The sequence below is a fragment of the Algoriphagus sp. AK58 genome, from assembly GCF_014324365.1.
Taxonomy (GTDB): Bacteria; Bacteroidota; Bacteroidia; order Cytophagales; family Cyclobacteriaceae; genus Algoriphagus.
In genome coordinates, this window is sequence record NZ_QEIG01000008.1 from 115,344 (window position 1) to 173,014 (window position 57,671).

Genomic DNA, 57,671 nt, shown 5'->3' on the forward strand with positions numbered 1-57,671 from the left:
ACAGGATTTGAACAACTCAACCTAGGTGGTCCTCAAACATCTCAAAGTTCAGACTTGATAGGCCCTGAAATCCAGGTAAGTATTGCTAGAACAAGGCAGACTCCATTCGTTAGTTCTTCCCGACAAGTTGAGCTCACTGCCGATTTTTATGATTTGAGTGGAATTTATGTATCAAATCAAAACAGTGACCAAATTCTAAGAGTACAAATTAACCAAAGCCCCCCCATTCCGATTAGTGAACTTTTCAAATCCCTTGAAGGCGGTTTCCAAAAAGGACAAGTAATCTTGGTAATCAAAGATTTACAAGAAGGGCTCAATCAAATTCAGATAGCTGCATGGGATAATGCCGGAAACAAAGGCGAACTATCGTTTTCCATAGAAGTCAGGGGCAGCGAAACTTTGAGAATAATCGAACATCAGGTTTACCCTAATCCTTCGTCCGAAAAAAGCACTTTTTTGTTCCGTCATAATCGACCCGGCGAAAACCTATTGGGTATCTTGGAAGTTTATTCCTCGACTGGACAAATACTATTTTCTGAATCCAGACGTTTTGTCAAAGCTGAAGAAATTATTGATAATTGGCATTGGATTTTTTTCCAAAGCAAAACAAAATATCCAGGGAAAGGAACTTATATTTACAAACTAACACTACGCTCAGAATCTGATTTGACTTCGGACACGGCAAGTGGAAAACTGTTGATTCAATGAATAAAAAGGCCATCTTAAGCAGGAAAAGCTTATTCGTTTTAGTTTTTGCCTTGGCTGGATTTTCTTCTTTTGCACAAAACAGTGTAATCATCTCAGGACAGGATCCCAACCGAAGGGTAATTACTACAGCTGTGCCTTTTTTGAATTTCGCTCCAGACTCCAGACATTCTGCGATGGGAGATGTCGGAGTGGCCACCTCTCCAGATGCCAATTCGGCACACTGGAATGCGGGTAAACTTGCCTTTATTAAAGAGGATATGGGATTTTCACTCTCTTATTCTCCTTGGCTTGGCAAATTGGTCAATGATATGTCTGTCTCTTATCTTACCGGATTTAAGAAAATAGATGAGAACTCTGCTTGGGGATTTGACATGAGGTACTTCAATATGGGAGATATTGAATTAACTGACGGAAGAGGAAATCCAATAGGTGAATTCAACCCAAGAGACATTGCCTTAGGAGGTACGTATTCCCGTAAACTTTCTTCCAATTTTGGCCTTGGGATCTCTGCTAGGTTTATTTACTCAAACCTTTCTGGAAACATTTCCTCCACTGGAGGGAGTGAAGCTAAGCCAGGAATAGGCGTAGGTGCTGACATTGGCCTATATTATCAAAAGCCCATATTCGTAGGATCTAAAGAAGGAACCTGGTCTTGGGGTGCAACCATAACCAACATAGGACCAAAAATCACCTACAACAGTGCTGAGGACCTAGATTACATCCCTACCAATTTTAGAATAGGTACAGCCTACAAAGTCAATTTTGACGAAAACAACTCCCTGACATTTATTTTAGACGCCAATAAACTGTTGGTTCCCACTCCACCCATCTATGCCACGAATCCTGATGGCACGTTAGCTACAGATGAAAACGGAGAATTGATCATTGCTGCCGGAGAGGATCCTAATAGGTCATTGATTTCGGGAATGTTCGGATCATTCTCTGATGCTCCCGGGGGCTTTGAAGAGGAAATGAGAGAATTTACACTATCATTTGGAGTAGAATACCTTTATGCCCAAAAGTTTGGACTGAGGACAGGATACTTCTATGAAGACAAAACCAAAGGGGGAAGAAAGTACTTCACCATGGGTTTGGGATTCAACTTGCAGCGCCTAGGATTGGATTTTTCATATTTAGTGCCTCAGGTTCAAAATCACCCTTTAGCAGAAACTCTCAGGTTTACCCTTCGCTACACAATTGCCTCCAATTAATGGGCCTAGACAGATCGAAAGCACCTGAATTCAACATTCCGGAGGATTTTGTATTATCCAATCCATCCGGCCATCTTTTAAAATCAGGGGTAACCTTATACTTTACACCCACTCCCTTCATAGACGCGGTAAAACTTGAGGTAATCGGCAAAAGTGCAAGAAATGATTTGTCACTAGCCCACTCTCTTGTCCCGTCCTTTACTCTCCAAATGCTATTGGAGGGAACCAAAGATTTTTCTGAACATCAACTTTCCGAATTTTTTGATTTTCACGCCTCTGAAGTTCATCCACATCTCTCTTTTTCTCATGAGGGGATTAGTCTTCTGAGTACCAAGAAACACATACGCGAAGTATTGCCGGTTTTTATTTCTTTATTTACAGAAGCCGTTTTTCCCGAGGAAAGCCTTGAAAAAAGAAAATCGCAGCGCAAACTCAGTCTTAAGCTTGAAAAAGAAAAATCCTCTTCTAGAGCAAGTCAACTTTTCAGGAGCGCCTTGTTTGGTTTCGAACATCCATTTGGTCAGGAGATTGTCGAGGCTCACGTAGATGTGATCCAAAGAGATTTAGTCAATTCGTATTATGAAAACCACCTATGGCAGGATTGCGAAATTTTCCTTTGTGGCAATTTGGACGATTCTGAACTAAAAGAATTCAAATCCATTCTTAGCTCAATCCCAAAAAGAAGGAAGTCAGAAACAAAGTCAATCATCACGCCCAAAACTACTTTTTCCTTAAAAGAAGAAAGACCAGATGCGCTTCAAAGCAGTATCAGACTGGGGGATTGGTCGATTCCAAAATCTCATCCTGATTTTCATGCGCTTTCTGTTTTCAACACCATTTTAGGAGGCTATTTTGGATCTAGGCTGGTAAAAAATATACGGGAGGACAAAGGGCATACCTATGGAATTTCATCTTCCTTGGTAGAAATAGGAGATTACAACTACTGGGTAATAGGAGCAGATGTACAAAAAGCATTTAAAGAGGAAGTAGTAGCGGAGATCTACCAGGAAATAAAAAAGCTAACCCAAGAACCCGTAAGTAAAGAAGAGCTGGAAATCGTCCGGAATTACCTAATCGGCCAAATGCTCTCAAAGTTCAGTTCTTCTTTTGACTTAATGGATCGTTTTAGAGCCGTACATCATTCTGGTTTAGACTTTTCTTTTTACCAAAAGAAACTTGAATTCCTTAAGAAATTCACTGCCGATGATTTATTAAAAATTGGGCAACTGTATTTTTCAAAGTCCTCCTTTGTGGAGGTTGCTGTTGGTTAATTAGGTCAATTTGACATAAAGCCAAGAAATATCCCATTTCTTCTTTGCCCAAAGTCTATACAGCCAAAATTTAGGGCTTTTAAGACCAAGATTTTCACCCATTTGTACCAACTCTTTGGCCGGTTCAAAATTCCCTGACCATAAGGCATGCTTCAATTCAAACAAGATTCTCTCTCCCAGAGCTTTATTTTCCTCCGGGTAAATATTCATCAGTTGAATTTTGGAACACACTTTTACAGTACTAGGCAACATTTGTGATTGATAGCGATCATATTGAGCAGCGGACATGGATCGGGCATGTTTTCTCTTCAAGACCCCAATGTGGTCTGAAAATATGACGGGATAGTTTCTGGCCAGCCTGATTTGAATGTCAAAATCTTCATAGTAAAGATTTTCATCATATCCGCCTTCCTTTCGAAGAATGGCCGTATTGAAAACCATCGTCGGGGAGCAAATAAAATTTCTCCTGATCAAAGTCTCATAAATATTGGCCAATTCAATCTCCTCTTTAAGTTCACCAGCCGAATTTCTTTGGTAAAAAGTCCTTACCTCGGATTTTTCATCGATTATGTAAGCATCTGAAAACACAAAGGCCGCAAATGGAGCATTTCTCAGGCCTCGTACCGAAATCGAAAGGTGCTCAGGGTATAACACATCATCTCCAGATAAATCAACTAAATATTGACCTCCGACCTTGTTCAGAAATTCATTAAAAAGACGACAATACGGCTGCATTTCTTTATAGAAAAAAGTCTGAACAGGTAAATATCCTGCACTTTTATTCGCCCAATTTCTGATAATCTCTGCTGTATTGTCAGTACTTCCATTGTCTATCACTATCAATTCCTTTGCATAATAATCCTGCTGCTTGACGCTCTCCAATGTTTCCTCAATCCATCTTTCATGATTGTAGGCAATACAAATGACCGTTACCTTTTCAGAATCATTCATGTCTGAATCTCAATTTCCAAGTGACTTTGTTACTAATATCGTTTGAAAATCGTGATTTAAAGAACATCAATCCATGATTGATTCCAGATTCAGTTTCAGAAGAACCCAAGTCGATAAATTCAGATTTTTGCTCAGCTGCAAGTTGAAACAGGCTGTGGAGTACTCTATCCCCACAATTGGGAATTTTAGCTTTTGGATCAATGGCAGAAAGAAAATAATAAAGGGATTCAGGCATCAATTTAACCGCCACAGCGTGTGCTACAGGTTTACTTTTACATAGGACACTTATCTGAAAATACCGGTCAGGAAATAGGGATACTTGCTGAATGAGTCTATTCTCATCAAATGCCATTTGGTACCCACGGTCACTGTTCCACTTTTTGATATCCTGAAGAAAATTAAAATTAGAAATCTTACCCTTGATTACAGAGGTGTCAGATTTCTCTTCCTCCTTTTTCAATTTCTCTTCAAAGGTCTTGGCTTGTTTTTTAATTCTCTTTTTTCCCAGAAAAAACTGATGGCTTTGTACGCTCTCCTGAACAAATCCCATTTTGAAAAGAATATTCTCGATTAGTTGTGAGAGTGGCTCGTATGGTTTTGGAGGCTGAATTACTGAAAAAGAAGTACAGGATCTTCTTCTTAAATCCTCTACAGTTTCAAAAATAAACTGTTCCAATTCATCCGTTTTAATACTCCCTTCGGTCAAAATGCCTCCAAACGGCAAACCCGGCAAGGACACCGCATCGCCTGAATCCGAAATTGCAACATGGACCTTGGCTTTTACCTTTTCCTTTTTCACCCATTGAAACTCCAACTGTTGGAAATTCCCAAACAAAGGAAAATCCAACAAAAAATAGGTGGAGGAACTCCTCGAAGGAGACTGTACCCTAAACTCAGCGGAAGTTGGCTTGAAGTCGCTCAAAGTCTGATTTATTTCGGATATAGTCTTCTTCAGAAAACTCCCTGTCTGAAAGTCCTAAAAGCACTGAGTTTTTCATGAAGGTAACTTGAGTCCAGTTAAGGGGAGGAATAAATACTCCTTCAGATGGATCATTCAAATCAAAACAATGAATCTTTCCATCCAGACTAAGTATTTCCAAATGAACCAGGCCCGACAAAGGCACCAAAACCTGGGATTCTTTTAAATGTGCATGATTGCCTCTGATGTTTCCTTCTCCGACTCCAGTAATCCAAAAACACCTTAAAATCCCTTTGGGGAACAATTCTTGGTTATCCCAGAAATGTACAGCTCCTGAAGAGGATATTACTCCGGGGATTTCTATCCGGTAAGGGTAGGCTAGAGCTAAAGAAATTGGAATCTCAGATTGCTGCATTCCCTAAAATTAAGAGAATTCGAACCAACTACAGGTTAGCCAAAAGTTAATTTTCTAATTTCAAGTCTTCCTATTCATAATAACATGAGTTTTACCCCAGACCCTGATTCTTACTTTACCCTTTCGGGCAAAAGTGAAGGGATACATAAAGACCGAGGAAGCAAATTCCTCTACTTCGCCTTTCCTGTTGAAAATGAAGAAGGTATCAAATCTGAACTCACTGCATTAAGAAAACAATATTTCGACGCCACTCATCATTGTTATGCCTGGGTTTTGGACCAAAATGGAGCTCGGTATAGAGCTAATGATGATGGAGAGCCCAATCATTCCGCAGGAGATCCGATATTGGGACAGATCCGATCTCATCGGCTGACTCAAGTTTTGATTGTAGTTATCCGGTATTTTGGGGGTACCAAGCTCGGAGTGAGTGGATTGATTCAAGCCTATAAAACCGCTGCAGCGATGGCAATTGAGTCAAATGAAATCATCAAAAAATGGGTCATGGACACCATTCACATCCGCTTTCCCTATCCCTTCATGAATGAAGTAATGAAACTGGTAAAATCCGAAAACCTAGAAATCACCCACCAAGAATTGGGGTTGGATTGCAAATTGAGTTTAGAAATGCGAAAGGGACAAGTAAGCCGTGTATATGAAATTCTTCAGGAAATCGAAGGTCTGAGGTTTAATACCGATTAAACAACTCATCAAGGTACCCTTCCTCTCGAAGCACTTCGAAAATCTGTAAGCAAGCCCAAGCATCAGTCGCCGCGTAGCGAAGTTGCTTCTCGGTCAGTTTTTCAGCCTCCCAATTGGATACCTGTTCCGTTTTAGAGATTCTCATTTTGAGTACCATGCCACAAAGGTTTCTTACTCCTACATTATGAAAACCTACTTTTTTCAACTCATCGTTCAGATCAAAAAAGGATTGCGGATAAAACGAATCCGTAAGTTTTCTTAGGGCTTTCAAGTCATCATGAACCGCTGCCCCAATTTTTACCAGATTCTCTTTTTCCAGCAGATTTCTCAGTGGGGGAGGAAATCCGATCCGATGAAGACGGAATAGAAAAGCCTGCTCTGAGGTGGAAAGCTGAAGTAAGGAAACATGATTGAATTGCCCCTTACGAAATGAAGGTTTAGTCTCTGTGTCAAAGCCAATCACACGCTGATCTTCCAAAAAATCAACTGCGTCTTCAACTTGGTCAGGTTTGTCAATGACATAAATTTTCCCTTCAAACTGCCCTAATGGCAACTCATTGATTTCTTCTTTACTAATGCTAAAGGGTATCATACCAACTCTTCTTCCGGCTCGTAATAGTTAATTCCGATCTTCAAATACCCATACAAAATGGTCATTAAAGGACTTATAATATTGAAAAAGCAGTAAGGAGCGTAAGTTAATGTCGCCACACCCAAGACGGAAGCTTGAGTGGCTCCGCAGGTATTCCAAGGCACTAATACTGAAGTCACAGTGGCAGAATCTTCCAAGGTTCGGCTGAGGTTTTCAGGCTTCAGACCTCTTTTCTTATAGATTTCAGCATACATTCTTCCAGGAACCAAAATCGCCAAATATTGGTCGGAAGTCGTAATATTGAAAAAAACACAGGTGGCCGCAGTGGAGGCGATCAGGGATCCCACCCGATGTACTTTTCGGATGATAGCTTCTGCCATTACTTTCAGCATCCCACTTTCTTCCATAATGCCTCCGAAAACCATGGCACAGATAATCAACCAAATCGTGTTCAGCATACCTCCCATCCCCCGAGTCACCAAAAGCTCATTCACGATCGCATTATCCGTCACCACTCCGATTTCACCAAAAAGAGCCATCATGACAGCCTTGAAGCCGATATAGGAAAAGTCACCTTGCTCATTGGCCACCTCAGCAATAATCTCTGGTTGGAAAATCAAAGCAAAAACGCCCCCTAATAAAGCCCCTGTAAGTAAGGCCGGCAAGGCAGGTACACGCTTGACAATCATGACAAGCACGACGACGGGTACCACAAAAAGCCAGGGAGTAATATTGAATTTTTGAGAAATCACGCTGGAAATGGTCTTTACATCCTCCACACTTCCTGAAGTCTCATAGTTAAGCCCTATTACAATAAATAGAATAAGAGTGATCAACATCGTTGGCACGGTGGTCTTGGCCATATGCCGGATGTGGGTAAACAAGTCAGTTCCAGCCATGGCAGGAGCCAGATTGGTGGTGTCAGACAAGGGGGACATTTTATCTCCAAAGTACGCACCGGAAATAATCGCTCCTGCAATGATTCCCTCCTCAAACCCAAGAGCTTTTCCAATTCCCAAGAGTGCCACACCCACTGTAGCGACTGTAGTCCAGCTACTGCCTGTTGCTACAGACACTACGGCACTGATAAAACAGGCTGCAAACAAAAAGATGACCGGACTCAACACCATCAACCCATAGTAAATCATCGCCGGTACAATACCGCTCAGCAGCCAAGTCCCAGCCAAAGCACCGATCAAAAAGAGGATCAGAATACTGCTCATGGCAGAACTGATGCTTCTGACGATCCCCTCTTGAAGGGTATCCCAGGAATAGCCCAACTTGAATACAGCCACGGAAGCCGCCACTGTGGCTGAAAGTACCAGCACAATCTGATTGGAGCCGGAGAGCCCGTCTGTCCCAAAAATCCGAATATTGACGATTAAGAGAACAATCAAAAAAACAAGGGGAATCAGTGCATCATACACTTTGGGAGCTTGCGGCAATCCTTTCATTCAGTCTCGTTAGGAAGTTTAATCGCCTTGAATCTAAAGAAAAAAAATCAATTACATCTCTGAAAGAAGCCCCGCCAATTCCTTACCCACCTGCCAGCCGATGGCTACACCCATGCCACCGAGTCTGACTGCAGCGGCAGACTTTCTCCCAATAGGCTCAATTATAGGAGATTTCTTGGGACCAAAGGCCATAATACCGGTCCATTCCATTTCCCACTCAAATTCTCTAAAAGGAAAAATCACCTCTTTTGCCAAGCGGTCCAAATGCTCCCTGATGGAGGGGTTTACAGAAAATTCAGTTGTTCTTTCTTTTTCAAAATCCTTGTTTCTTGCACCACCCAATAGAAGTCTTCCATCGATTTCACGGAAATAGACATATCCTTTATCCATGTGAAAAGCTCCTTTCCAAGCCAAATCAAATCCCAAAGGCTTACTCAATAAAATCAAGCCTCTGCCCGGCTCTAAGGGAGATTCGGGCCATATTTTTTTGGTAAAAGCATTGGTACAAACAGCGATCTTACCCGCCTTAAATTCAAAATCGGCGTTTTTATCTCTGTTTTCAGCCAACACTCTTCCTTCCTCATGGTCAATTTCCACGACAGAAACACCAGTCAGAATTCGAATTCCCAATTTAGAAGCTTTTTGCCATAGGGCTTCCAAATAAGCTGCAGGATCCAACTCTCCTTCAAACCGGTTCTTCACCACCCCTTTGACCTGATCTGAAAATCCGAACTTCCCGGGTCTTTTGACTACCGAAAAAACATCGTCTTTGAAAATCTTTTTGAGCATGCGGTTGATTTCCTTCAGTTGATCCAGGGCCTTAAGATTTTCCTCATCCAGGATTTCATAGCCATTCCGATGCTGGTACCTCAGAGACTTGTCTCCAAATTGTTTCCTGATTTGCTGAAGTCCACTGTACCGTTTTTCAACCAGTTGCACTACTTCCTCGTGGCTCATGGACCAAAAGTCATCCAAAATCTCAGTCAAGCTGCCAAAGCAGGCAAATCCGGCATTTTTGGTACTGGCTCCTGTGGGAAAAACTCCACGCTCTAGTATCAAAACACTGGATTTTGGATTACTCTTTTTGAAGTGAATGGCTGTGGAAAGTCCTGTAAATCCGGATCCCACCACGACAAGGTCATAATTCAAAAAGTTTTTTTGCTCCCAATAGCTCAACATGTTCGGAGAGAATTTAATTTTTGAAGTGTGTTTTGGTTAATTTGTACCGAAACTACCGCAATTAAACCCAAAAAACCATGAGAAAAATAGATCTTCTGCTTGATGAGTATGGTGAAAGTCATCGTAATGAGACCAATAAGTTGATTCATTGGATCTGCGTGCCGGCGATTTTCTTCAGTGTAGTGGGCCTGATATTCAGCATTCCTTCAGACTTCCTGATGAACTTACTCCCGTTCTTGGGGAGTTTTGCCAACTGGGCAACCCTTGCCCTGTTGTTAGTGCTGATTTATTATGTCTCGTTATCCGTCCCCCTTTCTTTGGGGATGTTGCTTTATTCTTCCTTTTGCCTCGCTTTAGCCAACTTTTTGCAAATCGCATTTCCCGGAAAATTAGCCTTGATCTCGATCGGAATTTTCGCAATTGCATGGATATTCCAGTTCTATGGCCATAAAATAGAGGGTAAAAAGCCTTCTTTCTTGAAAGATCTTCAATTTCTCCTTGTCGGGCCGGCTTGGTTAATGCATTTTATTTATAAGCGGATCGGAATTGCCTATTGATGAGAAAGAGGCCGGGAAACCGGCCTTTATCATTTTGGGCTTCCAAAGAGTATTTCAACCCTTTTGAGCGCCAGTTGATTTGCCGGGGTATGGATGTTATCAAGAATAGATTTTTTCTCTCTTGCAGTAAGTCTCCAATTAAGTGATGCTCTTTGCATATTTACTTGAGTTCCGGTCAGTTCCTGCACTTGAACTTTTTCGGGAGCGTATTCAAATTCTATCCTCTCCACAGAAAAAGGCATGGACTCAGCCAAATAGTTAAATAATACCTCATTTTGAATAGTTTGAACATTATCCCAATTGATATAAATGTTTTTAAGTGGGGTAAAAACCTTTTCAAAAATCCTGGGGAGTTCAGTAACAGGAATTTCGGCAGATTTTTCCGAATCACGAATCGTGATCAAAACCACACCACCGGTATGCTCTCTTATCCAATCCTGAAACACATACGTAAACCTCAGTGCATCCTGAATACCAAAATTATCTGACAATCCGGTATCCATGGTTTTCATCATGGGAGTTGAAGGTAGTTCCACATTTGGAGTGATGAAAGGAAAAGTGGCACACATTCGAAGTGCACTCAAAAAGCGAAGATTCCCGGAATCATGATTTGCAAAAAATCTCTTAAAATCGATGGATTGCTTTTTTTCATAATGACCCGTTTTTCCTTGAACCGAACTTCCCAAAAACGACATGGAATGGGGTGAAATGACCAATTTTCTGCCATCATTTGTCACCAAGGAAGTAACCGGAAGAAGAGGAATCTGAGCTAACCTCTCCGGTTCTAAATAAGCATCCAATGGCTTATCCATTACCCCAAAAGTGTTTTTGTTCAACTGCTCCTCAAAAGCAAATCCCCTATCCTTCAGATAACTTCTCCCCCGGTAGTCAAATTTTTGATTTCGGATCAACAGGTCGTTAACCAATAAAGTGAAAATGATGGGATTAAGATTGTCCGAAGAAATTTGATCCAAGAATTTTGGATCTATGGGATCAAAAGAGGGGTCAGATTGTGATCTGAGATAAATTTCCCGGAAAAAAGCTTCTCCTAACACGCCTCCAGAGGCACCGGTGTATAGCGCTGTTTTCGAAGTAATTTCCCCATGGGAAATTTGATGTAAAGCCTGAAGGACTCTCAACGTCCACAAGGCAGAGCGCTGCCCTCCTCCACTAGCGGCCACAATTACCAATTTGGGCAAAGAATCGGACGGAAATTTAGCCTTCCAATTTTCCAATATCTGAATCATATTCTCTCTGTCCTTTTTCAAGGTATCCGGATGAGTCAATGAATCCAGCCTGGCTAGAGTGTAAGGTTCAGGACTTTCCGAATAATCCAACCCAAAAGCTTCATGAGGACGGTTGAGAAATGAAAAATTGGAGAAATAGTTTGCCAAAACGATCATTGAAAACACAACAAAAGTCGCCCAATTCCTCAACCAAAAACTCAAGGCCCCTACCACCATGATCAAAATTGCCAAGAGCAAGGTTACACTCATAGCTGCCGGAAACTGAAGAATTTCCTTTTCTTTAAATACTCCCAAAAAAAGAACTACCCCAATCAAAAAAACCTGAATGAGGAATAAATTGAGATGATTTTGATTGAAGACCCTAAGCAGATGGGCGGCTTCAAATCGGGAAATATCAGGCCTGACTTCTTCTACCTGAAGACGCAAATTGAGGAAAACCAGTACCTGACCCTTTTCAGGTCTTCCAGGCCTTAGCCTGCCCAAGGCCCCTTTTCTGGTAATTCTTACTTTTCTGAGTCGCTTGTCTAGATTTCCAGAGAATAAGACAAAAAAGTCTTTGTTGGTAAGCCCGAAATATCCAAATATCAAGGAATACGCCAAAATGCTCCCAAACACAAAGCCAAAATAAAACCGAATAGCCTCCCAGTCAGATGGTAAGTCATTATTGAGCTGAAAAACAACGAATTTGATGGTGTAAACAATGTAAAAAATCAGAGGTAAGATGGAATTATTGATGCAAAAATGAATAAAAGGTTTTTTGACCACGGCCAAAAACTTGTATTGACGGCCGTCCATGATATAGGTGGTCATGTGAAAGGCCATGGTGAGGATAGCCAATCCCACACCCATTAGGAAAAAGCTCAACCAGGAAACTTGATGCAGGTACTCAGGATCAAGAAAAAGAAAAGGAATTCCCAAAACCACTCCAAATTGCTCAAGAATGATTCCGAGCAGAAGTACCCAAATCAGTACCAAAGCCAGATTTTTTCTGAGATGAAGCAAAAAAAGTTGAATGGGAAAGCTGTAAATAAATCTTTCTTTCATAATGTCTCGAAGTCAAATGAAGATACATCTTTTTAGTTTTTCCAAATACCTTCCCCAACTACAAAGAGCAACATTCCCTTTCCAATTCAATGAAAATCAACAAACTACCACCTCCCTTTGGTTTTTTTGAAAAATTTTAATTCTGATTTCTTAGAGCCTTTAGCTCATATCAGGTAGATTCGGGGATTAAAACAAGCAGGAATGAGAATCTGGTTTTTGTGTAAAGTAAAGTATGCAAAGGAGACAGAAGAAGGTCTCCTAAAAAGTATTTCCGAGCAGTATTTGGTAGATGCGGTGTCTTTTACCGAAGCAGAGGCCATCCTATACGATCGGCTTGGATCTCAAATCCGTGGGGATTTTCAGGTCACCGGGATTAGCAAGAGCAACATTGTAGATGTCTTTTACTATGAGGATGCAGATATCTGGCACAAGTGCAAGATCACCTACCTGATCGCTGACGGAGAAAGTGGAAAAGAGAAAAAAGTAACCCAATACATGATCGTGACAGCTGAAGACGTTAAGCAGGCTTATGACAGGATTCAGGAAAGTCTCAGCAATATGCTGGTCAGCTTCAGAGTACCGGACATCACTGAAAGCTCAATTGTCGAAGTATTTCCTTTCGAAAGAGATGAGGTGAAGGATCAGCTTCCTCCCGGAAATTTCCGGCCGGTAAATCAGGAAGAGGAAATGTGAAATGACAGACCGCAGGATTAAACTGCGGTCTTTTTTTTAGCTCAAATCAGCATTCGCTTGATTTGAGATCACAAATAGAATCAACTCATCAACCGAAATTCCTGCTCTTTCCGAAGCATCTTGAATATCTTCCCTGCTTACCTGGGCAGCAAAAGTTTTATCCTTCAACCGCTTTTTCACTCCCTTTACTTCCATTCCGGCATACCCTTCCGGCCTCATCAGAGAATAGGCATGAACGAACCCGCTAAGCTCATCAAAAGCATAGAGCATTTTATCCATTAAAGTAACCGGTTCTACTCCAAAATACCTGGGACCATGGGAGGCAATGGCTCGAATAATCTCAGGATCTATATTTTTTGATTCGAGTTCTTCAATGATTTTTCGACAATGCTGATCTGGCCACTGGTCCCAATCCGCATCATGGAGCAGTCCAGCCAAATACCATTTCTGAACGGCCTGCTCCTCATAACCCTGAAGGATTGCATAAGCCTTCATCAAATGAGCCACTTGCTTCATGTGGATTTTTAAGCGCTCATTTTTAACCCAATCATCCAATATCGCTTTAGCCTCAGCAACACCAAGCAGATTTCCTTTGTTTTCAGGACTCCCAAATTCTTGTCGATTTAAAAACAATGAAGATTCTTGCATTTTAAATATATTTTAATGTATTTTGAATTAAGTTAAATGTCTTTCAATAAAAGCCAAAACATCTTTTTCCAGACCAAGAAAATGCAGGATACAGAATCCATACAATCCCTAGGTAATCTGGCTTTATCCTCGGATTATTTCCTGCAAATTACTTTGGCAAAATCAGGAAAAGTTCTCTCTTCTCATTCTGGCTTGGGTCCCATTCCTTCCTTATTTGATTCAAAAGAAAAAGAAATTTCATTTTCGGACTGCTTTCTTTCTTCTGACTGGCCAAAATTTGAAAGTCAACGGCTCAAAGCTTGGAAAACAAATCATCATTCATTTACTGTCGATCTTCAGAAAATAAACTATCCAGAAGGAACCTCTACTCCCACCAAATGGGAATTCTTCTTTATCTCTCAGGAGTCAGGCACTTGTATAGGTCTAGGGCATCCAGTCGAACCACTTCGGCCCTATCAATTGGGAATAGGAGAATTTATAGATGGCACCTCCCAATCCAATGAAATTATCGATAGCCTATTAGAAAGTAAATTATTGGGATTTTGGGATTTGGATCCTCAAAACAGACAGGAGTACATAAGCGACGGACTTGCCCATGTTTTGGGATACTCATCCAAGGAAATCGAAAAAGCAAACAAAATCTCTTGGCAAAAGCATATTCACCCTGAAGATTACCCGGATTTGGTAAAGGGTTTAACCCAACAACTCAAATCAGGTGGAGACTTCCCTTTCAAAAGGGAGTTTAGGCTAATCACCAAGGGCAATCAACTATTGTGGGTGATTAGTTTTGGAAGAACTACCGAATGGGACAAAGAAGGAAACCCCGTAAAAATCCAAGGGATTTTGATCGATATTACTGAAAAGAAAAAGCAGGAGATCTGGCTAAAAGAACATCATTACTTTTTGAAAGACTTGGCCTTTCAGCAATCACATTCCCTGAGAGCAAGGGTCGCCAATATCTTGGGCATAATGGAGATACTTGAATTGGAAGATCATTCTTTGGAAACGCGTAAGCTCTTGGGAATTATTAAAAAAGAAACTCAACTGCTGGACAGTTCTTTAAAAAAGAGTATCAAAGAATCTGTCCAGCAAAATGAAAGTTGGGAAAAAGGGATTAAAGCCCAAAACTCATAAATCTTTGATTTTCCATTTCGCCTTGAGATAGCCCCAAATCACTTTGGGGCTCATTGCTTTTTTCCCCGGGATGCCTCCATCATATCCCACATTTCCTGAGGTATCATGTCCAAGTTATTAAATTCACCTGCGCCTTTGAGCCACTCCCCTCCGTCAATGGTGATCACTTCACCGTTGACATAAGCTGAAAAATCAGAAACCAGATAGGCCGCCAAATTTGCCAATTCCTGATGCTCCCCTACTCTTCCCACCGGAACCTTCTTGGCGGGATCAAATTTTTTAACCAAATCTCCCGGAAGCAAACGACTCCAGGCACCTTCAGTAGGAAAAGGTCCCGGCGCTATGGCATTGGATCTGATTCCGTATTTCGCCCATTCCACTGCCAACGAACGAGTCAAGGCTAAAACTCCGGCTTTGGCGGCCGCAGAAGGCACTACATAGCCAGAACCTGTCCAAGCATAAGTAGTCACGATATTTAAAAATACGCCAGGCTGCTTTTGAGCAATCCAATATTTCCCAGCAGTAAGAGTCACCTGAGAAGTTCCTTTTAATACGATATCCAATACAGTATTGAAAGCATTGACGGAAAGCCTTTCTGTAGGACTGATAAAATTACCCGCAGCATTATTGAGCACCACATGAATTTGCCCAAACTTTGCAATGGCTTCAGACCACATGGCCTCCACCTGAGCAATGTCCCTTACATCACATGCCAATGCCAGGACTTCTCCCCCTTTTTCGGACGTCATTTCTCTTGCTGTCTCCTGAAGCACATCAAGCTTTCTGGAGGTAATGACCAAGTTTGCCCCTAATTCCAAAAAATATTCGCCCATCGATCTCCCAAGCCCAGTTCCACCGCCTGTTATCAGGATATTTTTTCCTTTGAGAGCTCCTTCTCTCAACATTCCTTCTGTAAAATTCATGTCTTTGAATATTTTCGTTGTTTCCAAGATAAGAATCAGGCGCGGTAATTGAAAGGAAATCCTCAATCGCAAGTCCTATGAGAATTAATCAAATTTTCCTTCTCGTACTGTTAATGCTTTTCTCCTGCACGGAAGATGTGAGTCGGGAGATTTCCACCGATTTAACCCAAGAAGCGAATCAGTTATTTCAATTTTCACAAGCTTTATCGGAAAGCAATTACTTAGGAAATATTTCTTATCAAGACTATTTCAGAATCAGCTCTTCCGAACTTCCTGGTTGTCCGACGATAGTAAGAAGCTTGGCTTCCAGGATCATTGTCCTTGACTACTCCAACCCCACAGAGTTCACTCAGGAAAACTCAAAAAAAAGAACAGGAAAAATTATCCTTGATTTCACCCTCTCTAATACGGCCAATCCAACTTGGGTACTGCAATACGAAGATTACTCATTGGAGGGCACCAAAGTCAAAGGAATGCGCCAGTTTAGAGCAATCACCTCCAATGAGACAGAGGCTGAATTTGAAAACCTGGAGGTAGAATTAGCAAAAAATCTTTCCTTTTTAAGTAGTGGAAAACTCAATCATTCTGTTTCTAGGTCGAGTTTAAGGCCTTTTGCTTTGAGCACCAGAGGAAAAGTAGAAGGAAAAAATCCAGCTGGAAGGGAGTTCAGCATCACAATTACCGAAGCCAAAGAGCAATTATTTGCCTGCTATCGCGATGGATGGGACTTGACCCAATCAGGAAAAGAAGCATGGGAGGTATCACGAGGAAGTACTTCCGAAGTCATATACATTGCCGCATTTCAAACCAATACAGGATGTAATCCGGTAGTAACCGCCACACTTCCAGATGGTAAAATCTTTCAGTTGAATCCATAAAAAAACCCGGAGAATCACTCCGGGTTTTAATCCATAGGGAATACTTTTTAGTATCTGTAGTACTCGGGCTTGAATGGACCTTTGACCTCCACTCCGATGTATTTGGCTTGGTCTTCGGAAAGCGTATCCAATTCTACACCCAATTTGGCCAGGTGAAGAGCAGCCACTTTTTCGTCCAAATGCTTAGGTAGCACATACACACCAGGCTGATAGCTCTCGTAGTTAGCCCAAAGCTCCAACTGAGCTAAGGTCTGATTGGTAAAAGAGTTGGACATCACGAATGATGGATGTCCTGTAGCGCAACCCAGGTTAACCAACCGACCTTCAGCCAACACGATGATTTCCTTTCCGTCAATTTCGTAAAGGTCCACCTGAGGTTTGATCACGTTTTTGGTATGGCCATAATTCTTGTTTAACCAAGCCATATCGATTTCATTGTCAAAGTGGCCGATGTTACACACGATCGCTTTATCCTTCATCGACTTGAAATGCTCTGCGGTAATGATGTCTTTGTTTCCTGTTGCAGTGACTACGATGTCTGCTTCTTTCACTGCATCAGCCATTTTCTTCACCGCAAATCCATCCATAGCTGCCTGAAGCGCACAGATTGGGTCAATTTCGGTCACAATCACTCGGGCGCCTGCACCTCTCAAAGAGGCAGCAGAACCTTTTCCTACGTCACCATAACCTGCCACCACAGCTACTTTTCCAGCCATCATGACGTCGGTAGCACGACGGATTGCATCTACCAAAGATTCCTTACAGCCGTATTTGTTATCAAATTTTGATTTGGTCACAGAGTCATTCACATTGATCGCAGGCATAGGAAGCGTTCCATTCTTCATGCGCTCATACAGTCTGTGAACTCCTGTGGTAGTCTCTTCAGAAAGTCCTCTGATGCCGGCGACCAACTCAGGATATTGATCCAAAACCATGTTAGTCAAGTCACCTCCATCGTCCAAAATCATATTCAACGGCTGTCTTTCTTCCCCAAAGAACAGGGTCTGCTCAATACACCAGTCAAATTCTTCAGCGGTCATACCTTTCCAGGCATACACTTGAATACCTGCGGCAGCAATAGCAGCTGCAGCATGATCCTGGGTGGAAAAAATATTACAAGAAGACCAAGTCACCTCTGCTCCCAAAGCAACCAAAGTCTCAATCAAAACTGCCGTTTGGATAGTCATGTGAAGACATCCCGCGATTCTTGCGCCTTTAAGCGGCTGTGAAGGGCCAAATTCAGCTCTCAGAGCCATCAAGCCGGGCATTTCTGCTTCCGCCAATCTGATCTCTTTTCTTCCCCACTCAGCCAGGGAGATGTCTTTTACTTTGTATTGGATAAATTTTTCAGATTTGATTTCTGACATGTGATTGATAGTTAAAGAATTAAAATCTTGAATCGGGCGCAAAGTTATCAGATAAAATCGGGAATCTAAAACCGGCTCATATTTTAGGAAAACTGATTTCTTTCAGTCCAAAGGATTTTATAGTCCCTAGGTCGGTTTCCAATAAAAGGTTGCCTGCCTCACTTACTCCAACTATTCGACCATGAATTTGGGTATCATTTGACATAAAAACTGCTTGCTCATCCAGTAAGTATAAATGACGAAGGTATTCGGATCTTATCTCGGATTTCTTTCCTTTTTTCAAAGCGATATATCCCTGCTCCAGGTGTGTCACGAGCATTTTGAAAATCTCTTCCAACTCAAACTCACTTCCCGTCAGAAGTGCGAGTGATGTGGCGGTCGACACATTGAATTTTTTCTGGTTGATATTCAGTCCGATTCCGACTACTGCAAATTCCCAACCCTCAGAACCTACCGTATTTTCAATCAAAATTCCTCCGGTTTTGCCAAAGCCTGGCGCGACCAAATCATTCGGCCATTTGACCTTCACGTAAGGCACATATTCCTGAAGAAGCTTCCGGATGGCATTGGAAACCATCATATTCAAATAAAATTGCTCACTCAAATCCAAAAAATCAGGTTTCAAGACCATCGAAAACGTGAGGTTCATTCCTTTTTGAACTTCCCATGAATTGCCACGTTGTCCTTTACCCTGAGTCTGATGGTCACAAATGACAATGCTTCCCTCCCTGGCTTTACCTTGACGGATTAAACTTAAAGCCATGTCATTGGTGGAGTGACACTCTGGCAGGAAAAGAACATCTTTCCCCAAAAAAATGGTGTTGGCAAGAATTTTATACATTAATTTTCGGTTCGGGTATTAATAAGAAGTTTATCCGACGCGTAAAATTAAATCAATACTATGACAGCAGAAGCGCTGAGCAAGGTAATCGTCAAAGGAATGGAAGAAAAAAAAGCTTCTGACATTCTGGTGATGGACCTAAGAAACATCAAAAATACCGTAACTGACTTTTTTGTGATTTGCTCCGGAAACTCTGATACCCAGATTGACGCCATCTCCAAATCCATTGAAGAAGAAGTTCACAAAGCCGGAGAATCACCCGCCTGGAAGGTTGAAGGCAAGGCAAATGGACAATGGATCCTCATGGACTATGTCAATGTGGTAGCCCATATTTTTCTTAAGGATAAAAGGGAATTTTACGGATTGGAAGAACTCTGGGGTGATGCAAAAACAACCCGAATCCACTGACCATTCGGATAAACTTTCAAAAGGTTAATCCGTTTTAGCATAAGTTTAAAGAATTACCAACAAAGCGATGAGCGAAAAAAATAAAAATAAAAGTTTCACCCCAAAAGCTCCCCAAAAGCCCAATTTTCAGCTTTGGTTGATCATTGCAGCGGTCATGGTGCTCCTGGGTCTTACCTGGATTCAGCAGAGAGGCGCTGTCATTGATGTCACTCAAAAGCGATTTGAAGATATGTACATGGCAGGAGATGTGGCAAAAGTGGTTATCGTCCGTAACATGAACCGAGTTGATGTTACCTTGAAGCCAGCTGCACTCCAAAACAGCAAATACAAAACCGAACTGGAAGCCAACTCTGCTTTTTTCAATCCGGCAGGACCACACTATTCACTTCAAGTAACTACTTCAGATAAATTTCAGGCCGATTTCCAGGCATTGGAAGAAAAAATGCCAGAAGAACAACGTATTGGTTTTTCTGTGACTAATGAAGAGAACTGGAGCAGCTACTTTGGAAGCTTTGGATTCCTAATATTGCTCTTTGTTTTCTTCTGGTTTATGATGCGTCGAATGGCCGGTCCATCAGGTCCGGGAGGACAAATCTTCAACGTAGGAAAATCAAAAGCTCAGCTTTTTGATGCGGAAAACAAGGTCAAAATCACTTTTGACAATGTGGCTGGTTTGGATGAAGCAAAAGTAGAAATTCAAGAAATCGTTGAATTCCTGAAAAACCCATCCAAATTCACCAAACTAGGAGGCAAAATCCCGAAAGGTGCCCTCCTTGTAGGCCCTCCAGGTACAGGTAAAACCTTGCTTGCAAAAGCAGTAGCTGGTGAAGCAGGCGTTCCTTTCTTTACACTTTCAGGTTCTGACTTTGTCGAAATGTTTGTCGGGGTAGGTGCAGCAAGAGTACGTGACCTATTTAAGCAGGCCAAAGAAAAAGCCCCATGTATCATCTTCATCGATGAGATAGATGCGATCGGTCGATCTAGAGGCAAGGGCCAAATGCCCGGTTCCAATGACGAACGTGAAAACACCCTAAACTCCCTCTTGGTGGAAATGGACGGATTCGGAACTGATTCTGGAGTGATCGTATTGGCAGCTACCAACCGTCCAGACGTATTGGACAGCGCCTTGCTGAGACCTGGACGATTTGACCGTCAGATCTCAATCGACAAGCCAGATATCGCAGGTCGTGAGGCGATATTCAAAGTACACCTCAAGCCGATCAAAACTGCTGAGGATGTAGATGCCAAAAAACTGGCCGCACAGACTCCGGGATTTGCGGGTGCTGAAATTGCCAACGTTTGTAATGAAGCAGCCCTCATTGCGGCAAGGAAGAATAAAGGCGCTGTGGATATGCAGGACTTCCAAGACGCGGTAGACCGGGTGATTGGCGGCTTGGAGAAAAAGACAAAAATTATTTCTCCTGAAGAAAAGAAAATCGTGGCTTATCACGAAGCTGGACATGCGGTGGCAGGTTGGTTCCTTGAGCATGCCGATCCGTTGGTAAAAGTTTCCATCGTGCCTCGTGGCGTAGCCGCATTGGGCTATGCCCAGTATTTGCCCAAAGAGCAATTCCTCTATCAGACAGAGCAGCTGATCGATGAGATGTGTATGACTTTGGGAGGTAGAGCCGCTGAAGAAATCATCTTCGGAAAAATCTCAACAGGCGCCCTGAGTGACCTGGAGCGGATTACCAAAATGGCTTACTCCATTGTTTCCGTCTATGGTATGAACGAGAAGCTTGGCAACATTTCATTCTACGACAGCAAAAGTGACGGTTACCGAATGACCAAGCCTTACTCAGAGGCAACAGCCGAAATGATCGATCAGGAAGTAAGCAAGCTGATTCAGTTTGCCTATAATCGTACTCTTGATCTACTCCGCAAGCATCACAACGAATTGGAAACACTTGCTCAAGAGCTTCTTGAAAAAGAAATCCTATTCCAAACTGATCTGGAAAGATTGATAGGTAAACGACCTTTTGAGAAAGAAACTACCTACCAAGCCTTTACCAACAAGAAAGATGCGGCAGCAGTGGTGGAAGAACCTAAAGCGGAAGCAGAAGAATTAGCTAAAGCAGAAGAAACATCTTCTTCGGAAACTCCGCAGGTTCCCGATGAAAAAACAGAAAAATAACAGAAAGAGCCCCAAACCACTTGGGGCTTTTTTATTTTTGCGACCCGACCCTATCTTTAGTCTATGCAATCCCCCATTTTGGACTTTCCTCTTCAAGGTAAAAAACTCTTTTTTGCATCCGATTTTCACTTGGGTGCTCCCAGCCATCAGGAGAGTAAAATCCGCGAACAGAAAATCATCAGGTGGCTGGACTACATCGCTGACGAGGCAGCAGCTCTTTTTCTGGTAGGAGACATTTTTGATTTTTGGTTTGAATATGGAGAAGTGATCCCAAAAGGATTTATCCCTTTCATTTCCAAGATTTCCCAGCTTCGAGACCGAGGCATTCCCGTACTTTTTTTCACCGGCAATCATGACTTATGGATGAAAGATTATTTCACCGTAGAATTAGGAATTCCGGTATATCAGCACCCGATTGAAATTTCGGTTGAAGGCAAAAAAATCCTGGTCGGTCATGGGGATGGACTGGGTCCGGGCGACCAAACTTACAAAGTCCTGAAAAAGGTATTTACCAATCCCTTTGCCCAATGGCTATTCCGTTGGCTTCATCCCGACTTGGGTATCCGTCTAGCTAAAGCTTGGTCGGGTCACAGCCGGATTACCAACATTGCCAAAAATGAAAACCATTTTCTGGGAGATGATGAATGGCTTTGGCAGTATTGTAAGGATTTGGAAAAACGGGTTCACCATGACTTCTATATCTTTGGCCACCGCCATTTGCCTCTACAATTGGACGCCGGAAAAAATGCGACCTATTTTAATCTGGGAGAATGGGTCAGTCAAAACACCTACTTGGAGTTTGATGGGACCAAAGCCAACCTGCTTACTTTCGAAAAATGAGACTGCTCGGGTGGATATTTCTATTTGTTTTGCCTGGATTGACAAAGGCCCAACAGGCCTTGGAATGGGGCAATCCTATCGCAACTATATCAATTGATCAGTCCGATCTGATATCTCTGGATACCCGGGATCAGATTTTTGCAAGCACCCAAAACGGGGACATTTATCTTTTTGACCAGGAAGGAAAGCAAATCAATCTATTTTCACCTCCCAGACAAGGCAAATTGCATCAGCTAGAAGCTTCCTGGACGGTGAATATCTTCAGTTTTTCGGCTGATCTTCAGGAACACCGAATTCTCGACCGATTTCTGAATCCTTTGGCCGAAAACACCTTTCTTCCAAATGACATCACCCTGCCCAAAGCCGCCACCTTGGGCAACAACAATATCATCTGGATCTGGGATGAATCCGATCTTTCCTTAAAAAGCCTCAATTACCTTCAGAAACAAATCATCCAATCCCAGCCACTCAACTTGATTTTGGATTTGCAAAATCTGACTGTGAAAGAAATCAGGGAATTCAAAAATCGCCTGTTTATGAATATCCCCGAATCAGGGATTTTCATTTTTGACAATCAGGGAAATTCCCTCCAGAAACTTCCTATCCAAATTGATCAGAGGCTTTGTTTTTACAAAGAGCGGATATTTTGGATTGAAAAAGATTCACTCAAAAGCTTCTCTATTAGGACCCAAGAAGAGGCAGAATTTGGAAAAGTCCCCGTAAACCACATCCAATCCATTCAAATCGGTCAGGAAATCCTTGTTCTTCAGTCTAATACCGAGCTTCATGTTTTCAAATTGCCCCAAGAGCTGAAAAATCTGAAGTGAATGGAATCTTTTTTAAAACCATAATGGAAAAATAAAAGCCATGGATGGTGTGTCCGATTTTTGAAGGAGTAGAATAGGATTTCACCTGTGCACACCTTCGAAATCTCCTAGAAAGCCAAGAAAAAAACCGACCAAGTTTCCTCAGCCGGTTTCTAACTTCTTATTTCCTGTATCAATTGATCGCTACCAGTTCAATATCGAAAATCAGGTCTTTTCCCGCCAGTTCATGATTGGCATCAAGGGTAATTTTTTCTTCATCCACAAATACTACTGTCACCGGCATCGGCTGCCCTCCTCCACCTTGAAGAACCAATTGAAGACCAATCTCAGGCGTAATATCCGGTGGTACCTGTGTCAAAGGCACATCAATCATCATCTCCTGACGACGCTCTCCATAAGCCTCAGCAGCAGGAATAGTCACGGTCTTTTTATCTCCTATAACCATACCGTACACCGCTGCATCAAAACCTTTGATCATATTACCGTCTCCTAATGTAAAACTTAAAGGAGATCTGGACACCGAGGAATCAAAAATGCTCCCATCTTCCAATCTTCCGGTATAATGGACTGCTACGGCATCCCCTTTCTTTGCTTGCATGTGTTTATCTTTTAGTGAGTTGTAAAGGTAAGGATTAAAAATCGGACACCCAACCGGACAACCTGTCCGAAAACAGTATAAAATCGTACATTTTCGGACACTTTTTACAATAAATCTTTCCATATTGCCATAAAATCCACTTGGCACCATTTTCCCACTAGTGTCATCAAACAACCAAGCATGGAAGCGCAAAACCTCGGAAAAATCCTGATCATCGACGATAACGAAGACCTACTCTTCGCCGCCAAGATGCTTTTGAAAAAGCATGCCAAGGAAGTAGTCATTGAAAAAGATCCACGACGAATTCCTTTTTTGATCAACAACAACAGCTTTGACGTCATTCTTTTGGACATGAATTTCCGGGAGGATACCACTTCCGGCAAAGAAGGCTTTTATTGGCTAAGCCAAATCAAAGAAATCGATCCCAAAGCAGTGGTCATCCTGATCACTGCTTTCGGAGATGTCGAAATGGCTGTTCAGGCTTTGAAAGAAGGGGCGACTGACTTTATCCTTAAGCCTTGGCAAAATGAAAAATTGCTGGCCACGCTTCATTCTGCCATCAAGCTTAAGGAAAGCTATAACCAGGTGGATCAGCTTCAGAAAAAGCAAAAAGCCCTTCAGACTGACCTTAAAAAACCTTACGCTGACATCATTGGAAGCTCAGCTTCGATGAAAAACATTTTTTCTATCATCGACAAAGTAGCTCAAACCGATGCAAATGTTCTCATTTTGGGTGAAAATGGTACAGGTAAGGAACTTATTGCCAGAGCGATCCATGAGCGTTCTCATCGAAAGGACGAAATCTTTGTTGGCGTAGATATGGGAGCCATTACCGAAACCCTTTTTGAATCCGAACTCTTCGGACATAAACGAGGGGCCTTTACCGATGCAAAAGATGACCGTGCCGGACGTTTTGAAGTGGCAGATAAGGGCACACTTTTTCTCGATGAAATCGGAAACTTATCTATGCCTTTGCAGTCCAAACTGCTCACTGTCCTACAAAAAAGAGAGGTAACCCGCATTGGTACCAACAAGCCGATTCCAGTGGATATCCGATTGATCTGTGCCACCAATATGCCCGTGCACGACATGGTGCAGGACCATACCTTTCGTCAGGATTTGCTTTACAGGATCAATACCGTGGAAATCTTTCTTCCTCCACTCCGTGAGCGGCAGGATGACATCCCGCAATTGGCCAATCATTTCCTGAAGCAGTATTCCCAGAAATACCGAAAGAACTTCACCGGCTTCAAGCCAGCTGCGATGGAACTCTTACAGCGTTATTCCTGGCCAGGAAATATCCGGGAACTCCAGCATGCCATCGAGCGAGCCATCATCATGGCCGAAGGCAATGAACTCGATACCCGAGACTTCTTTTTCCTTTCAGCCAAACCAGCCTCAGAAAAAGTGCAATCAGCCGTGACTTTAAATCTCGATGATATGGAGCGAAGTACCATTCAGCGAGCCATTGACAAAAACGGCGGCAACATCTCCAAAGCTGCCAAGGAACTCGGACTCACCCGTGCTTCTCTCTACCGAAGACTGGAAAAATATGGATTATAAAGTCGGTTTGCTGGGCAGGATTGCCCTGGTGGCAGCATCGCTGTTTTTTCTGGTCTACGGAATTTTTGGTGAATGGGGAGTCTTTATGATTTCCCTTTTGCTCATTTTGGTCGTATTCCAGATTATTTTCCTGCTCAGGTATTCCGAAAGTTCATTTAAAAAAGTCCGACTTTTCCTCGATAACATCAAGCAGGACAAGTACACCCAACTTTACCCTGTAAAGTTTGATGGCACAGAGACAGATGATCTACACATTGAGTTCAACGCCATCTTGGCAAAACTGAAAGAAGATCAGGCAGAAAAAGAAGCCAACTATCAATATTTTCGCTCGGTCTTCAAGCACCTGAGTATTGGCCTGATCACCTTTGGGGAAAACGGGGAAATCCAGATACTCAATGTAGCGGCCAAGCGCATCCTCAATGTGGACGAGCTCAAAAACATCTCCGAGATAGAAGGAATCAATAAAGAACTCCACCTTGCGATCCAGAATCTCCGTACCGGTGGCAGCGAACTCATCAAAATCGCCCATCCCGACGGCATCATGCAACTTTCGGTCTATGTGATTGAATTGCTGATGAGAGGAGAACGATTCAAGCTCGTTTCCCTGCAGAATATCCAGTCCGAACTAGAGGAAAAGGAAATGGAGGCTTGGCAAAACCTCGTGAAAATCCTGACCCACGAGATTATGAACTCCATAGCTCCAATCTCCTCCCTCGCAGGCACCCTCAAAGGGGAACTCGAAGATCGAATCGAAAATAATCAATCCCTGAGCCCGGCAGACATGGAAGACTGCATGATGGGAATCAGCACTATCGAAAAGCGAAGTCAAGGTTTGATCAGTTTTGTGTCAGATTTCAGAAGTTTGGCGCACATTCCCACACCTAAGTTTGGAAGTATCGGTATTTCCAGACTCTTTGACCAACTTGAAATTTTACTTCAAAATCAACTCGAGGCACAAGGAATCACGCTCCGAAAAGAGCTCAATCCTGACGAATTGATCCTCTTTGGGGATCAGCATCAGATCGAGCAGGTATTGATCAATTTACTTCAAAATGCCATTCAGGCCCTGGAAGATTCTGAAGAAAAAATCATCACCTTGAGTGCTTTCATCGATGAAGCAGGTAAAATTATAATTGAGGTTTCTGACACTGGAAAAGGAATCGAAGAAGAAGCTTTGAGCAAGATTTTCATTCCCTTTTTCACCACCAAAAAGAAAGGGTCTGGCATAGGGCTTTCCCTCTCCAAACAGATCATGCGTCGCCACAAAGGGAATATTCAAGTACGATCCAGTCTTGGTGAAGGCACTACGTTTAAGCTCATTTTTAATGGATAAGCTCAAGTAGGCAGTCTTTGGATGGTTAGCGAGGGGTAAAAACGTTCGTAGGAAACTTTAAATTGAAAACCAGATGACCTACTTAATGTAAGAAATGGAAAGATGAATAGTGCCCGACTCCTGATTTTGCTCTTCATTCTCCTCAAAGTTGCCCTCCAATACTTTGCGGTACATCCGGGATTTGAGCTACACAGGGATGAATTTTTACATTTGGATCAGGCAGATCATTTGGCATGGGGCTATTTGTCAGTTCCTCCCCTGACTTCTTGGATTTCAGTTTTGATCCGGGAATTGGGCAATACTGAGTTTTGGGTTCGGTTTTTTCCAGCTCTTTTTGGAGTATTGACATTGGTTGTCATTTGGGATTTGGTCGGTCGCTTGGGAGGAGGACTCTTTGCGAAAAGTCTTGCAGCAATTGGACTGCTTTGCTCTGCCTTGATTCGGCTCAACATCCTCTATCAGCCCAATTCATTCGATATTTTTGCCTGGACCTTGGTGTTTTACAGCTTGATCTGTTTTGTACAAAGCCAGGAGAGGAAATGGCTGTATTTTTTAGCTGTCAGTTTTGCCTTGGGATTCTTAAACAAGTACAGTATCGGATTTTTGGCCATGGGGCTGATGCCTGCACTTTTGATTTTCAAAAGGGAAATTTTCAGGCAAAAGGATCTTTATGGTTCATTCCTATTGGCTTTTATTCTCATTCTTCCCAATCTGGTCTGGCAAATCCAAAATGATTTTCCTTTCCTCACCCACATGCGATTGCTCAGCAAGTATCAACTGGTGAACAACAGCCGAGCAGGGTTTCTCAGTGAGCAGGTACTCTTTTTCTATCCTTCACTTTTTGTATGGTTGGTGGGTCTTTTTATGTTGTTTTTTTCATTTAAGAATCGGCCTTTCCGTTGGATTGCTTGGGCTGTCATCTTTACGCTGTCTTTATTTACTTTTTTCCAAGCCAAAGGATACTATGCCATTGGGCTCTATCCCGTTTTGATTGGATTTGGAGCCATCCAATGGGAATCATGGTTAAAGGAAGGTTGGCCAAACCGTCTCCGCCCCGTGATTCTAATTATTCCTCCTGTCCTATTCTTTCCCGCTTTCACACTTATTCATCCAATTTACAGCCCTGAAAGACTGGAGACTCAGCCGCCAGCTTACTCCAAACTTGGCCTCAATCGTTGGGAAGACGGGAAGGAATATCTGATTCCTCAGGATTTTGCAGATATGCTGGGATGGAAGGAGTTGGCCAGTCTGGTGGACTCCGCCTATCAACAAATGCCCAAGGATGAGCGAATTCTCATCATCTGCGACAATTACGGGCAGGCTGGTGCGATAAATTTTTACTCCAAAACACCGGGATTGCAGGCCTTGACCATGAATGCGGATTACCTGTTTTGGTTTGATTTAGAGCAAAAAGTGGATAACCTTATTCTGGTTTGGGAAAAAGAAGAACAGATCACAGATCGTGAAAAAAGTGCGTTTTTAGAGTATATAGAATTCGGAAAAATCACCCATCCTCTTGCTCGTGAAAAAGGCACTACAGTCCATTTTCTCAGGGGGGCAAAAGTGGATATCAATGAGATACTTCGAAAAGAAATAAGGGAAGAGAAGAAAACGTGGGAAGGTGGCTTCCTAACTGATAAAGAATAAATCAATCCAATCTCGCGTCGAGGAAAATTTTCAAGCACATTTATCTTTTTGATAGAATAGATCGTTTTTGGAATTAAAAACTTAGAAAATCAGGAAAAGCCCATGAAATCCTTTAAGCCGAAAAAGGGTGTTTTGATCCATAGCATCATTCTACTTTTGGTAAGCTTACCCTTTTTTATTTATCTGATAGATAGCGAAACGATTGAAACCCATCCTATCATACTCTTACCCCTGATTTCACCGCTTATTTTCATCCTTTGGTTTTACCTGGGTACAAGCTATAAGCTGGAAAGCGATCAGTTATACTACAAAAGTGGATTTATCAAGGGCAGAATCCCAATTTTTGAAATCCGAGAAATCCACAAAGACACAACCCTCTGGGCCGGACTCAAACCTGCACTTTCCAGCGGAGGCATTATTATCAAACACGGAAAATTTGATGATATCTATATTGCTCCAGAAAATAATGAGGAATTGATAAGGGATCTGGTAAAAATCAATCCCTCAATCAAGATTTTGGAAAGGGGCAACTAGTTTTAGCACATTCAGCTTTTAGATCGACATCCAAGAAGTCAATTTGCCAAATTCTGAAAAACGAGTAATCATCAATTTCCAGGTTGCAAATTCTTTCGCTAGAAAAAAATTGACCAAGGAGCTTAATCCTTTAATTTCGAAATTGAAAATTAAAGCTCGTCCTCACCCAACACCGAGCGTTTCTTCCGACCCATTCCCCCATTTCCCATGCGATTGCTCTTTCTTTCTATCTCGATTTTATTACTTGCTGGTTCTGGGTTTTCCCAAACCACCTCATCCGCAAAGGGAGGCAACTATACCCAAGAAGCCAAAAAACTGAAAGATCATCCGGCCATCCAATCCGCTTTTGAAGAAATCGAACGACTCAATTCTCAAACCATCGAGGAGTTAGTCCTCCTCAATGAAATCCCCGCTCCGCCTTTCGGAGAATCCAAGCGGGGAGAAAAATACCGAGAACTTCTCCTAAATGCCGGCGGCGTCACCGTTTGGAAAGACTCCATCGGGAATATTCTCGCACTGAGAAAGGGAACAGAAGGCAAACGAACCATCGCACTCGATGGGCATCTCGACACTGTTTTCCCGGAGGAAACCGATGTGCGTGTCAAGCGAAGAGGGGATACGCTTTTTGCACCCGGAATTGGGGACAATACTCGTGGGCTCATGGTGGTACTCACCGTCCTGAGAGCTATGGAAAAGGCCAATATCCAAACAAAAGACAATATTTTGTTTGTGGCCTCGGTCGGTGAAGAAGGCAACGGCGACCTGCGCGGTGTCAAGTACTTGGTGGACCGCGGGGAAGTGGATCTCAATGGATGGATTTCTATCGACGTTTCCGGAGTTGGATTAGTCGCCAATCGTGGCACGGGTTCGCTCCGCTACAAAGTAACTGTCTCCGGTCCGGGAGGGCATTCTTGGGGAGACTTTGGCTTGGCCAATCCTCACCATGCCTTGGGTCAGATGATACATGCCTTTTCCGATGCAGCCAGCCGATTTACTTCTTCCGCAACATCGAAAACCACCTTTAATGTGGGCAAAATCGGAGGAGGCACTTCGGTAAATTCCATTCCTTTCGAATCTTGGATGGAAGTGGATATGCGTTCGGAAGAAGATCAAAACCTAAGCAGTATGGATTCGATTTTCAAAAACTCGATTAAGCAAGCCTTGAAGGAGTACAATGACAACCGAAAAACAGGTCCTGCTTTGACACTTCATCTGGACCAAATAGGCTTTAGGCCTTCAGGAATGACACCCGAAGAAAGTTCCCTCGTGCAGCGATCAAAGGCCACTTTGGAAGCCTTTGGTGTAAGTCCTCGATTAGGTATCATGTCGGGAAATGCCAACTGGCTCATGTATCGGGGAATCCCCGCAGTGACAATCGGTTGGGGAGGCCAAAGTGACAAAGCCCACTCCCTCGATGAGTGGTGGATGGATGATAAGGGCACCCTAGCCATCAAGATAGCCTTGCTGACATTGGTAGCGGAGTCTGAGTTGGCGAATTAGAAAAACAAAAAAACAACTACCTATTACTGTGATTAAATGAAAGACCTAGGACATTTCCAAAAATTCCCTAGGCTACTCCGACTAAAACGCATATCTTAATTTCAAATACGACTTAATCTTTATTTGAATGCGTTTCCTTTTTATCTGCTTTTTCCTCATTGCTCAGACTTCTTTCTCCCAAACCAAAGAACTCCGAGCCTATGCTTCTGCGAGTACTGAACTCAGCGGTAAGCTTTTCAACACACAAACAGGCAAATTTCTATCCGAAGAAGAAATCCAAAAGCTAAAGGCTGAGACCCCCAACTTCCGATACGAACCCGTCTATGACGTAGCCGGCAAGGTGGAAAAATACCTATTCAATCCCGCCGACCCTCAAAAAGTCGTTCGCAGAAATCCAGCCCTACAACCCAAAGTAGGCGAACTTTTTCCTGAATTTGTATTTCAGACCGTGAAGGGAAAGGAAGTTACCCCTGCTTCACTTAAAGGAAAATGGACCCTGCTTTATTTCAAAAATTCCCTTTCAACCCTGCATCAGGCCCAATTTGATCAATTGGTTTCAGACCTAAGTGAAGCTTCAAAGGAGGCAGAAATCGAAGCGATTGCCATTTTCAGCTACGATGAGCCAATCGAAACCCTACTCGAAAATCGCCCCATCGACGGAGTCAAAAACGGAAACGGATTTTTCCATCGTTTTCACCTGACCTCCATGCCCACTGTCTTTTTGATCAATCCTACTGGCCAAATCGAAGCCAAGTTTGAGGGAACTGCACCGATTGAGTTTAAGCGATATTTGGAAAAATAAATAGACACATTTAAGGGATTGAAGGCTCTACAAGGTGGTTTTTCAAAAAATCCCACTTCACTTATTTCACTTGCTACTTCGCTTAGAAACTCTAAAAACCAAAACCTTCCGCCCTCTTTATCCGCTTAAATAGCTGGTAAAAAATCACACAAATAAACTTTACAAGCTATGAATGGAAGTTACAAAGGAGTCATGCTCGGAACCATTGTTTCTTGGATCCTTTTTGGTCTGATCGGTTTTGGACTATGGGGTTGCCCGACGTACAATGTCTGGCAGCAGGAAATGTCAGGTAGGGCTGAATTTGCCAAGGCCGAGCAAAACCGACGCATTTTGATTGAGGAAGCCGCTGCCAACCTAGAGGCCGAAAAACTCAATGCCCAAGCAGAAGTGGAACGTGCCAAAGGAGCTGCTGAAGCGATTGCCATCGAAAACGGTGCAATCTCAGAAAAGTACATCCAATACCTATGGGTGAGACAGCAGAAAAACCTTTCTGACAAAACGGTCATCTACATCCCTACTGAAGCCAATCTGCCGATTTTAGAGTCCACTCGTGGCCTACAAATCCCCCAGGGCCCTAGGCCAGAGTAAAGTTCCCCCTTTGTAAATCACTGAGATTTAGTTCATTCTCAACATCAAAAGAAAGAATTAAGCGGAGTAAATAGCTCCGCTTTTTTTTGTGTGCATTCTCACAAATAGTGAAAAAAGACTGAACAAGCGCAAGCGACGAATACACGTCATGTAATGTCAATGAATCCAAATCCATTCCTGCCTATCCAATTTTGGTTTTTTGAGCTTAGCCAGTTTGAAACTTGCCATAAATCCTGAAATCGATCATCGAAGACCATCTCCCTTTGATTTCATTGATTTCTTGTAATCTCTCAAATTGGTTAGAATGCTCATAATCAGCGCAGCAAAAAAAAGAGAGGCTGTAAGCACATCTACCCATCGCTCAGAGACAGAAACTGAGAATAGGGTGGTGATTAGAAAGTGGATATAAGAATTGAAGGGAGTGGGATAGCCCAATTGATCCCTGATTTGCCAGTGCCAGTCGGTCAGAAAACAATAGCCAAATCCGTAAAAAAAGCCCAAGCCAAACCAAGAAAAAGCGGTCAATCCCAGTGTGATCAAATTCCACTTCCGCAGAGGCTTGACCATCCACCCAAAAAGGTTGAACAAGATCAAGCCAATATGAAAGACAAAAAAGAAGGTATTGGCAATTTGATAGAAGATTTCCACTTAACCAAACTAAGTGATACGGCTCATTTTACCTAGGCCACCTCTGGAAAAGTCATTGTTTTCTAGCTACTTTAAGGAGAGGAAATCTTCCACTATCCATCTCCCATGAGAAAACTTCATCTTCTCTTTCTCTTCAGTCTTTATTTTATCCCTGACTTCAATTTTGCCCAAGGCACTATCTCCATTGAGGTAGGAAAACCTTTAAATGGAATAACAACGGTGAAAATTGGAGGAAAGGAATTATCAATGCCAAAACCCACCCCCTTAGTCAGTTACCAAATCAATGAAGAGCATTTTTCAACGGTTAACCCCTCTACTGCACTGAGTATTTCTTTCGAAAAACTGGCCCGCCCCGATGGTGAACTGGAATTGATTCTCAGCTTCACCAACATTTCCCAAGACACCATACAGCTGCACAATGTGCATCCCTTTTCCTCGGATGGCAATGAGGCTTTGATCACAGGAAAAGGCAAACATTCCCTTTCCCGTACCCATCTTTTCCTCCCTGACAAAACACCTGTCAATGTAATCGTACCAGACAATGCCTGGGATCTCGGTTATGCAGCCATTTCTCTTTCAGAAAAAGATAAGATCGCTGCCCTGACTCGTAGGGATAGGGAAAGCATCCAGAACGGTACTCGTCGACGCTTCGAAACCGTACTTTTCCCCGGAGGAAAAGTCAATTATCACTTTTATGCCCTCAGCTATTCGGGAGATTGGCAAGCGGGTTTGACCCGGATTTTTCAGGAAAAAATGCTCTTTGATCTCAGCGGTTTTGATAATTCTCTCTTCGAACGAGAGGACTTGAAGTGGATTCGACACAGCTATGTGATGCACTTGATGTATGCTTGGGATAAGTTTTATTACGATTTGGAAAAGGGGGAATATACCCTGCAATTTTTTTTGGAGCGAGGAAAAAAACTTTATGGCGGGGATGAGGTGATCAGCATCTGGCCGACCTGGCCAACCTTGGGACTGGATCAGCGCAATCAGTTTGACCTCTTCCAAGACCTTCCAGGAGGCTTGGAGGCCATGAAAAACCAAGCGCGAATGAGTCGAGACAAAGGGACCCGTTTCTTTGTCTGCTACAATCCTTGGGACGAAGGCACCAAAAGTAAAAACCACTTCGAAGGCCTGTATGACCTGATTTTGGCGACGGATGCGGACGGGGTGGTCTTGGATACCAAAGCTGAGGCCGGAAGGGAATTTCAGGACGCCGCCGACCGAGTTAAGCCCGGCGTGATCATGTACAGCGAAGGGATGGCCATCCCGAGAGCCATGCCAACCATCGTCTCCGGACGTGTGCACAATGCGCTCTATTACCCGCCCATGCTAAACCTGAACAAGCTGATCAAGCCCGAGTTTGCCATCTTCCGAGTGGCTGAACTCTTCAAAGAGAAGATCCGACGGGAGTTTGCCACGGCCTTCTTCAATGGCTATGGCACCGAGCTCAACATCATGGCTCCCGGCCAACCTGACTGGGTGGAAGAGCAGTATGCTTTCCTGGGTAAAACCAGCAGAATTCTGAGAGAAAACACCTTCAATTTCACATCCAGAGGATTAACACCCCTAATTTCCACGCGGGTGGACAGCCTTTGGGTAAATGAATGGAAAAGAGAAGAAAAGACCCTGTACACCATCTACAGCATTCGACCTCAGGGATTTAAGGGATTACTGTTTGAGGTAGAGCCAAGAGAAGACATGCACTTTGTAGACCTTTGGCATCACAAACTTCTGACTCCTGAAGAGAAGGAAGGGAAATGGTGGATCGAGGCACAGACAGAGGCTTTTCCCGAATACGAATTGGGTACCAACAACGAAGGAGCGGTGGACTGCATTGCACAACTACCCGTAGTTCTGAAGGCGAGCATGGATGGAGATATTTTGCAGCTCCAAACCTCGAGAACCACAGGTCAGATTCGGATTTGGGCAGGGACCCCAAGCTATTCGAAGGAAGCCTTGGAACTTGCAGCCCAAGATCAACTCGTCAGGATTTCAGATCATTTCGGAAGATTTGAGGGAGATTTTGTGATTCAGTATTTGGAAGAGGGAATTTTGGTGGACGAAACCATCGTAAACTTGAAGCCTGGCACGCCGAGAAGGGTTTCGAAGCTGGAAAAGTCAGTAAGCCCGAAATTGGAAGTCAAAGACATGATCCCTATTCCTGCGGGAGAGTTTCAGCTGAAAACCACGAATGGAGATGCCTTTATCCCCTATCCCAAACAAGATGAGGGAAAGACACTCCGCTTTGAGGCTTTTTGGATGGACAAGTATCCCGTGACCAATGCACAGTTTGAGGAGTTTTTGAAAGCCAGCAAGTACATGCCTGCGGATACCGCCAATTTCCTGAAGCATTGGGAAAACGGGAAAATTCCAGCTGGTCAGGAAAAACATCCGGTGGTGTACGTCAGCCTGGAAGATGCCCAAGCCTATGCCCGATGGGCAGGAAAAAGACTCCCCACTGAAGCCGAATGGCAATTTGCCGCTCAGGCCGGGCAAACCGGCAGGGAATGGCCTTGGGAGCAAACCACTCCTGTGACCCGAAGACTGGAACCCGTCACCGAGACCTTGACTTTTGTACATCTAGAGGGAATCGATTCCACCTTGGTCAATCTGGGAAATGGAAAACTGGATGCTGTCAGCAGCTATCCCAAAGGTGCCAATCCGCTAGGAATCGAGGACTTGGTGGGATCGGTCTGGCAACTGACCCAAGACGAGTATATGTCCGGGAGTCATCGCTACATCATCCTGAAGGGAGGTTCCTATTTCAAGCCATCAGGCAGTTGGTGGTATGTGCAGGGCGGACCAAGGGAACTAACCCATCGGCAGCAATTACTGAGAGTGAGTCAGGGTTTCGAGCGAAATGCCACGGTGGGTTTTCGGTGTGTGAGGAATTGAGGATTTTCCGAGGCAAAAAATCGTAGCCGCAAAGTCAACAAGACGCAAAATCTAGGATTTTCCTTTTTTGAGCTCTCTTTTTCACTTTGTAACCGCAGTCAAAAAAAACCTTCGAGATCCAAAAAAGACCTCGAAGGTTCTCGATAATCACTATTTACTGAGATTGACTACTTATCCTTCGGCTTGTCGCGCTGCATCTCCACCATATCCACAGGAGGAGGAGTATGATCTCCGAGCAAGTGAGCTACAAAGTAATCTCCCATTTTCCAGAAGAAATACTCCGTCATATCGCCATAGCCATGTCGCTGGCCTGGCAAAATCACGAATTCGAATCGCTTTCCGGCTTTGATCAGAGCATTGGCCATACGAATGGTGCCGGCAGGATGCACGTTGTTGTCTACATCACCGGTACTAAGCATGAGGTGGCCTTTGAGATTTTTGGCTAGGTCAGGGTTTTTCTCAATCTGATAGACAAAAGTGGTGTCCCCAGTAGGTGAAACTCGCTCCTGCACACCATGGTGCTTTTCGGACCACCAGCGGTTGTAGATGTTGTTTTCGTGATTTCCTGCCGAAGAAACCGCCACTTTAAATACATCAGGATACACCAGCATCGCAGCCGTGGACATAAATCCTCCTCCGGAGTGCCCGTGAATACCGACTTTGTTTCGGTCAATGAACGCATGACGATCGGCCAACTGATCCACAGCTGCTTTTTTATCCGCCAAACCGTAGTCTCTCAGATCTCCATAGCCATAATTGTGGTACCACTTGGATCGAGCAGGATGTCCTCCTCTATTTCCCAAAGTCACCACTACGAATCCAAACTGAGCCAAACGATCGGTTCGATCCATTCCACGACCAAAAGACTTGTTGACCGCCTCAGTCTGTGGGCCAGGATACACGTACTGGATCAATGGATATTTGCGGGTAGAATCAAAATCGAAAGGCTTATACATCACGCCAAAAAGATCGGTAATACCATCATCTGCTTTAAACTTGAATGGCTCTGGAAACTTGTACCCTGCCGCAAAAAGCTGGCTCAAATCTGCGGTTTCTAAGTCCATCACTTTCGCACCGTTTCGATCATAAAGTACCGAAGCAGGCACGGTATTGACTCGGGAGAAATTGTTGACAAAGAACGAAGCATTGTCGTTGATACTGATTTCATGGTTGAAGTCACCCTTATTGAGCAAGGTTACCGCTCCCCCATCCAAGCTGACACTGTACAAATGTTCGTAGTAGGGATCTTCTCCTTTTTCACGGCCATTGGCGGTAAAAAACAGTCTTCGGGTTTTGGCATCCACCCGAGCCGCTCCAGCAGTATGAAAAGGTCCCGAAGTCAATTGACGCTTGAGCGAACCGTCTTTGCCATAGAGGTAAAAATGACCCCAACCGTCACGCTCTGACCACCAAATCAGCTCGTTTCCGACGATTTCAAGTTTTTCAAAATCGATGTAGGTATTGCTTCTTTCCTCGATCACCACTTCTTTTTGGCCTGAAGCCAAGTTCCAACGTACCACATCGACTCGCTTCAAATCTCGGGAGGTAATCGCAAAATAGAACTCCTTCAAATCGCCCAACCAAGTAGCAGGCCTGAAGTCATCGTCGCGAGTGTTGGTAGGGGGAGTGGTGGACCAAAGCGAAATAGTTTGATCCTTGAATGTAGAGATGGGTAGTTTTTTTAACTCTTTGGAATCAAAGGAATAATGAAGCAACTCAGTCTGAGGCTGTTCTTTTTCCCCAGGCATGGCATACTTGTACGTCTCCAATGTAGGGCGTGGATCACGGGTATTATGGATGACCCAAAGGTCTTTGACCTTGCGCTGATCAGTTCGGGTGAGGATAAACTGCTTGCTGTCTGTACTCCAAAGTACCCCAACTCGCTTGCGGTCATTTTTCTTCTTTTCTACTTCTTCATTGTCGTCACCCCGATCACCCCAACCATACTCGTAATCCTTTTCTCCGTCGGTGGTGAGCTGGTTTTCCACGATGGTAGAGTCTTTTTCATCCTTTACCGCCTTAAGGAAATTGGCTTTATCCATCCAGTAAAGGTTGAAGTTTTTGGTATAAACCACCTTGGAGGAATCCGGAGCGATGTTGGCCCAAGCTAGTCGCTTTGGGTCTTTTTCGGTTTCGATCTCAGTAAGCTGTTGCGTAGTCAGATTGAATCGGAACGTGTGAACCTTCTTTTCCAAAGAATCCTTGGCATTTTTATTTTTCGCCTTGATCTCCGCCCAGTCTTTTTTTAGCACATCGGCGGTGCTTTTTACTTTAAATTGAATCGTGTTTTCATCTTCCAACAACTTGAGATCATCCAACTTTAGATGCTGCCCGTCAAAAGGATCTTTCACTGCCTTGGTGATTTCAGCGGCTAGTTTGTCCCGATCAAACATAGGGGACTTGGTGCGGCGAACCGGATCGACTACATACCAGTTTTTACCTTCACTGGTTTCATATTCATACCAAAAACGATCCGATTTTTTCATCCAATGTGGATCCACACTGGTCGAGAAAATCATTTTTTTTAGTTTTTCAGGAGAAAATCGAGCAGCCAGCTCATAATTTCCTTTGTAAGCAGGTTCTTGGGCAAAGGCCGCCAGCGAAGCGACCGCAAAGCCCAACACGAGTAAGGTTTTCCTCATCATCATACCAATTTTTCTTTGGTACGAAACTAAATCATGAAACCCAAGCCTCCAGACCGCTCGAGTAAAAGTTGAAAGTTAAACTACCTCGAGATTCAGAAAAACCAACTGCTTCCTAATCATAAAGTCTTATTAATCGTAACTTTATAAAAAACCAACACAGAAATGGAACAGATAAGTATCCCTGTAAAAACTCAACTGGCCAAAGCTTGGGAAAACGCCTCCGACGAACTTAAAAATGAAATAGCCCAATTGCTAGAGGTACAAATCACGCAATTACTTTCCAGTAGCGAGGAACGAAAACAAGTTTTGAAATACTTTCAATCCCTTCAGGAAGACATGAAGAATAAAGGCTTAACCCAAGAAATTTTGGATGACCTCCTCAACTAATCAGCTTTTTATTTTTGACACTAATACATTGATCAGTGGCGCTTTAATTCAAAACTCCTCTCCCGCTCTAGCTTTGATTGTAGCCATAGAATCAGGAGACCTTTGCTTTTCAAAGGATACTTTATTGGAGTTAAAAGAAGTTCTGGAACGAAAGAAATTTGACAAGTATTTATCCCCAAACCAACGATTAGAATTTTTTGAAAATTTAAAAAAAGCAACACGGATCTTTTACCCAGAACGTAAATTTGAACTTTGCAGAGACCCAAATGACAATAAATTCCTGGAGTTGGCCTTTATTTCGGAAGCACACTATTTAATCACAGGCGATCAGGATCTACTGATTTTGAACAAGTTTTATCAAACAAAAATCATTAGTCCATCAGACTTTTTGAGCCAAAAACAAATTTGAAATAATCATAAATCCAGCCTAAGCTATCCTCACCCTATGCAGGAAGATTCTATGATCTAACTTTCAAGATGTGATTTGTGCCTCCTATAGCATGGGTTCTGAGCTCTTGTTTCTAGTATCTAATGTCTAAGGTCTCTCATCTCAATCCTATAACTCTCATCCCCCTTTTTCACCTTCCCTTAACTATTGCTTCATTTCTCCCAAAGAAAATTCCGAATTCTACACAAATTAATAACAACCTAAACATCATGGATTTACACTAGCGATCTAATTTTCCCTCAAATCTGATCGAGTGAAAACATCCTTCAAAACCATTGTCATCTCTGATGTTCATCTGGGAACCAAAGGGGCAAAAGCCAAAGAAATCGCACGCTTTCTCAAACAATACCGCTGCGAAAACCTTATCCTCAACGGAGACATCATCGATGGCTGGCAACTCAAAAAATCCGGAAGCTGGAAACGAAAACACACCCGTTTTTTCAACCGCGTCCTCAAGATGATCGAAAATCATCAGACGAATGTCTTCTACCTTCGCGGCAACCACGATGATTTTTTGGATCAAATTCTCCCGCTTCAAATCGGCAAACTTCATATCCAAACGGACATGATTTATGAATCCCAAGGGAAGAAATATTTCATTACCCATGGGGATGTTTTTGACAGCATCACGACCAATTTGAGATGGATTGCCTACCTCGGCGATGTGGGATACACCTTTCTGCTTTGGCTCAATCGGGTGGTCAATTACTACCGGTTCAAGGCTGGATTGCCCTATTTTTCACTTTCCCAATACATCAAAGGCAAGGTCAAAAAAGCCGTCAGCTACATCGATGATTACGAATCCGAACTTGCCAAAATGGCCAAAGCCAAAGGCTGCGACGGGATCATCTGCGGGCATATCCACAAAGCTGAAAATCGCATGATCGAAGGCATTCACTACCTCAATTCGGGAGATTGGGTAGAGACCATGAGTGCCCTGGCCGAAGATCACCAAGGCAATTGGCAGCTGATTTATTATCGGGAAATCAATTTCAAAAGCCTTTACCTACCCGCTCAACCAACTGAGGATGAAGCCTGGCCCAAGGAAAATCTGATCCCCTTGCGAAAAGTCTCCTTTGAGCAAAATCCAGACGAACTCAATCCACCATCCATCCGCTTCTGACATGCGCTTTTTATTTATCATACAAGGCGAAGGACGAGGGCATCTGACTCAGGCGATCTCCTTTGGCCAGCTGATCCGATCCCAAGGACATGAACTGGTGTCCGTGGTCGTAGGCAAAAGCAAACGAAGAGAACTTCCGGATTTTTTCAGAAAAGAAATCTCTTCTCCGATTCTGTCGGTAGACAGCCCCAACTTTGAGTGCGATGCCCAACAGCGAAAAATCCAATTGGGCAAAACCATTTGGAAAAACGCACTTAGGCTACCTGTTTTCTGGAAAAGTCTGCAAGCTATAGATCAAGCAGTAAAAACAGCCCAACCGGACGTGATCTTGAATTTTTATGACCTGCTGGGAGGTTTTTATAACCTGTTTTTTCAGCCAAAAGCCCGGTTTTGGGTGATCGGGCATCAATACTTAATCTGGCATCCGGATTTTCATTTTGCGCCCAACCGGCGCCTTGAGAAATTTCTATTTCAGCTCAACACCCAGATGACGGCTTTGGGCGCGGATGAAATTTTGGCACTCTCTTTTTTACCACAGAAAAAATCAGGATCCAACCTCAGAGTAGTTCCTCCCCTGCTCAGGAAAGAGGTCAAAACTCTGAATCCCATCCAAAGAGATTTTTTCCTGGCTTATATGGTCAATCCGGGATATGGTGAGGAAGTGATCCGATACGCAAAAAAGTATCCCCATCTTCAAATCAAAGCCTATTGGGATAAAAAGGATGCAGCCGAGGTAGAAAATCCATTGCCGAATCTTAGCTTTCATCGGGTCAATGATCGCACTTTTCTGGAAGATATGGCAGCCTGCAAAGGGCTGGTTTGTACTGCGGGATTTGAGTCGGTATGTGAGGCGATGTACCTAGGGAAGCCCGTGATGATGATCCCGGTAGCCGGGCAATATGAGCAAGCTTGCAACGCGCTCGATGCAGAAGCTTCCGGTGTGGGCATTGCATCAGCAGATTTTGACTTTGGGAAATTTGAACAGGTACAAAAAAAGGACCCCGAAGGATCCTTGATATTTAAAGAATGGACAGCTTCCTGGCCGAAAATCCTTTCTGAAATCACCGAAGTCAAAGAGCAAATGGCTTCGGAAACCTCACCAACCCAAATTCCTGCATTTCAGTAATAGCTAGCAGGCCATGCTTTTCTTTTCCTCCTCGGTCAAATCCTCCATTTTCTTGTAAATGACTTTTCCCTCTTTGGTCAATCTGGCAAAAGGAAACGAGGGCTTTTTGACCTGCATTTTATCTTCTAAAGAAAGACTCGCAAAAGTTTTATCCAACAGTCTATACTCCTTTTCCAGCTGACTCATTTCTTCTTGGCTGAATTTTTCAAAAAGTCTGTTCCTATTGACTCTGGTTTCGTATTTAGAATAAAGATTCCAGTAAGTGGATTTATTCTGAGGCAATGCTGCCACAGTTTTCCCGGTACTGCCTTTACTTGGCGCAATTGGCTTTTTGAGCATTTTCTTTCGGTTGTCCGGGGTTTTTGCATAGGCATCTTCGAGTTCTTCGAAAAGCCTATGAATTTCCTCCTTCACTTCAGGCTTGTTAGCATCGGGAGAAGCCTTGAGCTTTTCGTAGCGGGCATTTTTTTGAAGAAATGCCGTAATAGGATCAGGAAAGCGTGAAATATCTTTCATCCAAGTAACATTTCGCTGAGTGATCGTAATGGTATCCCGGTTAGTTCGAGGTCGAAACATTTCGGAATTAGGCCCAAAGCTTTCCTCATAGTGCTTGGGAGAATATAAGTTAACCTGAAATGGCTGTGGGAATCGAGCGGAACGCGCATTGGCTTTCACTCCGGATTGAAAATACCAATCAAAATCCCCAGGTTGGTACTTAGCCAAAACTGTATTATCCACAGACTTCCCATCGATCCAAAGCGCAAATTCATCTTTATTTTTCCAGGCCTCGAAAGTCGCTGCATCAGGACTTTTCTTTTCTACCGGTTTATCAGTGAAAAGTAAGCCGATCTTCTCTTTTTCCGAAAGCTCAGTGTATCGCTTTTGGGTGTATTCCATGTCCACACTCTCGATCAGAATAATCGCATCTCTAAAGTGCCTTTCTTTTGCAGATTCGGAAGAGGAAGTTTCTTTTTGACCTTCTGTCTGTTCGTATTTAACCCGACGAACCTCATTTTCTCTGAGCAATTCTTGAATATCAGCCAGTTCTCCCATTTTCAACTTGGGATCGGCTGTCAGATTTACAATCGTTTTTTCACCATCCACATCGGAAAGTTCACGGACCAGCTGTTCTTGATTTATCGGATTCCCATTCAATAAAAGCTCCCCATCGGCAGTTATGTGAATTGAGATGGATTTGGATTCATCCGAAAATTGCACTTCTGCTGACTGCTCGGCTGGTGCACTCACGGCTACTTTCTCTGCGAAAAGTGCTACAACAATGCCCAAGAAACCAACCAAGCTGGCTAATTTCAGGATTTGAATTCCGGGTTTTGAGGTCTTTTTCATCATGGAAAATCTTTTTTTGGTTAAGGGAAAATTCAAACTGCTTCCCAGCGCATATCCATGCTGACCGGAAAGAATAGAAATCAACAGGAATTGGTAATCCCTGACAGGAAACTGCTTAATCACTTGTTGGTCGGCGATAAATTCATGGTTGAGCCGAATGGCTTGACGGGCGAGATACAAGCCGGGATGAAACCAAAACACCACCAACAAACCCTCGACTAGGAGAATGTCCCAAGAATGTTTTTCCTGGACATGGCATTGCTCGTGGAGAAAAATCGCCTCAGGAATTCCTTCTTTTTCGAAAGAATCCTTGTGGTAAAAAATGTAATTCAAAAAAGTAAATGGGGCTATGGATTCCGAAAGCAAAACCAGGGTTTCATTACGATACATCACCCTAAAATTTCTCCGGATTTGGTCATGAATCAGCCGGATATTGCGAATAAACCGTATCAAACACACTAGGAAGCCTAGAAGATAAATCGACCAAGCTATTTTTGGCCAAGGGATTCTGGTAGGTTCTGGAGAAGCCTCTATCAGCTTGAAAGAATCAAAAGCAGCATCGTCGGAAGGTAGTGTTTCGGAAAAAGAATACTCTGCAGGAAAAATCTCCGAAGTCATGGAGTCCGGACTGACTTCCTGCTCGACCTCCAGCGTAACCAAAGGAATCAAAAAGGACCCAAGTACTGCAGCGAGAAGAAAAAAACGGTTGAACCGATACAGCACTTCCTGCTGCAGAACGAGCCGATGAAACAGCAGCAGCAAAAGCAAACAAAGTACGGACTTGAGTAAGTATTCCATCAGTTCTTACGGTTGATTTGGTCATCGATTAGGGATTTGAGTTCCTCCAATTGATCTTGCGTGAGGGAGGTCTGTTGTGCAAAAAAGGAGGCAAACTGAGCTGGTGAGTCATTGAAAAAATTCTTGATCAAGCCCTGAATATGCTTTCCAAAATACGTCTCTTTGGATACCAGTGGAAAATAGGCTCGGGATTTTCCCGTAGACTCATAGCCTACAAACTTTTTTTCCTGCATTCGCTTGAGCAGCGTGGATACCGTAGTAGCGGCTGGCTTCGGATCAGGATAGGAATCGATCAAGTCCTTGAGGTAGGCTTTTTTCAACTCCCATAGGTAATTCATCAGTTCTTCTTCAGCTTTTGGCAGCATGGTTTGGATTATTTTTATTCTACAAATGTAGAATAAATTCCAACTTCTACAAATGTAGAACATAAAAGATCGAGAAAGTTTGAAAAAAAATAATGTTCCGACTTTAGGACAGATGGATAAGGTCAACAATCCAAAAACATCGCCTCAACTCAAATCAATCGGTTTCCTAAATTCAAACAGGATGTATTACTTAATTAATTAAGGTTTTCTTTTCATTTACATAAAAAATCAGTGGCTTTTTTCCTTGAACACTTCGATCCATTTTGCTTTTTAATTGGTTGAAAATGATAATTTCGACCCCTGCTCAAAGGAGAATTAAGTAAATGTCTGCTGAATATATACGATTACAAGAGGATAAGGAAAGGAAGAAGCATTGGAAGAAATGGGGTCCCTACCTCACTGAACGCCAATGGGGAACTGTGCGAGAAGATTACAGCCCGGATGGTGCGGCCTGGGAAAATGTGACTCACGAAGATGCACGTAGCAAGGCTTATCGCTGGGGAGAAGAAGGAATCGCCGGGATTTCAGATCACAAGCAAAAACTTTGCTTAGCTTGGGCATTTTGGAATGGAAGAGATCCGTTCATCAAGGAGCGACTTTTTGGACTCACAGGCAACCAAGGAAATCACGGGGAGGACGTAAAGGAGATCTATTATTACCTTGACTCCACCCCCACACACAGCTACATGAAGATGCTCTACAAGTATCCTCAGGCTGAATTTCCGTATCAACAGCTAATTGATGAAAACAAAAAAGCAGGAAAGCTTCAGACGGAGTTTGAACTCATTGATACCGGGATTTTCGATGAGGACCGATACTTTGACATCTTCATCGAATATGCCAAAAACGATGTAGAAGACATTGTTTCCATCGCCACCATCCATAACAGAGGACCAGAAAAAGCAAAAATCTGGGTCATGCCCACCATTTGGTTTCGCAAAACATGGTTTACCGGGCATGAGCCCTTCATGCCCAAGCTCAGCAAACTCAATGAGCACACGATCAAAGCCTTCAGCCCTAAATCAGGAAACTATATTTTCTCTTTCTGCGGTCAGCCTGACCTGAAGTTTTGCGACAACGAGACCAACCGGGAACGTCTCTATGGCATCCCAAATGAGCGGAAATTCACGAAGGATGCCATCAATGACTATGTCATTCATGGGAATGACAATCGGATCAACCCGGCCAATGTAGGAACCAAAGCAGCGGCCATTTACGAAATCGAGATTCCGGCAGGAAAAAGCATCGAAGTAAAATTCAGAATGCAACATCAACTGGTGGACAATCCTTTGGAAGCATGCAAACAAACCCTTGAACTTCGAAAAAAGGAAGCCGAGGAGTTTTACAATACGATACAGGATCGAGTGACCGATCCGGATCTTAAGTCTATCCAAAGGCAGGCTTTTGCGGGATTGATGTGGTCCAAACAGTTTTATTATTATGATGTCAACCGCTGGCTTGAAGGCGATCCCGGACGGTATCAGCCTCCCAAAGAGCGGAAAAAAGGCCGAAATCACCAATGGACTCACCTTCAAAACTATGACATCATCTCCATGCCCGACAAGTGGGAATACCCTTGGTACGCGGCTTGGGATTTGGCATTCCATTGCATTCCGATAGCCCGCATTGATCCTGAATTCGCAAAGAATCAGCTCCTGTTATTGCTCAATGAATGGTATATGCACCCCAACGGACAGATTCCCGCTTACGAGTGGAACTTCTCCGATGTGAATCCTCCTGTGCATGCCTATGCCGTGCAGCGGGTATATCAGATCGACAAAAAAATGAATGGTGGTGTAGGCGACAGAGAATTTCTGGAGCGATCCATGCACAAGTTGATGCTGAATTTTACCTGGTGGGTCAACAGAAAAGACAGCGAGGGTAATAACATTTTCGAAGGTGGTTTCTTAGGGCTAGACAACATCTCCCTATTTGACCGCAACCACGCCCAATACTACCAAGGCAAGCTGGAGCAGGCCGATGGCACTTCCTGGATGGCGATGTTTTCGTTGAACATGCTTAGAATCGCCTTGGATTTGTGCGAATTCAACACGGTCTATCAATTCAGTGCCACCAAATTTCTGGAGCACTTCCTTTACATCGCCGGAGCGATGAACAACATCTCCTCTGAGCACATTTCCCTTTGGGACGATGAAGACCATTTCTTCTACGACATCTTCCACTATCAGGGAAAAGAACCTAAAAAGCTCAAAGTAAGGTCTATCGTTGGCTTAATCCCGCTTTTTGCGGTAGAACCTATACGCGAAGATCTGTTTGACAACCTTCCCGAATTCAAGAAGCGACTTGACTTTTTCCTGAAGGAAAAGCCCAAGTTGGCAGCCTTGGTATCGAGCTGGATTCAGCCCGGATACGACAAGCGTAGATTGTTTTCCTTATTGCGAGGTCATCGCATGAAAAGTGTGCTTCACCGGATGCTGAATTCGGATGAGTTTCTGAGTGATTTTGGTATCAGATCCCTATCCAAATTTCATGAAAAGCACCCCTATGCCATGCGAATCAACGGAGACACACTTTCCATCAAATACACCCCAGGAGAATCCGATACCCGTATGTTTGGTGGCAACTCCAACTGGAGAGGTCCGATCTGGTTTCCGATCAACCACCTGATCATCGAGTCTCTGAAAAAGTTTGACTACTACTACGGTGGCGACTTTTCCATTGAATATCCAACTGGATCAGGCAATTACCTGACCATGGACATGATCGCCAAGGAGCTTTCGCTGCGCTGTATGCGAATCTTCACCAAGGACAAAAATGGCCATCGCCCGGTATATGGAGCCAATAAAAAATTCCAGGAAGACCCTCACTTCAAGGATTATATTCTTTTCTATGAGTATTTCCATGGAGACACTGGAAAAGGATTGGGAGCTTCCCATCAGACCGGTTGGACTGCTTTAGTTGCAGAGATGATCCACAAATACTTCAAACCTTCACCCATAGAGTCAGATGGCGCTTCTCCCCTTTTTAGAAGCTAACCGAATAGAAGCGGGCTGTGATGAAGTAGGCAGAGGCTGCTTGGCTGGCCCGGTAGTGGCTGCCTCGGTGATATTGCCTCCGGACTATCACAACCCTTGGATCAATGATTCGAAAAAACTGAGTAAAACCAACCGGCAAGAACTGATTGCCGAAATCAAGGAAAAATCACTCGCTTGGGCCATCGCGGAGGCAAGTGTGGAAGAGATCGATCAGATCAACATTTTAAATGCTTCTTTTCTGGCAATGAAAAGGGCCATTTTACAGTTGACCCTGCAGCCGGATCATTTACTGATCGATGGAAACCGCTGGAAATCAGATCTCCGCTTTCCGTTTACCTGTGTGATCAAAGGAGATGGTAAGTTTGCGTCGATCGCGGCAGCATCCATTTTGGCTAAAGTCTATCGGGATGACTTGATGGAAAAACTGGCCCACGAATTCCCTCACTTTGCCTGGGAGAGAAATGCAGGCTATCCGACTAAAGCCCATCGGGAAGGGATCGAGAAATTCGGCAGTACCATTTGGCATCGAAAAAGCTTTCAGCTTCTGCCAAATCAGTTGGACTTTGATTTTTAACGGCATAAAAAAGCCCCTCGGGATTCCCAAGAGGCTTTCGGTCTATTTTAAGGGCGAATTATTTCTTAATGCGTTCGAAGATCAGTTTTCCCGTATTGGCATTTTTGCTAATGGGCTGAAGGACGAGCTTATCTGAAGAAAGCTCTACGATCTGAGCCAGTCTGTCCCCCTTTTCGTCATGAATCAAAAGTAGATTCCCTTCGCTGAGTTCGACTTTGGCTTCTTTCCGCACGATGGTCTGATCTTGGAGTTCGATGTATTTCAACGTTTCCCCTTCCTGGAATTCATACACGGTATTTTCCAGCCTGAATTTGATCCGGGCATCCATGCTCGCACGTTGGGCGGGAGTGGCATTTTGGTATTGTGGAGAATAGACAATTTTCTCCATTCCGTCAAAATGAACCAGTTGCCAGGAACCTAACAAGTCTTTGTACTGGACCTGAAACCAAATAACAAAAGAGGCAAGGATAACAGAAAGGGACAACGCAAACTTCATGGTTTGTTGAAGGCAATTATTTTGCCAAAATCAAAAGAGGGCAGTGAATTGAATTCCCCTGCCCTCTTTATGTACTTTTCTCTGCAACGGTAAGCAGACAAATGCTGCAAATCTTTAACTCATCTCCTTCATCTCACCTACCACTTTGGTTATGGTCTGCTTGGCATCGCCAAAGAGCATCAGACAATTGGGATAGCCAAAGAGCTCATTTTCGATCCCTGCATACCCTTTGCCCATGCTGCGCTTAGAGACGATGACGGTGCGGGCTTTGTCGGCATTCAGGATCGGCATACCGTAGATCGGGCTGGCCGGATTGGTTCTGGCAGCTGGGTTAACTACATCATTTGCTCCCACGACAAAGACGATATCGGTGTTTTGAAAATCATCATTGATCGCTTCCATCTCAATGAGCTTATCGTAGCTGATATTGGCTTCTGCCAAAAGCACGTTCATGTGTCCGGGCATACGGCCTGCCACCGGGTGAATGGCAAAACGGAAGTCGATGTTTCGCTTTTCACACTGCTCCATCAGTTCTCGGATTACGTGCTGCGCTTGCGCCACAGCCATCCCATATCCCGGCACCACAATGACTGAAGAAGCCGAATCAAACAGCATCGCCGCTTCCTCCACGCCCACTTCCTTGATCACGATCTGTGGTCCGTCCTGAGGTCCTGCTGCTGTGGTCTGGCCAAAGCCTCCCAAAAGCACATTCATCAGGGATCGGTTCATGGCTTTGCACATGATCTGAGTCAGGATAATCCCTGAGGCACCCACGAGCGAACCTGCCACAATCAACACATTATTATTGAGAATGAAACCAGTCGCACAGGCAGCCATTCCAGAGTAGGAGTTGAGCAGTGAAATCACCACCGGCATATCTGCACCGCCAATCGGAATTACGATCAAAATGCCCACGAGGAGAGAAATCCCTACCAATAGAGTGATGTAGACATGATCCGCTTGATAGAGATGGGTGAATACCGCAATGACCACAAAGGACAGCAGCAACAGCAAATTGAGCGCATGCTGACCTTTGAACGTGATGGGCTGACCAGACATTTTGCCATTTAGCTTCAGCCAAGCGACTACTGAACCTGTAAAAGTGACTCCGCCAATCAGTACAGAAGCGATGATACTGACCGAATTGACCGTATCGATCTCAACGGCTTGGACTTGAGTTTTTAGAAAATGATCTGAAAGTGCTACCCCGAGGGAGGCCATTCCACCAAATCCGTTGAATAAGGCCACCATCTCAGGAATTTGGGTCATTTCCACTTTTTTGGCATAATACAAACCGATCGCTCCTCCAAGCAGCATGGCCGCCAGCATTTCGGGGAATGTGGCCAAATCCAGATTGACCAAAGTAGCAGCTATGGCCAGCAGCATACCGACTGCAGAAATTACATTGCCTTTCCTGGCATCTTTCGTTTTCCCGAGGAACTTGATTCCGATAATGAACAGAATCGAAGAAATCAGATAGGCGATTTGGACGAGATTGCTCATTTTTTCTTAAACATTTTTAGCATACGATCTGTGACAGCATATCCTCCGACCACATTGATCGTGGCGAGAACGAGTGCGAGCAATCCCATCCACTTGCTCAGGGTAGTAAATCCCAGCTCACTGGTAGCGATCAAGGCTCCGACGATGGTGATGCCAGAGATGGCATTGGACCCAGACATCAAAGGTGTATGCAGGGTAGGCGGTACTTTGGTGATCAATTCAAATCCCAGGTAACTCGCCAGGACAAGAACGTAAATCAGAATAATGAGTGATGAAGTATCCATAGGTCAATTACAGGGTCTAGGCTTGGAGAATACTTTTGGTAAAGGGATGGACCAGCTGTCCTTCATGGGTGATCAATACACCCTTGGTGATTTCATCCTCCGGGTCAAAGTTCAACCCAAGATTATTTGCCAAATGAAGCAAAAGCGTGGTGATGTTGGTTGCATACAGGTTGCTGGCATTGACTGGGAGCAATGACGGCAGATTGGATTCGCCGATAATCGTCACGCCATGCTTGACCACCGTTGCATTCTTTTCTGAAATCGCGCAGTTGCCTCCGGATTCCACTGCCATGTCCACTATTACCGAACCGGCCTTCATGCTTTTGACCATGTCCTCCGTGACCAGGATGGGTGACTTTTTACCCATGACCAAGGCTGTAGTGATGACCAAGTCAGCGTCTTTGATTTTGTCTCGGATGAGTTGCTGCTGCTTTTCGAGGTACTCGGCGGACACTTCTTTGGCGTAGCCCCCTTCCACTTTTACTCCTTCGGCTCCTTCTACGGTCAAGAATCGGCCTCCGAGTGACTCTACTTGTTCCTTGGTTTCAGGTCGTACATCGGTACACTCCACGATGGCACCCAGTCTTTTCGCAGTAGCAATTGCCTGTAGACCAGCTACACCAGCACCAAAAATCAAGACTTTTGCCGGGGTAATTGTCCCCGAGGCAGTCATCATCAGGGGGAAGATTTTCCCCAAACTATTTGCTCCCAAGAGTACTGCCTTGTACCCCGCCAAATTGGCTTGAGAGGAGAGCGCATCCATTTTTTGGGCACGTGAAATTCTCGGCACCGCATCCATGGAGAAAGAAGTAATGGATTTGGCATTGAGTGCGGCGATCACCTGGGGATGCTGGTAGGCATACATAAATGAGATACAGGAGGCCTTTTCCTTCATCTGGGCGATTTCATCCAAAGTAAAAAGATTGACTTTCAGAAGCATATCCGCTTGAAACACTTCTTCAGCAGGCCCTACTTTGGCTCCCGCATCCAGGTAATCTTGATCTGAGAAAAAAGAAGCCGCCCCGGCCCCTGACTCAATGATCACCTCAAATTCTTTTTTCTTGAGAAGCTTGACCGCGTCGGGACTGAGCGCCACTCGGCTCTCGTACTCCTTGGTCTCTTTGATGACTCCAATTAGCATTTTAAATGTTTATTCAGGTCTATTGCAAAATTTATTAAGGGTAATCAACCTAAAGCTAAAGAATGCTTTGCAAAAGAGAAAAGAAACCCAAACTACTTTTGGAAGACAAAGTATGGATTGGGGATAAAAATAAAGTACAAATCTCCCTCTCAGCTTTCGCGTAATCGATTTCCAATAACAAGACGGTTTCTTTAAACTTTTTTCAAAAAAATTACGGAATCCTTACCGATCCATCTGCCACTGTCGGCTTTTATTAATAATACTTTTCACGCTAATCGACCACTTATACAAAAAATTCGAAAAACTTCAACCCCACCGTACAGATAAGGCAATAGAATTCACTATTTTAAAAATCTCAAGATAAACTAGTCCATTTTATCCAATTCAACCTATTCACTCTGATTGACTATCAGTGGCTACTTTCATAATCTAACTCTGTCTATTTAAACAAGAATCCATCAAACCTAATTGACAATAACCCCATGAAGAAAAATGAATCCCCCTCTGCGGGTCAATCCCGAAGAGATTTCATCAAAAATGCGGCGATTGCTTCGTCCTTTTTTATTGTTCCCCGACACGTATTGGGCGGAGTAGGCTACACGGCACCTTCCGATCAGTTAAATCTGGCAGCGATTGGCGCCGGAGGAAAAGGTAGAAGTGATATTTTGAATGCTTCGGTCAACGGCCGTGAGCGCGTAGTGGCACTTTGCGACGTGGATTTTTCCGGTTCGGCAAAAGACTCTGTCAAAAGCTTCCCCAACGCCAAGCTGTATGCCGACTACCGCAAAATGCTCGAAGAGCAAAAAGACATCGATGCAGTGACTATCTCCACGCCCGACCACGTGCATGGTCCTGCAGCCAAATTCTGCATGGAGAGAGGCAAGCACGTCTATGTGCAAAAGCCCATGACCCACAACATCCGAGAGGCCCGTATGCTTACCCAAATGGCACGTGACCAAAAAGTCGTGACACAAATGGGTAACCAAGGTGCCTCTAACCCACTCATGGACATGATCCGTGGTTGGATGGACGCAGGTAAAATCGGTAAAGTATCCAAAGTCCAAATCTGGACCAACCGGCCTGTTTGGCCTCAGGGCGGTCCTTTCCCAAAAGCCGATGCAGGGAATAAACCAAGCGAATTAGAATGGGATCTTTGGCTCGGACCGGCACCGGAAATTCCTTTTACCCCAAATCTTCATCCATTCAACTGGAGAGGCTGGTGGGATTACGGAACAGGTGCCTTAGGAGACGTAGGGTGCCACCTGATGGACATACCCTTCCGTATGCTGGGACTGAATTATCCGACCGATGCAGAATGCTCTGTTGGATCCGTTTATTCTCAAATGTGGACGGCAGATTACAATCCTGAAGGATGCCCTGCTTCCTCTTTCATTACACTTCACTATGGACCTACCGCAAAAAATCCTGTACCTCTCGAAATGACCTGGATGGACGGCGGTATCCGACCTTCACACCCTGACATCATCCCTCCTGACCATGATCTTGGTGGTGCCAATTCAGCAAACGGTGTGATGATGATCGGAGAAAAAGGCATCATCACCCACAACATCAATGACAGCTCCCCGCTAATGCCAAAGCTGTACCTATATGACGGCACGCAGGAATTTGGTCCGGACCGGATCGAAGGCACCGAACCCGAATATGGACATCAGCGCAAGTGGGTGGATGCCTGCAAAGCAGGTTTTGGTTCTGCGGAACACAAGGCTTTGACCTCATCCTTTGACTATGCCGGACCGATGACCGAGACTGTCTTGATGGGCAACCTTGCGATCCGAAGCTATATGCTCAGAAGAAAAAATGCACAGGGAAGAGACGAGTTCTTCGGTCGCCGTAAGCTGCTTTGGGACGGTGAAAACATGCGAATCACCAACCTGGAAGAGGCCAATCAGTTTGTGGGTAGAACCTACAGACCAGGATTTGAAGTTTGATTCCGCCTGTGGTGTTCACCTTTTAGTAGTCAATAGAAGTAATCCCGACATATTTATGAATCAAAAACCGTGGGTGGAAACGCTCACGGTTTTTTTGTGATTTTTTTAGAATTTACCGATTCAAATCACCACCAAATGAAAGCCCTCCTCGTCGAATCCTTCCAAGAAAAACCCATCATCACCCAAGTTCCCGATCCACAAGCCCCGGAAAACGGAGTGGTGTTGGAAGTCAAGGCCACCGGACTTTGTCGAAGCGATTGGCATGGCTGGATGGGACATGATTCAGACATTCGATTGCCCCATGTGCCGGGACATGAGTTTGCGGGAGTGATCCGTGAAGTGGGCAAAGGAGTAAAAAACTGGAAAGTCGGAGACAGAGTGACCGTTCCCTTTGTATGCGCCTGTGGTACCTGTCCTACCTGCCACAGCGGAAACCAGCAGATTTGCGATGATCAGTTTCAGCCGGGATTTACCCATTGGGGATCCTTTGCAGAATATGTGGCAGTCTATCGGGCAGAGACCAATTTGGTCCGACTCCCAGATTCGGTGAGTTTTGAAGCGGCAGCAAGTTTGGGATGCCGATTTGCCACGTCCTTCCGGGGAGTGGTCGCTCAGGGAAAAGTCACCGGAGGTCAATGGGTAGCCGTGCATGGCTGCGGAGGTGTGGGGCTTTCGGCTATCATGATTGCTGCTGCTTTGGGCGCCCATGTGATTGCGATTGACATCTCAGAGGAAAAACTGGCACTTGCCAAAACTGCCGGAGCTGACATTTTACTCAATGGAAAAATCAATCCCGATATACCGGAAGCAATTCTTGAGCTGACCAAAGGTGGTGCACACGTTTCCATCGATGCTCTGGGAAGCAAAATCACCTGCTACAATTCCATCGCTTGCCTCAGAAAACGCGGCAAACATATCCAAATCGGACTGATGGCAGGAGACCAAGCCAATCCCCAAGTCCCCATGCATTTGGTCATCGCCAAGGAACTCGAGCTCCTCGGCAGCCACGGTATGCAGGCCCACGCCTATCCGGAAATGATGCAGATGATTTTGCAGGGAAAACTCGCCCCCCAAAGCCTGATAGGAAGACGAATCAGGCTGGACGATGCCGTGGAAGCATTGATCTCTATGGATAGCTTCCAGGAAAAGGGCATGGTGATGATTGATCGGTTTTGAAGGAATCTTCCATTTTTTTCAAAAACCACAAAGCCTTTCCCCAAAAGTTTTTCCTAGGTCTTCAATTCACTCTAAAGTCAGCTTGACCATTTTCCTAAAATATCCCAAGCCATAGGACACCTGTATGGATTCACCTTTTTCCCAAGAAAGCGATTGATTCTGCACATTGAGCTTTCCCTGTTCGAGAGGTATTTCCCCCTCCATGAACAACGAATAAGGGGACTCTTCTGTCAAAGTTGCGGTGATCATCTGACCTTTCTGGTTTTGCACAATGACCTCGACCTTTTCAGCCGTTTGAGGATCAAAATTCAAAGGGGCTTCCAAGCGAATGATCAGCTTATTTTGGGTATTTAGAATAGCTTCCAGCTTAGTATAATAATTAGCCATGTAGGCCATACTCGTATTGAAAGCTGTGTTAAACTGAACCCAGCCTTCCGTCCAGCCCAAGTTCCCCACCTCAGGATTGTTGGGGTAATGAAAGGATTTTGGGGAACCATCAAACACAAATTTAACCTCCTCGAGCAAGCCATAGCCTCCCAAGTGTGCATTGTACCAACCCAAATCCACTCCTTCTATTTCTTTCGGGCTACGGTGAGAGAAATGCCTTCCTACTGGATTTTTCCCAAATGCATTATCAAAGTGAGACCACGCCAATACTTCCAGCCGCTTGTTTAATTCCGGATTTTCCAAAATGGACATGGCTGAAAATACCGCTGCAGGAAAGCCCAAGACGTTTCCGGTTTCATTCCAGCTTGGCGGCACCCAATCTTCATCATCGGAGTACTTTCTAAAATCCCAATAGTTATCTGATCGTGAAATAGCTACTTTAGCCCATTCTTCAACCTTTTCCTTTAGCCCTTTTGGTGCTCTTTCTGGAAAATTTTGTTGGAAATAAGCAAATGCCCGCATGGTCATGTGTTCGGACATTCTCTGCCCTTTGGTTACGATGGGGTCTTTCCAATCCAGGTTCTTTATCATCCAGTCCATCTGTCGGTAAGCCGCCTCAAAATACTTTTCCGCGTCCTGTTCACCTTGCCTTTTGGCGACTTCATACATCATCAAATTAGGTATAACCGAATATCCAGGAGGCATCTCCCCTTTGGTGGTGCCCATTTGGGTTTTTAACGCGAGTAAGTTATGCTCAGGGCTTAGGTCATACTGTGAAATGGAGCTTGGGCTGACTGTAGTTTTCTCCCATTTCTCCCGGGCATACTGATAGATCAGATCAAAATTTTGTTGAGGAAGCCATTTTTTCAAGTAAGGCCAGGCGTAGAGAAAATGTGCCAATTCAGCCTTTTGCATCTCATGATCCAAGCCTTTGGAAATCTTCACATCCGCATCCCAATGAATCAGCTTGACCACATCAGGTGCCTCTTCCCTATAAGGTTCCAAAGTTCCCCAAAACCCCTTGTATTGGGATGGAAATGTGGAATTTGGAACATAGGAAACCGTTCGCTCCATGCGCTCAAACGCATCGGGGTTGGAAAGGTAAGAAGCCACCAAGCTCTGCATTGCCCAATTGAAAAAATCCCCATCACGCCACTCGAAAGAAATGGGTCTGATGAGATCAGTCGTACCTACATAATGTCTGGCTCCAATCATAAAGTCAATCATGTTGCGGTAAGTCACACGCTCCAACCAATAGGGTCCAATTCGGAATGGAAATGATTCTTCTTGCCCGGACACAATGATATATTCCTCCTGAGAATTGGGATTGAATTCCGAAAAATCCCCTTTCCCTTGTTCGATAGTTCCAGAGAACACGACTTTTCGGTTACTTGCTTGGTGAATCTCAAAAGGTGATTGATCGGCGAGGTTTGGAGCAGAAAAACGCTTCGGTCTTCCAAGGTTGTAGCCACTTTGGTTGACCAAGATTTTTTTGACCTCTGCAGCAGTAGAATCCACATACTGCTGGCCAAAGACCTCCAATTCCGAAACAACCACTTCGGAACCAGTTTCAATCCAAAGTCTTATCCGGTCGGTTAGAATAGGTTTTTCAAAGTTGACAGAGACCTGATTGTCTCTATTTGAACTGATTTCTTTGACGTTTCTCCAAGAACCGTTTAGGATGGTCTGAATTTTAAAATCCGAAATCGGGGAAGACTCTGTTGGAGTTTTGATACTTAGTTCAGTTATCTCGGTCGCTCCAGGCAACTTTAGCATAATCCAAGCTTCATTTGCATCGGGTAAATTTTTCCACGAGCTTTCCAGTCCATTCTTCCCGTCGATCGCCTTGGAGGGTTCATATCCTGGCTGAAAGGAACTGGATGTAGCTGTTCCGGTCAGGGAAAGATTATTCCTTTGCTGGCTAAAAGATTTTGGGATTATTGCCAAACTGGCTATTGAAACCAGCAAACCAAATTTTTTCAAAAGTTGAAATTGCATAAAGTATTCTTAAATATGGAAGTCGAAATATTGTGGAAAGTAATGTGCTTTTACGGATTGATTTGAAATTCTAAAATCCTAAGTCCAAAGGCCGGGACAGACAAGTGCCATGAATCGGAGTTAGCAAGCTTTTCCTCCACCTGTTTTCCACCATCATCCAAATAGGAGATTTTGGAAATTTTATTGGCTTGTAATGAAGCAATATTGACCTTCAACTCTGCATTTTGAATTTCATTCTCTTGATTTAGTAGGATCACCCAAACTTTTCCCCCAGATTGACTGGAAGAAATCACATATTCAATAGAAGGATTGGAAACTGATACGGCCTCAGGTAAAATCTTCAGAAATGCCTTCTCGCCGAAAATTTCCCCTGCTTCAAAGCCATAGCTTTGATGGGGTCCAACTTTTGGAGTCACAAACCCTCTCGGGAAAGCAATAGCTCCTTTTGAGCGGAATTCTATCTCGGCCATTAAATAATCCGTAATCCAACCTACTTGCCACCAAGCGTGGTGGGGATAGGGTCCTGCACCTGCATTCATACTCTTCCAATAGTAGGACGCCACACTGGTTTTTTCATCTACGAATGCATGTCTTCCTATCGCAGCTGCCCTTGCCATGTCAGCAAAAATCGGCTCACCGGTCAGTTGATGCATCCGGATAAACATCCCTGCATGACTGGCCAAAAGAATGGGACCATGGAAATTAGTCGAACCCAAAGTGCCCCCATGCTCAAAACTTAATCCTGCTTGGGTGATTTCCCAATCCTGAACCTGTAGCCCATTGACTGTTTTGACAGTTTGATTTGGAATGGGATGGGTATAAATGTATGTGGTGTAAATCTTAGCTGCCTGTATGGCAGCATCTTGATATCGTTTATCCCTTGTTAAGTCAAAAAGGTCCAAATAAGCTTGGGCAGTTTGTCCGGTAGCAAAGTCAGGAAAATATCTTGCGTCCCCACATACTCCCAAAAAACTTCCGTTCTTGACTCCATTCTCTAAATACCAATCCGCACCTTTCACAGCAGCATTCAGGTATTTTTCATTCTTTAAAATACGATAAGCCACCAACAAACCGTAAAAAGTTGGTCTGAAGTCTTTTATATCTTGAAAAATTTCTTCCTCCTCCCGGCTGTAGGCCACTGCCCAGCTTCCGTCTGCTTTCTGCCAATCCAAAAGCAAATCTGCTCCAAGCCTTAGTCTGTTTTTCAATTCTTCATTTTCCGGTTCGAACAAGAGAATGTTTCCGATATCCAACATGATATAGTAGGTCAAGGCTATGGGTTCCACCATAGTTCCCCATTCCTCCACAAACTTCTTGGAGTTGGAAAGGTAATACTGTCCAATAGCCGCTCCTTTAAAAAAGCCTGGAGCAGTCTGCTGCTGAGCCAACTTAAAATTACGTGCAAAAGGCAAAACCTCTTCTTCTAGATACGCACTTTGGGAGGAATTAGCCAGCATCCACATTGCTCCATAATCTGAGTTTTTCATGGCATCCTTACCTGAACCTATGACTCCTCCTAGGTAGGCTTGAGCACCAATTTTTAGCCCATTAAAATCCTCCACTCTCCAAAGAGATGTGACAGAATCTGTGAGATATCCATGCATCTTACTGACTCTATCGCTGAGGGATTGGCGGTTTTTCCTAAGATCTAAGCCTTTTTTAAATTCAAAAACATCATAAACCACATGATTCAAGGTCTCAAACCAATCCCCTTCGGAAAGACTAAATCTGAAACTGAAATCCAAGGATTCCCCACTTTTTCTCTCAGATCCTAACTCTCCCAAAACAGGATAATAAAGGGATGGACTTAGGCTCGCCTTTCGATTCATATGGGATAACCCAACTTTCCAGTCATGATGAGTCATCTTATCCTTTTG

Annotated in this window: 50 protein-coding genes (2 of these 50 cut by a window edge); 28 read left to right on the top strand and 22 right to left on the bottom strand. The window is 43.9% G+C overall.

The genetic code is table 11. The features are described from left to right. The 3 genes in view from porU to DDT91_RS07395 are tightly spaced (each overlapping or abutting the next) and all read left to right on the top strand, a layout consistent with a single transcriptional unit that may run on beyond the window. Positions 1-708: the final stretch of a type IX secretion system sortase PorU gene (gene porU / locus DDT91_RS07385; RefSeq protein WP_255502046.1), read on the top strand. The gene continues 2,526 nt to the left of window position 1, outside the view; only the last 708 of its 3,234 coding nucleotides appear in the window; the start codon falls outside the window, past its left edge; it ends in the stop codon at positions 706-708. Continuing rightward, complete coding sequence (gene porV / locus DDT91_RS07390) at positions 705-1,919, top strand: type IX secretion system outer membrane channel protein PorV (protein WP_187175506.1); 1,215 nt, start codon at positions 705-707, stop codon at positions 1,917-1,919. Before porU ends, porV begins: the two co-directional genes overlap by 4 nt. Further along, positions 1,919-3,190, top strand: a complete 1,272-nt coding sequence (locus DDT91_RS07395) for a pitrilysin family protein (RefSeq protein ID WP_187175507.1) — start codon at positions 1,919-1,921, stop codon at positions 3,188-3,190. The genes porV and DDT91_RS07395 overlap by 1 nt, the downstream gene beginning before the upstream one ends. Here the strand turns inward: DDT91_RS07395 and DDT91_RS07400 are convergent, their stop codons facing one another. From DDT91_RS07400 to DDT91_RS07410, 3 genes are read right to left on the bottom strand one after another with little or no spacing between them, the layout of a single operon-like run. Beyond that, the gene (locus DDT91_RS07400; RefSeq protein WP_187175508.1) at positions 3,191-4,141 is read right to left on the bottom strand and encodes a glycosyltransferase; all 951 of its coding nucleotides are present in this window, start codon (positions 4,139-4,141) and stop codon (positions 3,191-3,193) included. Beyond that, complete coding sequence (locus DDT91_RS07405; RefSeq protein WP_187175509.1) at positions 4,134-5,063, bottom strand: hypothetical protein; 930 nt, start codon at positions 5,061-5,063, stop codon at positions 4,134-4,136. The genes DDT91_RS07400 and DDT91_RS07405 overlap by 8 nt, the downstream gene beginning before the upstream one ends. Further along, the gene (locus DDT91_RS07410) at positions 5,035-5,475 is read right to left on the bottom strand and encodes an FdtA/QdtA family cupin domain-containing protein (RefSeq protein WP_187175510.1); all 441 of its coding nucleotides are present in this window, start codon (positions 5,473-5,475) and stop codon (positions 5,035-5,037) included. Before DDT91_RS07410 ends, DDT91_RS07405 begins: the two co-directional genes overlap by 29 nt. Before the next feature lie 84 nt (positions 5,476-5,559). On the opposite strand from DDT91_RS07410, the gene DDT91_RS07415 reads away from it, so the two are divergent. Beyond that, entirely contained in the window at positions 5,560-6,174 is a 615-nt protein-coding gene (locus tag DDT91_RS07415; RefSeq protein ID WP_187175512.1) for a YigZ family protein, read from the top strand. Here DDT91_RS07415 and DDT91_RS07420 read toward each other — a convergent pair. Genes DDT91_RS07420 through DDT91_RS07430 form a run of 3 tightly spaced genes read right to left on the bottom strand, consistent with a single transcriptional unit; the run spans position 6,161 to position 9,399 of the window. Then, positions 6,161-6,766 carry a 3'-5' exonuclease gene (locus DDT91_RS07420; RefSeq protein ID WP_187175513.1) on the bottom strand — a complete coding sequence of 202 codons (606 nt, stop codon included), beginning with the start codon at positions 6,764-6,766 and terminating at the stop codon, positions 6,161-6,163. The genes DDT91_RS07415 and DDT91_RS07420 overlap by 14 nt on opposite strands. Beyond that, complete coding sequence (nhaC, locus tag DDT91_RS07425) at positions 6,763-8,220, bottom strand: Na+/H+ antiporter NhaC (RefSeq protein WP_187175515.1); 1,458 nt, start codon at positions 8,218-8,220, stop codon at positions 6,763-6,765. The genes DDT91_RS07420 and nhaC overlap by 4 nt, the downstream gene beginning before the upstream one ends. Before the next feature lie 51 nt (positions 8,221-8,271). Beyond that, positions 8,272-9,399, bottom strand: a complete 1,128-nt coding sequence (locus DDT91_RS07430) for an FAD-binding oxidoreductase (RefSeq protein WP_187175517.1) — start codon at positions 9,397-9,399, stop codon at positions 8,272-8,274. A gap of 77 nt (positions 9,400-9,476) precedes the next feature. On the opposite strand from DDT91_RS07430, the gene DDT91_RS07435 reads away from it, so the two are divergent. Next, entirely contained in the window at positions 9,477-9,956 is a 480-nt protein-coding gene (locus DDT91_RS07435) for a DUF962 domain-containing protein (RefSeq protein ID WP_187175518.1), read from the top strand. 29 nt (positions 9,957-9,985) lie between these two features. Here the strand turns inward: DDT91_RS07435 and DDT91_RS07440 are convergent, their stop codons facing one another. Beyond that, the gene (locus DDT91_RS07440; RefSeq protein ID WP_187175519.1) at positions 9,986-12,247 is read right to left on the bottom strand and encodes a patatin-like phospholipase family protein; all 2,262 of its coding nucleotides are present in this window, start codon (positions 12,245-12,247) and stop codon (positions 9,986-9,988) included. A 201-nt stretch (positions 12,248-12,448) separates the two neighbouring features. On the opposite strand from DDT91_RS07440, the gene DDT91_RS07445 reads away from it, so the two are divergent. Further along, complete coding sequence (locus DDT91_RS07445; RefSeq protein ID WP_187175520.1) at positions 12,449-12,940, top strand: DUF4494 domain-containing protein; 492 nt, start codon at positions 12,449-12,451, stop codon at positions 12,938-12,940. 36 nt (positions 12,941-12,976) lie between these two features. Here the strand turns inward: DDT91_RS07445 and DDT91_RS07450 are convergent, their stop codons facing one another. After that, positions 12,977-13,588, bottom strand: coding sequence for an HD domain-containing protein (locus DDT91_RS07450; protein ID WP_187175522.1), 612 nt, complete (start codon positions 13,586-13,588; stop codon positions 12,977-12,979). A gap of 36 nt (positions 13,589-13,624) precedes the next feature. Here DDT91_RS07450 and DDT91_RS07455 point away from each other — a divergent pair, with 36 nt between their 5' ends. Next, positions 13,625-14,722 carry a PAS domain-containing protein gene (locus DDT91_RS07455; RefSeq protein ID WP_187175524.1) on the top strand — a complete coding sequence of 366 codons (1,098 nt, stop codon included), beginning with the start codon at positions 13,625-13,627 and terminating at the stop codon, positions 14,720-14,722. A gap of 50 nt (positions 14,723-14,772) precedes the next feature. Here the strand turns inward: DDT91_RS07455 and DDT91_RS07460 are convergent, their stop codons facing one another. Continuing rightward, a complete protein-coding gene (locus DDT91_RS07460) occupies positions 14,773-15,645 on the bottom strand; it encodes an SDR family oxidoreductase (RefSeq protein WP_187175526.1) in 873 nt (290 codons plus the stop codon). A gap of 77 nt (positions 15,646-15,722) precedes the next feature. On the opposite strand from DDT91_RS07460, the gene DDT91_RS07465 reads away from it, so the two are divergent. After that, positions 15,723-16,523: a hypothetical protein gene (locus DDT91_RS07465; RefSeq protein WP_187175527.1), complete on the top strand. Its 801-nt coding sequence runs from the start codon at positions 15,723-15,725 to the stop codon at positions 16,521-16,523. A 47-nt stretch (positions 16,524-16,570) separates the two neighbouring features. Here DDT91_RS07465 and ahcY read toward each other — a convergent pair whose 3' ends face one another. Both ahcY and DDT91_RS07475 read right to left on the bottom strand, forming a co-directional pair. After that, positions 16,571-17,890 carry an adenosylhomocysteinase gene (gene ahcY, locus DDT91_RS07470; RefSeq protein ID WP_187175529.1) on the bottom strand — a complete coding sequence of 440 codons (1,320 nt, stop codon included), beginning with the start codon at positions 17,888-17,890 and terminating at the stop codon, positions 16,571-16,573. 76 nt (positions 17,891-17,966) lie between these two features. Further along, on the bottom strand, positions 17,967-18,731 hold the full coding sequence (locus tag DDT91_RS07475) for a biotin--[acetyl-CoA-carboxylase] ligase (protein WP_187175530.1): 765 nt from the start codon (positions 18,729-18,731) through the stop codon (positions 17,967-17,969). A gap of 60 nt (positions 18,732-18,791) precedes the next feature. Between DDT91_RS07475 and rsfS the strand changes: the two genes are divergently transcribed. The 4 genes from rsfS to DDT91_RS07495 all read left to right on the top strand — a co-directional run bounded on the left by rsfS (position 18,792) and on the right by DDT91_RS07495 (position 22,940). Further along, positions 18,792-19,139 (top strand): ribosome silencing factor, encoded by a 348-nt coding sequence (gene rsfS, locus DDT91_RS07480; protein WP_187175531.1) that lies wholly within the window; start codon positions 18,792-18,794, stop codon positions 19,137-19,139. A 67-nt stretch (positions 19,140-19,206) separates the two neighbouring features. Further along, positions 19,207-21,273 carry an ATP-dependent zinc metalloprotease FtsH gene (gene ftsH / locus DDT91_RS07485; protein WP_187175532.1) on the top strand — a complete coding sequence of 689 codons (2,067 nt, stop codon included), beginning with the start codon at positions 19,207-19,209 and terminating at the stop codon, positions 21,271-21,273. Between the two features lie 63 nt (positions 21,274-21,336). Beyond that, on the top strand, positions 21,337-22,113 hold the full coding sequence (locus tag DDT91_RS07490; protein ID WP_187175534.1) for a UDP-2,3-diacylglucosamine diphosphatase: 777 nt from the start codon (positions 21,337-21,339) through the stop codon (positions 22,111-22,113). Next, positions 22,110-22,940: a hypothetical protein gene (locus DDT91_RS07495; protein WP_187175536.1), complete on the top strand. Its 831-nt coding sequence runs from the start codon at positions 22,110-22,112 to the stop codon at positions 22,938-22,940. The genes DDT91_RS07490 and DDT91_RS07495 overlap by 4 nt, the downstream gene beginning before the upstream one ends. Positions 22,941-23,112: 172 nt before the next feature. On the opposite strand, the gene DDT91_RS07500 is transcribed toward DDT91_RS07495, so the two are convergent. Continuing rightward, positions 23,113-23,538, bottom strand: coding sequence for a peptidylprolyl isomerase (locus tag DDT91_RS07500; protein ID WP_187175537.1), 426 nt, complete (start codon positions 23,536-23,538; stop codon positions 23,113-23,115). Between the two features lie 180 nt (positions 23,539-23,718). Between DDT91_RS07500 and DDT91_RS07505 the strand changes: the two genes are divergently transcribed. From DDT91_RS07505 to DDT91_RS07535, 7 genes are all read left to right on the top strand, one after another. Then, entirely contained in the window at positions 23,719-25,101 is a 1,383-nt protein-coding gene (locus DDT91_RS07505) for a sigma-54 dependent transcriptional regulator (protein WP_187175538.1), read from the top strand. Continuing rightward, positions 25,091-26,434 (top strand): PAS domain-containing sensor histidine kinase, encoded by a 1,344-nt coding sequence (locus tag DDT91_RS07510; protein WP_187175540.1) that lies wholly within the window; start codon positions 25,091-25,093, stop codon positions 26,432-26,434. Before DDT91_RS07505 ends, DDT91_RS07510 begins: the two co-directional genes overlap by 11 nt. A 102-nt stretch (positions 26,435-26,536) precedes the next feature. Next, entirely contained in the window at positions 26,537-28,081 is a 1,545-nt protein-coding gene (locus DDT91_RS07515) for a glycosyltransferase family 39 protein (RefSeq protein WP_187175542.1), read from the top strand. Between the two features lie 102 nt (positions 28,082-28,183). Continuing rightward, the gene (locus DDT91_RS07520; RefSeq protein WP_187175543.1) at positions 28,184-28,615 is read left to right on the top strand and encodes a PH domain-containing protein; all 432 of its coding nucleotides are present in this window, start codon (positions 28,184-28,186) and stop codon (positions 28,613-28,615) included. A gap of 207 nt (positions 28,616-28,822) precedes the next feature. Continuing rightward, positions 28,823-30,115, top strand: a complete 1,293-nt coding sequence (locus DDT91_RS07525) for a M20/M25/M40 family metallo-hydrolase (protein ID WP_187175544.1) — start codon at positions 28,823-28,825, stop codon at positions 30,113-30,115. A 127-nt stretch (positions 30,116-30,242) separates the two neighbouring features. After that, positions 30,243-30,917: a peroxiredoxin gene (locus DDT91_RS07530; protein WP_187175546.1), complete on the top strand. Its 675-nt coding sequence runs from the start codon at positions 30,243-30,245 to the stop codon at positions 30,915-30,917. A gap of 168 nt (positions 30,918-31,085) precedes the next feature. Further along, entirely contained in the window at positions 31,086-31,505 is a 420-nt protein-coding gene (locus tag DDT91_RS07535) for a hypothetical protein (RefSeq protein ID WP_222718618.1), read from the top strand. Between the two features lie 243 nt (positions 31,506-31,748). Here DDT91_RS07535 and DDT91_RS07540 read toward each other — a convergent pair whose 3' ends face one another. Further along, complete coding sequence (locus DDT91_RS07540) at positions 31,749-32,153, bottom strand: DUF2784 family protein (RefSeq protein WP_370539300.1); 405 nt, start codon at positions 32,151-32,153, stop codon at positions 31,749-31,751. Between the two features lie 105 nt (positions 32,154-32,258). On the opposite strand from DDT91_RS07540, the gene DDT91_RS07545 reads away from it, so the two are divergent. After that, on the top strand, positions 32,259-35,051 hold the full coding sequence (locus tag DDT91_RS07545; protein ID WP_187175547.1) for an SUMF1/EgtB/PvdO family nonheme iron enzyme: 2,793 nt from the start codon (positions 32,259-32,261) through the stop codon (positions 35,049-35,051). Positions 35,052-35,218: 167 nt separating this feature from the next. Here the strand turns inward: DDT91_RS07545 and DDT91_RS07550 are convergent, their stop codons facing one another. After that, the gene (locus DDT91_RS07550) at positions 35,219-37,693 is read right to left on the bottom strand and encodes a DPP IV N-terminal domain-containing protein (protein ID WP_187175548.1); all 2,475 of its coding nucleotides are present in this window, start codon (positions 37,691-37,693) and stop codon (positions 35,219-35,221) included. A gap of 165 nt (positions 37,694-37,858) precedes the next feature. Between DDT91_RS07550 and DDT91_RS07555 the strand changes: the two genes are divergently transcribed. The 4 genes from DDT91_RS07555 (at position 37,859) to DDT91_RS07570 (ending at position 40,780) form a co-directional block, all read left to right on the top strand. Beyond that, positions 37,859-38,083, top strand: a complete 225-nt coding sequence (locus DDT91_RS07555; protein ID WP_111391884.1) for a hypothetical protein — start codon at positions 37,859-37,861, stop codon at positions 38,081-38,083. Then, entirely contained in the window at positions 38,067-38,492 is a 426-nt protein-coding gene (locus DDT91_RS07560; protein WP_187175550.1) for a putative toxin-antitoxin system toxin component, PIN family, read from the top strand. Before DDT91_RS07555 ends, DDT91_RS07560 begins: the two co-directional genes overlap by 17 nt. A 292-nt stretch (positions 38,493-38,784) precedes the next feature. Then, the gene (locus DDT91_RS07565) at positions 38,785-39,654 is read left to right on the top strand and encodes a UDP-2,3-diacylglucosamine diphosphatase (RefSeq protein WP_187175552.1); all 870 of its coding nucleotides are present in this window, start codon (positions 38,785-38,787) and stop codon (positions 39,652-39,654) included. Position 39,655: 1 nt separating this feature from the next. Further along, complete coding sequence (locus DDT91_RS07570; RefSeq protein ID WP_187175554.1) at positions 39,656-40,780, top strand: glycosyltransferase family protein; 1,125 nt, start codon at positions 39,656-39,658, stop codon at positions 40,778-40,780. A gap of 3 nt (positions 40,781-40,783) precedes the next feature. On the opposite strand, the gene DDT91_RS07575 is transcribed toward DDT91_RS07570, so the two are convergent. Then, positions 40,784-42,925, bottom strand: a complete 2,142-nt coding sequence (locus DDT91_RS07575; protein ID WP_187175556.1) for a M56 family metallopeptidase — start codon at positions 42,923-42,925, stop codon at positions 40,784-40,786. Then, the gene (locus DDT91_RS07580; RefSeq protein ID WP_222718619.1) at positions 42,925-43,290 is read right to left on the bottom strand and encodes a BlaI/MecI/CopY family transcriptional regulator; all 366 of its coding nucleotides are present in this window, start codon (positions 43,288-43,290) and stop codon (positions 42,925-42,927) included. The genes DDT91_RS07575 and DDT91_RS07580 overlap by 1 nt, the downstream gene beginning before the upstream one ends. A 323-nt stretch (positions 43,291-43,613) precedes the next feature. Between DDT91_RS07580 and DDT91_RS07585 the strand changes: the two genes are divergently transcribed. Continuing rightward, positions 43,614-46,286 (top strand): glucosidase, encoded by a 2,673-nt coding sequence (locus DDT91_RS07585; RefSeq protein ID WP_187175560.1) that lies wholly within the window; start codon positions 43,614-43,616, stop codon positions 46,284-46,286. Beyond that, positions 46,258-46,860: a ribonuclease HII gene (locus DDT91_RS07590; RefSeq protein ID WP_187175561.1), complete on the top strand. Its 603-nt coding sequence runs from the start codon at positions 46,258-46,260 to the stop codon at positions 46,858-46,860. The genes DDT91_RS07585 and DDT91_RS07590 overlap by 29 nt, the downstream gene beginning before the upstream one ends. A 58-nt stretch (positions 46,861-46,918) precedes the next feature. Here DDT91_RS07590 and DDT91_RS07595 read toward each other — a convergent pair whose 3' ends face one another. The 4 genes from DDT91_RS07595 to DDT91_RS07610 form a co-directional block, all read right to left on the bottom strand. Then, positions 46,919-47,356 (bottom strand): hypothetical protein, encoded by a 438-nt coding sequence (locus tag DDT91_RS07595; protein WP_187175562.1) that lies wholly within the window; start codon positions 47,354-47,356, stop codon positions 46,919-46,921. Between the two features lie 114 nt (positions 47,357-47,470). Next, positions 47,471-48,859 (bottom strand): NAD(P)(+) transhydrogenase (Re/Si-specific) subunit beta, encoded by a 1,389-nt coding sequence (locus DDT91_RS07600; protein WP_187175564.1) that lies wholly within the window; start codon positions 48,857-48,859, stop codon positions 47,471-47,473. Then, positions 48,856-49,143 (bottom strand): NAD(P) transhydrogenase subunit alpha, encoded by a 288-nt coding sequence (locus tag DDT91_RS07605; protein ID WP_187175565.1) that lies wholly within the window; start codon positions 49,141-49,143, stop codon positions 48,856-48,858. The genes DDT91_RS07600 and DDT91_RS07605 overlap by 4 nt, the downstream gene beginning before the upstream one ends. Before the next feature lie 16 nt (positions 49,144-49,159). Next, positions 49,160-50,284, bottom strand: a complete 1,125-nt coding sequence (locus DDT91_RS07610) for a Re/Si-specific NAD(P)(+) transhydrogenase subunit alpha (RefSeq protein WP_187175567.1) — start codon at positions 50,282-50,284, stop codon at positions 49,160-49,162. A gap of 482 nt (positions 50,285-50,766) precedes the next feature. Between DDT91_RS07610 and DDT91_RS07615 the strand changes: the two genes are divergently transcribed. Continuing rightward, a complete protein-coding gene (locus DDT91_RS07615) occupies positions 50,767-52,233 on the top strand; it encodes a Gfo/Idh/MocA family protein (protein ID WP_187175569.1) in 1,467 nt (488 codons plus the stop codon). Positions 52,234-52,368: 135 nt separating this feature from the next. Continuing rightward, complete coding sequence (locus DDT91_RS07620; RefSeq protein ID WP_187175570.1) at positions 52,369-53,409, top strand: zinc-dependent alcohol dehydrogenase family protein; 1,041 nt, start codon at positions 52,369-52,371, stop codon at positions 53,407-53,409. 66 nt (positions 53,410-53,475) lie between these two features. On the opposite strand, the gene DDT91_RS07625 is transcribed toward DDT91_RS07620, so the two are convergent. Together DDT91_RS07625 and DDT91_RS07630 are read right to left on the bottom strand one after the other, a co-directional pair. Further along, entirely contained in the window at positions 53,476-55,794 is a 2,319-nt protein-coding gene (locus tag DDT91_RS07625) for a discoidin domain-containing protein (protein ID WP_187175572.1), read from the bottom strand. Between the two features lie 50 nt (positions 55,795-55,844). After that, positions 55,845-57,671, bottom strand: partial view of a glycerophosphoryl diester phosphodiesterase gene (locus tag DDT91_RS07630; RefSeq protein ID WP_187175573.1) — the 3' portion only. It continues 768 nt past the right edge of the window; the window shows 1,827 of its 2,595 coding nt (coding positions 769-2,595); its start codon lies beyond the right edge, outside the window — the gene reads right to left on this strand; it ends in the stop codon at positions 55,845-55,847.

Coding starts and splice junctions, on each gene's coding strand:
- porV (WP_187175506.1), top strand. CDS start 705: ATGAATAAAAAGGCCATCTTAAGCAGGAAAAGCTTATTCGTTTTAGTT.
- DDT91_RS07395 (WP_187175507.1), top strand. CDS start 1,919: ATGGGCCTAGACAGATCGAAAGCACCTGAATTCAACATTCCGGAGGAT.
- DDT91_RS07400 (WP_187175508.1), bottom strand. CDS start 4,141: ATGAATGATTCTGAAAAGGTAACGGTCATTTGTATTGCCTACAATCAT.
- DDT91_RS07410 (WP_187175510.1), bottom strand. CDS start 5,475: ATGCAGCAATCTGAGATTCCAATTTCTTTAGCTCTAGCCTACCCTTAC.
- DDT91_RS07415 (WP_187175512.1), top strand. CDS start 5,560: ATGAGTTTTACCCCAGACCCTGATTCTTACTTTACCCTTTCGGGCAAA.
- DDT91_RS07420 (WP_187175513.1), bottom strand. CDS start 6,766: ATGATACCCTTTAGCATTAGTAAAGAAGAAATCAATGAGTTGCCATTA.
- nhaC (WP_187175515.1), bottom strand. CDS start 8,220: ATGAAAGGATTGCCGCAAGCTCCCAAAGTGTATGATGCACTGATTCCC.
- DDT91_RS07430 (WP_187175517.1), bottom strand. CDS start 9,399: ATGTTGAGCTATTGGGAGCAAAAAAACTTTTTGAATTATGACCTTGTC.
- DDT91_RS07435 (WP_187175518.1), top strand. CDS start 9,477: ATGAGAAAAATAGATCTTCTGCTTGATGAGTATGGTGAAAGTCATCGT.
- DDT91_RS07440 (WP_187175519.1), bottom strand. CDS start 12,247: ATGAAAGAAAGATTTATTTACAGCTTTCCCATTCAACTTTTTTTGCTT.
- DDT91_RS07445 (WP_187175520.1), top strand. CDS start 12,449: ATGAGAATCTGGTTTTTGTGTAAAGTAAAGTATGCAAAGGAGACAGAA.
- DDT91_RS07450 (WP_187175522.1), bottom strand. CDS start 13,588: ATGCAAGAATCTTCATTGTTTTTAAATCGACAAGAATTTGGGAGTCCT.
- DDT91_RS07455 (WP_187175524.1), top strand. CDS start 13,625: ATGTCTTTCAATAAAAGCCAAAACATCTTTTTCCAGACCAAGAAAATG.
- DDT91_RS07460 (WP_187175526.1), bottom strand. CDS start 15,645: ATGAATTTTACAGAAGGAATGTTGAGAGAAGGAGCTCTCAAAGGAAAA.
- DDT91_RS07465 (WP_187175527.1), top strand. CDS start 15,723: ATGAGAATTAATCAAATTTTCCTTCTCGTACTGTTAATGCTTTTCTCC.
- ahcY (WP_187175529.1), bottom strand. CDS start 17,890: ATGTCAGAAATCAAATCTGAAAAATTTATCCAATACAAAGTAAAAGAC.
- DDT91_RS07475 (WP_187175530.1), bottom strand. CDS start 18,731: ATGTATAAAATTCTTGCCAACACCATTTTTTTGGGGAAAGATGTTCTT.
- rsfS (WP_187175531.1), top strand. CDS start 18,792: ATGACAGCAGAAGCGCTGAGCAAGGTAATCGTCAAAGGAATGGAAGAA.
- ftsH (WP_187175532.1), top strand. CDS start 19,207: ATGAGCGAAAAAAATAAAAATAAAAGTTTCACCCCAAAAGCTCCCCAA.
- DDT91_RS07490 (WP_187175534.1), top strand. CDS start 21,337: ATGCAATCCCCCATTTTGGACTTTCCTCTTCAAGGTAAAAAACTCTTT.
- DDT91_RS07495 (WP_187175536.1), top strand. CDS start 22,110: ATGAGACTGCTCGGGTGGATATTTCTATTTGTTTTGCCTGGATTGACA.
- DDT91_RS07500 (WP_187175537.1), bottom strand. CDS start 23,538: ATGCAAGCAAAGAAAGGGGATGCCGTAGCAGTCCATTATACCGGAAGA.
- DDT91_RS07505 (WP_187175538.1), top strand. CDS start 23,719: ATGGAAGCGCAAAACCTCGGAAAAATCCTGATCATCGACGATAACGAA.
- DDT91_RS07510 (WP_187175540.1), top strand. CDS start 25,091: ATGGATTATAAAGTCGGTTTGCTGGGCAGGATTGCCCTGGTGGCAGCA.
- DDT91_RS07515 (WP_187175542.1), top strand. CDS start 26,537: ATGAATAGTGCCCGACTCCTGATTTTGCTCTTCATTCTCCTCAAAGTT.
- DDT91_RS07520 (WP_187175543.1), top strand. CDS start 28,184: ATGAAATCCTTTAAGCCGAAAAAGGGTGTTTTGATCCATAGCATCATT.
- DDT91_RS07525 (WP_187175544.1), top strand. CDS start 28,823: ATGCGATTGCTCTTTCTTTCTATCTCGATTTTATTACTTGCTGGTTCT.
- DDT91_RS07530 (WP_187175546.1), top strand. CDS start 30,243: ATGCGTTTCCTTTTTATCTGCTTTTTCCTCATTGCTCAGACTTCTTTC.
- DDT91_RS07535 (WP_222718618.1), top strand. CDS start 31,086: ATGAATGGAAGTTACAAAGGAGTCATGCTCGGAACCATTGTTTCTTGG.
- DDT91_RS07545 (WP_187175547.1), top strand. CDS start 32,259: ATGAGAAAACTTCATCTTCTCTTTCTCTTCAGTCTTTATTTTATCCCT.
- DDT91_RS07550 (WP_187175548.1), bottom strand. CDS start 37,693: ATGAGGAAAACCTTACTCGTGTTGGGCTTTGCGGTCGCTTCGCTGGCG.
- DDT91_RS07555 (WP_111391884.1), top strand. CDS start 37,859: ATGGAACAGATAAGTATCCCTGTAAAAACTCAACTGGCCAAAGCTTGG.
- DDT91_RS07560 (WP_187175550.1), top strand. CDS start 38,067: ATGACCTCCTCAACTAATCAGCTTTTTATTTTTGACACTAATACATTG.
- DDT91_RS07570 (WP_187175554.1), top strand. CDS start 39,656: ATGCGCTTTTTATTTATCATACAAGGCGAAGGACGAGGGCATCTGACT.
- DDT91_RS07575 (WP_187175556.1), bottom strand. CDS start 42,925: ATGGAATACTTACTCAAGTCCGTACTTTGTTTGCTTTTGCTGCTGCTG.
- DDT91_RS07580 (WP_222718619.1), bottom strand. CDS start 43,290: ATGCTGCCAAAAGCTGAAGAAGAACTGATGAATTACCTATGGGAGTTG.
- DDT91_RS07585 (WP_187175560.1), top strand. CDS start 43,614: ATGTCTGCTGAATATATACGATTACAAGAGGATAAGGAAAGGAAGAAG.
- DDT91_RS07590 (WP_187175561.1), top strand. CDS start 46,258: ATGGCGCTTCTCCCCTTTTTAGAAGCTAACCGAATAGAAGCGGGCTGT.
- DDT91_RS07595 (WP_187175562.1), bottom strand. CDS start 47,356: ATGAAGTTTGCGTTGTCCCTTTCTGTTATCCTTGCCTCTTTTGTTATT.
- DDT91_RS07600 (WP_187175564.1), bottom strand. CDS start 48,859: ATGAGCAATCTCGTCCAAATCGCCTATCTGATTTCTTCGATTCTGTTC.
- DDT91_RS07605 (WP_187175565.1), bottom strand. CDS start 49,143: ATGGATACTTCATCACTCATTATTCTGATTTACGTTCTTGTCCTGGCG.
- DDT91_RS07610 (WP_187175567.1), bottom strand. CDS start 50,284: ATGCTAATTGGAGTCATCAAAGAGACCAAGGAGTACGAGAGCCGAGTG.
- DDT91_RS07615 (WP_187175569.1), top strand. CDS start 50,767: ATGAAGAAAAATGAATCCCCCTCTGCGGGTCAATCCCGAAGAGATTTC.
- DDT91_RS07620 (WP_187175570.1), top strand. CDS start 52,369: ATGAAAGCCCTCCTCGTCGAATCCTTCCAAGAAAAACCCATCATCACC.
- DDT91_RS07625 (WP_187175572.1), bottom strand. CDS start 55,794: ATGCAATTTCAACTTTTGAAAAAATTTGGTTTGCTGGTTTCAATAGCC.